49 protein-coding genes (1 of these 49 only partly in view) are annotated in these 57,671 nt (G+C 55.5%); 26 read left to right on the plus strand and 23 right to left on the minus strand.

Going from position 1 to position 57,671, the window contains the following annotated elements; genetic code table 11:
• The first annotated feature begins 85 nt into the window (after positions 1-85).
• Both glpA and glpB read left to right on the plus strand, forming a co-directional pair.
• Positions 86-1,681 carry an anaerobic glycerol-3-phosphate dehydrogenase subunit A gene (gene glpA / locus LJE94_09750; GenBank protein MCG6910390.1) on the plus strand — a complete coding sequence of 532 codons (1,596 nt, stop codon included), beginning with the start codon at positions 86-88 and terminating at the stop codon, positions 1,679-1,681.
• 3 nt (positions 1,682-1,684) lie between these two features.
• The gene (gene glpB / locus LJE94_09755) at positions 1,685-3,013 is read left to right on the plus strand and encodes a glycerol-3-phosphate dehydrogenase subunit GlpB (protein MCG6910391.1); all 1,329 of its coding nucleotides are present in this window, start codon (positions 1,685-1,687) and stop codon (positions 3,011-3,013) included.
• Between the two features lie 17 nt (positions 3,014-3,030).
• On the opposite strand, the gene LJE94_09760 is transcribed toward glpB, so the two are convergent.
• Entirely contained in the window at positions 3,031-3,198 is a 168-nt protein-coding gene (locus LJE94_09760; GenBank protein MCG6910392.1) for a hypothetical protein, read from the minus strand.
• A 407-nt stretch (positions 3,199-3,605) separates the two neighbouring features.
• Between LJE94_09760 and LJE94_09765 the strand changes: the two genes are divergently transcribed.
• The 8 genes from LJE94_09765 to LJE94_09800 all read left to right on the plus strand — a co-directional run bounded on the left by LJE94_09765 (position 3,606) and on the right by LJE94_09800 (position 12,443).
• Positions 3,606-4,409 carry a transporter substrate-binding domain-containing protein gene (locus LJE94_09765; GenBank protein ID MCG6910393.1) on the plus strand — a complete coding sequence of 268 codons (804 nt, stop codon included), beginning with the start codon at positions 3,606-3,608 and terminating at the stop codon, positions 4,407-4,409.
• Between the two features lie 303 nt (positions 4,410-4,712).
• Entirely contained in the window at positions 4,713-5,867 is a 1,155-nt protein-coding gene (locus tag LJE94_09770; protein MCG6910394.1) for an extracellular solute-binding protein, read from the plus strand.
• A gap of 60 nt (positions 5,868-5,927) precedes the next feature.
• Complete coding sequence (locus LJE94_09775) at positions 5,928-7,031, plus strand: ABC transporter ATP-binding protein (GenBank protein MCG6910395.1); 1,104 nt, start codon at positions 5,928-5,930, stop codon at positions 7,029-7,031.
• 83 nt (positions 7,032-7,114) lie between these two features.
• Positions 7,115-8,035 carry an ABC transporter permease gene (locus LJE94_09780; GenBank protein MCG6910396.1) on the plus strand — a complete coding sequence of 307 codons (921 nt, stop codon included), beginning with the start codon at positions 7,115-7,117 and terminating at the stop codon, positions 8,033-8,035.
• Positions 8,032-9,216 (plus strand): ABC transporter permease, encoded by a 1,185-nt coding sequence (locus tag LJE94_09785; GenBank protein MCG6910397.1) that lies wholly within the window; start codon positions 8,032-8,034, stop codon positions 9,214-9,216. Before LJE94_09780 ends, LJE94_09785 begins: the two co-directional genes overlap by 4 nt.
• 5 nt (positions 9,217-9,221) lie before the next feature.
• The gene (locus LJE94_09790) at positions 9,222-10,457 is read left to right on the plus strand and encodes an MFS transporter (protein ID MCG6910398.1); all 1,236 of its coding nucleotides are present in this window, start codon (positions 9,222-9,224) and stop codon (positions 10,455-10,457) included.
• A gap of 55 nt (positions 10,458-10,512) precedes the next feature.
• Positions 10,513-11,700 carry a beta-ketoacyl-[acyl-carrier-protein] synthase family protein gene (locus tag LJE94_09795; GenBank protein ID MCG6910399.1) on the plus strand — a complete coding sequence of 396 codons (1,188 nt, stop codon included), beginning with the start codon at positions 10,513-10,515 and terminating at the stop codon, positions 11,698-11,700.
• An 11-nt stretch (positions 11,701-11,711) separates the two neighbouring features.
• Positions 11,712-12,443, plus strand: a complete 732-nt coding sequence (locus LJE94_09800) for a hypothetical protein (protein ID MCG6910400.1) — start codon at positions 11,712-11,714, stop codon at positions 12,441-12,443.
• Positions 12,444-12,525: 82 nt separating this feature from the next.
• Here the strand turns inward: LJE94_09800 and LJE94_09805 are convergent, their stop codons facing one another.
• Positions 12,526-13,362 (minus strand): polysaccharide deacetylase family protein, encoded by an 837-nt coding sequence (locus LJE94_09805; protein ID MCG6910401.1) that lies wholly within the window; start codon positions 13,360-13,362, stop codon positions 12,526-12,528.
• Positions 13,349-16,441, minus strand: coding sequence for an MMPL family transporter (locus LJE94_09810; GenBank protein MCG6910402.1), 3,093 nt, complete (start codon positions 16,439-16,441; stop codon positions 13,349-13,351). The genes LJE94_09805 and LJE94_09810 overlap by 14 nt, the downstream gene beginning before the upstream one ends.
• A gap of 135 nt (positions 16,442-16,576) precedes the next feature.
• Here LJE94_09810 and LJE94_09815 point away from each other — a divergent pair, with 135 nt between their 5' ends.
• Positions 16,577-16,936 (plus strand): hypothetical protein, encoded by a 360-nt coding sequence (locus LJE94_09815; protein ID MCG6910403.1) that lies wholly within the window; start codon positions 16,577-16,579, stop codon positions 16,934-16,936.
• A 247-nt stretch (positions 16,937-17,183) separates the two neighbouring features.
• Here LJE94_09815 and LJE94_09820 read toward each other — a convergent pair whose 3' ends face one another.
• From LJE94_09820 to LJE94_09835, 4 genes are read right to left on the minus strand one after another with little or no spacing between them, the layout of a single operon-like run.
• Entirely contained in the window at positions 17,184-17,531 is a 348-nt protein-coding gene (locus LJE94_09820; GenBank protein ID MCG6910404.1) for a hypothetical protein, read from the minus strand.
• Between the two features lie 45 nt (positions 17,532-17,576).
• Positions 17,577-18,929 (minus strand): radical SAM protein, encoded by a 1,353-nt coding sequence (locus LJE94_09825; GenBank protein ID MCG6910405.1) that lies wholly within the window; start codon positions 18,927-18,929, stop codon positions 17,577-17,579.
• Positions 18,926-21,121: a beta-ketoacyl synthase chain length factor gene (locus LJE94_09830; protein MCG6910406.1), complete on the minus strand. Its 2,196-nt coding sequence runs from the start codon at positions 21,119-21,121 to the stop codon at positions 18,926-18,928. Before LJE94_09830 ends, LJE94_09825 begins: the two co-directional genes overlap by 4 nt.
• Positions 21,108-21,365, minus strand: a complete 258-nt coding sequence (locus tag LJE94_09835; protein ID MCG6910407.1) for a phosphopantetheine-binding protein — start codon at positions 21,363-21,365, stop codon at positions 21,108-21,110. Before LJE94_09835 ends, LJE94_09830 begins: the two co-directional genes overlap by 14 nt.
• A 225-nt stretch (positions 21,366-21,590) precedes the next feature.
• Between LJE94_09835 and LJE94_09840 the strand changes: the two genes are divergently transcribed.
• The 5 genes from LJE94_09840 to LJE94_09860 all read left to right on the plus strand — a co-directional run bounded on the left by LJE94_09840 (position 21,591) and on the right by LJE94_09860 (position 25,457).
• Positions 21,591-22,046, plus strand: coding sequence for a hypothetical protein (locus LJE94_09840; protein MCG6910408.1), 456 nt, complete (start codon positions 21,591-21,593; stop codon positions 22,044-22,046).
• A 2-nt stretch (positions 22,047-22,048) separates the two neighbouring features.
• Positions 22,049-22,786, plus strand: a complete 738-nt coding sequence (fabG, locus tag LJE94_09845) for a 3-oxoacyl-ACP reductase FabG (GenBank protein MCG6910409.1) — start codon at positions 22,049-22,051, stop codon at positions 22,784-22,786.
• Between the two features lie 6 nt (positions 22,787-22,792).
• On the plus strand, positions 22,793-23,413 hold the full coding sequence (locus tag LJE94_09850; protein ID MCG6910410.1) for an outer membrane lipoprotein carrier protein LolA: 621 nt from the start codon (positions 22,793-22,795) through the stop codon (positions 23,411-23,413).
• A complete protein-coding gene (locus LJE94_09855; protein MCG6910411.1) occupies positions 23,410-24,075 on the plus strand; it encodes a hypothetical protein in 666 nt (221 codons plus the stop codon). The genes LJE94_09850 and LJE94_09855 overlap by 4 nt, the downstream gene beginning before the upstream one ends.
• A gap of 122 nt (positions 24,076-24,197) precedes the next feature.
• Positions 24,198-25,457: a radical SAM protein gene (locus tag LJE94_09860; GenBank protein ID MCG6910412.1), complete on the plus strand. Its 1,260-nt coding sequence runs from the start codon at positions 24,198-24,200 to the stop codon at positions 25,455-25,457.
• Here LJE94_09860 and LJE94_09865 read toward each other — a convergent pair.
• The 8 genes from LJE94_09865 to LJE94_09900 all read right to left on the minus strand — a co-directional run bounded on the left by LJE94_09865 (position 25,431) and on the right by LJE94_09900 (position 32,654).
• Positions 25,431-26,228: a 1-acyl-sn-glycerol-3-phosphate acyltransferase gene (locus LJE94_09865; GenBank protein MCG6910413.1), complete on the minus strand. Its 798-nt coding sequence runs from the start codon at positions 26,226-26,228 to the stop codon at positions 25,431-25,433. The two genes, LJE94_09860 and LJE94_09865, sit on opposite strands and share 27 nt — an antisense overlap.
• Before the next feature lie 81 nt (positions 26,229-26,309).
• On the minus strand, positions 26,310-27,545 hold the full coding sequence (locus LJE94_09870) for a 3-oxoacyl-ACP synthase (protein MCG6910414.1): 1,236 nt from the start codon (positions 27,543-27,545) through the stop codon (positions 26,310-26,312).
• A gap of 109 nt (positions 27,546-27,654) precedes the next feature.
• Entirely contained in the window at positions 27,655-27,909 is a 255-nt protein-coding gene (locus tag LJE94_09875) for an acyl carrier protein (GenBank protein MCG6910415.1), read from the minus strand.
• A gap of 35 nt (positions 27,910-27,944) precedes the next feature.
• Entirely contained in the window at positions 27,945-28,841 is an 897-nt protein-coding gene (locus tag LJE94_09880; GenBank protein MCG6910416.1) for a lysophospholipid acyltransferase family protein, read from the minus strand.
• A 79-nt stretch (positions 28,842-28,920) separates the two neighbouring features.
• The gene (locus LJE94_09885; GenBank protein ID MCG6910417.1) at positions 28,921-29,643 is read right to left on the minus strand and encodes a glycosyltransferase family 2 protein; all 723 of its coding nucleotides are present in this window, start codon (positions 29,641-29,643) and stop codon (positions 28,921-28,923) included.
• Positions 29,644-29,669: 26 nt separating this feature from the next.
• Positions 29,670-31,382, minus strand: coding sequence for a DegV family EDD domain-containing protein (locus LJE94_09890; GenBank protein ID MCG6910418.1), 1,713 nt, complete (start codon positions 31,380-31,382; stop codon positions 29,670-29,672).
• Between the two features lie 2 nt (positions 31,383-31,384).
• Complete coding sequence (locus LJE94_09895) at positions 31,385-31,795, minus strand: acyl-CoA thioesterase (protein ID MCG6910419.1); 411 nt, start codon at positions 31,793-31,795, stop codon at positions 31,385-31,387.
• A gap of 106 nt (positions 31,796-31,901) precedes the next feature.
• Positions 31,902-32,654, minus strand: a complete 753-nt coding sequence (locus tag LJE94_09900; GenBank protein MCG6910420.1) for a glycerophosphodiester phosphodiesterase — start codon at positions 32,652-32,654, stop codon at positions 31,902-31,904.
• A gap of 128 nt (positions 32,655-32,782) precedes the next feature.
• Between LJE94_09900 and LJE94_09905 the strand changes: the two genes are divergently transcribed.
• Entirely contained in the window at positions 32,783-33,574 is a 792-nt protein-coding gene (locus LJE94_09905) for an HAD-IIB family hydrolase (GenBank protein ID MCG6910421.1), read from the plus strand.
• 27 nt (positions 33,575-33,601) lie between these two features.
• Here LJE94_09905 and LJE94_09910 read toward each other — a convergent pair whose 3' ends face one another.
• The 3 genes from LJE94_09910 to ugpB all read right to left on the minus strand — a co-directional run bounded on the left by LJE94_09910 (position 33,602) and on the right by ugpB (position 36,852).
• A complete protein-coding gene (locus LJE94_09910) occupies positions 33,602-34,522 on the minus strand; it encodes an ABC transporter permease subunit (protein ID MCG6910422.1) in 921 nt (306 codons plus the stop codon).
• Positions 34,523-34,552: 30 nt separating this feature from the next.
• The gene (gene ugpA, locus LJE94_09915; GenBank protein ID MCG6910423.1) at positions 34,553-35,443 is read right to left on the minus strand and encodes a sn-glycerol-3-phosphate ABC transporter permease UgpA; all 891 of its coding nucleotides are present in this window, start codon (positions 35,441-35,443) and stop codon (positions 34,553-34,555) included.
• A gap of 80 nt (positions 35,444-35,523) precedes the next feature.
• The gene (ugpB, locus tag LJE94_09920; GenBank protein MCG6910424.1) at positions 35,524-36,852 is read right to left on the minus strand and encodes a sn-glycerol-3-phosphate ABC transporter substrate-binding protein UgpB; all 1,329 of its coding nucleotides are present in this window, start codon (positions 36,850-36,852) and stop codon (positions 35,524-35,526) included.
• A 390-nt stretch (positions 36,853-37,242) separates the two neighbouring features.
• Between ugpB and ugpC the strand changes: the two genes are divergently transcribed.
• The 8 genes from ugpC to LJE94_09960 all read left to right on the plus strand — a co-directional run bounded on the left by ugpC (position 37,243) and on the right by LJE94_09960 (position 52,898).
• Complete coding sequence (ugpC, locus tag LJE94_09925; GenBank protein MCG6910425.1) at positions 37,243-38,340, plus strand: sn-glycerol-3-phosphate ABC transporter ATP-binding protein UgpC; 1,098 nt, start codon at positions 37,243-37,245, stop codon at positions 38,338-38,340.
• A 48-nt stretch (positions 38,341-38,388) separates the two neighbouring features.
• Entirely contained in the window at positions 38,389-39,453 is a 1,065-nt protein-coding gene (locus LJE94_09930; GenBank protein ID MCG6910426.1) for a branched-chain amino acid aminotransferase, read from the plus strand.
• 50 nt (positions 39,454-39,503) lie between these two features.
• Positions 39,504-40,889: a UTP--glucose-1-phosphate uridylyltransferase gene (locus tag LJE94_09935; GenBank protein ID MCG6910427.1), complete on the plus strand. Its 1,386-nt coding sequence runs from the start codon at positions 39,504-39,506 to the stop codon at positions 40,887-40,889.
• Between the two features lie 188 nt (positions 40,890-41,077).
• On the plus strand, positions 41,078-41,962 hold the full coding sequence (locus LJE94_09940; protein MCG6910428.1) for a universal stress protein: 885 nt from the start codon (positions 41,078-41,080) through the stop codon (positions 41,960-41,962).
• A 48-nt stretch (positions 41,963-42,010) separates the two neighbouring features.
• Positions 42,011-46,321 carry a glycogen debranching enzyme N-terminal domain-containing protein gene (locus LJE94_09945; GenBank protein MCG6910429.1) on the plus strand — a complete coding sequence of 1,437 codons (4,311 nt, stop codon included), beginning with the start codon at positions 42,011-42,013 and terminating at the stop codon, positions 46,319-46,321.
• 325 nt (positions 46,322-46,646) lie between these two features.
• Entirely contained in the window at positions 46,647-49,184 is a 2,538-nt protein-coding gene (gene glgP, locus LJE94_09950) for an alpha-glucan family phosphorylase (GenBank protein MCG6910430.1), read from the plus strand.
• 155 nt (positions 49,185-49,339) lie between these two features.
• Positions 49,340-50,848, plus strand: coding sequence for a glycogen/starch synthase (locus LJE94_09955; GenBank protein ID MCG6910431.1), 1,509 nt, complete (start codon positions 49,340-49,342; stop codon positions 50,846-50,848).
• A gap of 7 nt (positions 50,849-50,855) precedes the next feature.
• Complete coding sequence (locus tag LJE94_09960; GenBank protein ID MCG6910432.1) at positions 50,856-52,898, plus strand: alpha amylase C-terminal domain-containing protein; 2,043 nt, start codon at positions 50,856-50,858, stop codon at positions 52,896-52,898.
• An 18-nt stretch (positions 52,899-52,916) separates the two neighbouring features.
• Here LJE94_09960 and pspC read toward each other — a convergent pair whose 3' ends face one another.
• The 3 genes from pspC to pspA all read right to left on the minus strand — a co-directional run bounded on the left by pspC (position 52,917) and on the right by pspA (position 54,355).
• On the minus strand, positions 52,917-53,300 hold the full coding sequence (gene pspC / locus LJE94_09965; protein MCG6910433.1) for an envelope stress response membrane protein PspC: 384 nt from the start codon (positions 53,298-53,300) through the stop codon (positions 52,917-52,919).
• Positions 53,297-53,545 carry a phage-shock protein gene (locus LJE94_09970; GenBank protein MCG6910434.1) on the minus strand — a complete coding sequence of 83 codons (249 nt, stop codon included), beginning with the start codon at positions 53,543-53,545 and terminating at the stop codon, positions 53,297-53,299. Before LJE94_09970 ends, pspC begins: the two co-directional genes overlap by 4 nt.
• 129 nt (positions 53,546-53,674) lie before the next feature.
• Positions 53,675-54,355 (minus strand): phage shock protein PspA, encoded by a 681-nt coding sequence (pspA, locus tag LJE94_09975; GenBank protein ID MCG6910435.1) that lies wholly within the window; start codon positions 54,353-54,355, stop codon positions 53,675-53,677.
• Positions 54,356-54,605: 250 nt separating this feature from the next.
• On the opposite strand from pspA, the gene pspF reads away from it, so the two are divergent.
• Positions 54,606-55,640: a phage shock protein operon transcriptional activator gene (gene pspF / locus LJE94_09980; protein ID MCG6910436.1), complete on the plus strand. Its 1,035-nt coding sequence runs from the start codon at positions 54,606-54,608 to the stop codon at positions 55,638-55,640.
• 33 nt (positions 55,641-55,673) lie between these two features.
• Here the strand turns inward: pspF and LJE94_09985 are convergent, their stop codons facing one another.
• The gene (locus LJE94_09985; protein ID MCG6910437.1) at positions 55,674-56,249 is read right to left on the minus strand and encodes a lytic transglycosylase domain-containing protein; all 576 of its coding nucleotides are present in this window, start codon (positions 56,247-56,249) and stop codon (positions 55,674-55,676) included.
• A 2-nt stretch (positions 56,250-56,251) separates the two neighbouring features.
• A protein-coding gene (locus LJE94_09990; protein MCG6910438.1) for a UvrD-helicase domain-containing protein crosses the window boundary here: on the minus strand, positions 56,252-57,671 show its 3' end. The gene runs 1,973 nt beyond the window's last position; 1,420 of the gene's 3,393 nt are visible here — the last part of the coding sequence; its start codon lies beyond the right edge, outside the window — the gene reads right to left on this strand; its stop codon occupies positions 56,252-56,254.

The raw sequence follows: 57,671 nt of genomic DNA on the forward strand, positions 1-57,671 counted from the left end.
TTTCACTATCATCTAATCCAGGCGTTTCAATTTTAAGAATTCAAACGGATAGAATTCATTGTAACCTACGAGACACCGATATCACATGCAGGCGGCATCGAAAAAATCATCGCGCAGGACACCACCGGTTTCCGGTGCGCTGCAAACCGAGGTACTTGTCATCGGCGGCGGTATCACCGGAGCGGGTGTGGCTCGCGATCTTGCTCTGAGAGGGATCGACTGCATTCTCGTGGAACGCTACGATATCAATGCCGGCGCCTCCGGGGCCAACCATGGCTTGCTGCACAGCGGCGCCAGGTATGTTTCCAAGGATGCCTCGGCGGCGGCAGAGTGCCGCAAGGAGGGCGCCCTTCTGAAAAAGTTGGCGTCGGACTGCATAGAGGACACCGGCGGACTGTTCGTGGCCATCGAAGGCGACGATGAACGCTTCGTGGCCGACTTTCCCCGATTGTGCGCCCGGTCCGGCATCGACGCCCGATCCTTACCCGTCGAGGATGCCCGCGAAATGGAGCCCCTGCTTTCCGACAAGCTCATCGCAGCTTACCGGGTGCCCGATGCCTCCGTCGACCCCTTCAAGCTCACCCTTGAAAATGTTCACCAGGCCCGCGCCCTGGGCGGCTCGCTGCTGCGTCACTCCGAAGTGACCGGTTTCGAAATCGATCGACACCGCATCGTCCGCACCAGGCTTAAAAATCTCCTGACCGGCGAGACCTTTTTCATCCAAGCCGACCAGGTGCTGAACGCTGCCGGCGCCTGGGCCAAAGAAATTGCGGCCCTGGCGGGGTGTTCTCTGAACCTGCTCTATTCCAAAGGAACCCTGCTGGTTACCCACAACCGCCTCACCCGGCAGGTGATCAACCGGCTGCGTCCCTCAAGCAATGCGGATATCCTCGTCCCCGGAGGCACCGTCTCCATCCTGGGGACCACCTCCATCCGGATCGACAATCTCGATGCCATTTATCCCACGGTGGAGGAGACCGACTTCATTCTCGAGGAAGGCGCATCCATGATCCCCGCCCTGGAAAAAACGCGCTTTATCCGCGCCTATGCCGGTGTACGGCCGCTTCTGGGTTCCTCGACGGAAGGGGACGACCGCAAGGTAAGCCGTGGATTTGCCCTTATCGACCACGCGGAAAGCGGCCTGAATAATTTTGCCACCATCACCGGTGGAAAGTTGACGACCTACCGTTTAATGGCTGAAAAAGCGGCGGATTTGATCAGCCAGCGACTGGGCGTCTCCACACCCTGTCAGACACGCACGGAGCCATTGCCTTCCGCAGCGGGTGCCAAGTGGACCAAACCGGGCCTTGCGCCCAGGATGTGGATAAAAGAGCATGCCCCCGACGACATCCTGCTCTGCGAGTGTGAGATGGTGCCCAAAAGCGTCGTCGACAACCTGATAAGCTCCATCCGCCAACAAAACGGCACACCGGACCTGAAGGCCCTGGGGGTGCGCAGTCGCATCGGCAAAGGCGCCTGCCAGGGGACCTTTTGCGCCCTGCGCACCGGGGCCTATCTTTACGACAAGGGTGAAGTGAAAGAAGAAGAGGGTCTGGACGGCATCCGGGCTTTCATTTCAGAGAGATGGCGTGGCATCCGCCCTCTTTTGTGGGACACCCCGCTCATCCAGGCGGAGCTTCAGGAAGCGATCTATTGCGGCATGTACGGACTGGAGCTATAGCATTTGACAGAAGAAATCGAGAGGCTGCAATTCCTGTTGGATACAAGTGCAGACAAAAAAGTCATTACGTGCGACCTCGCCGTTATCGGGGCCGGCATGAGCGGCATGGCGGCATCGCTCTTTGCGGCCGACCGTGGTGTGGATACCGTTCAGATAGGCATCGCCAGCCAGATCATCTTTTCGAGCGGCCTTCTGGACCTGCTGGGAGTCCACCCCGTGGAAACGGCCCAAACCTGGAAGGACCCGTGGAAAGCCATCGATCGGCTCGTGTCGGACCAGAGCGACCACCCCTTTGCGCGCATCGAAAAAAAACACATCCGTGAAGCTTTTGCGGAGGTGACCGCCTTTTTGGGCGATGCAGGGCTGACATATCGTTCCGACCAGGAAAGCAACCGTTTTGTGATAACCTCCCTGGGCACGCTGAAACCCACCTATTGCGCACCCGCAACCATGTGGAACGGCATCGACGCATTGCAGACAACTCCCCCCGGTTTAATTGTCGACATCCGGGGACTGCGGGGATTCAGCGCACGGCAGATAACCGAAACCCTCAAGCCCGTATGGCCGGGCCTGCGCCATGCAACGATCGCTTTTCCCGGCATGCACAAGGCCCAGGAGCTCTACACCGAACCCATGGCCAGGTCCCTGGCAGTGGCCCAAAACAGGCAGGCGTTGGCCGGGCTTCTCAGGCCGCTGGTGGAGGATGCCCGGGTTCTGGGAGTGCCCGCGATCCTCGGCATGCAGAATTCCCGGGATGTCCAGACGGATATGGAGGCGATGATCGGCATTCCCGTTTTTGAAATACCCACCATGCCCCCATCCATACCGGGCCTGCGCATCAGGGAAGCCTTCGAGACGAAGCTTCCCGAAAAGGGGGTCCGGGTTCTATACCAACAGCGCGTTTCCCGAATCGAAAAGACGGAAGACGGGTTTCTGCTCGAGGTCGGAAGCGACAAACCGATGGCGACCATCAAAACAAAGGGGGTCGTTCTGGCCACCGGCCGCTTCCTGGGCAAAGGCCTCAACGCCGATCGCAAAGTGATCCGGGAACCGCTTTTAGGCCTGCCGGTATATCAGCCCGGTGCCCGTCTGGACTGGCATCGGTTCGACTTTCTGGACCGCCGGGGACACCTGATCAACCGCTCCGGACTCGAAATCGACGGCCGCTTCAGGCCGGTGGATGCATCCGGAAAACCTATTTACAACAACCTGTATGCCACCGGCTCCATCCTGGCCCACCAGGACTGGATGCGTCAGAAGTGCGGTTCCGGACTTGCCATTGCCACGGCCTATGCCGCGGTAAAGGCCTTTTTAGAATCAGCCCTTGTTTGAACCGTCCTCATCGCTTCTCACATGACATGCAGGACATAGACGATGTGGCTCGTAATGTCACCTGGAAAGGTCTGATCGATCGTGTGGCCACCCTCGGCCGGTATCTGAAATTGCGAAGATTCCCCACCGACGAGAAATGGATTGATAATCGGCTCCTGATCCGGGCAGTAGGTCGTTTTCGTCATAGAAAAATTGGGCGACTGGGTCAGGTCGAGCGTCTCCCCCTTGGCCGGATGGTACGAGTTTTCCCGAAAAGGTAAAAACCGACCCTTTGGTAACCCCCGTCTGCAGCCAAACCTGCGAAGCTGCGTTCCAATAAAGCAACGGGAAGCGGCTGCCAGGACTCATTGCGCTGGACAAAGGAACCGTTATCGTCGCCGGCTTGAAAAAGGTGAAGCGGCAGGGGAGGGTGTGCCTGCAACTTTTCCGTATAGTTACAACTTGCGAATTGAATTCTCAATTTGTAAATTCTATTTTGTTGACCAATATCTTCAGCGCTGCCAGCATCCTTGCAATTTCCAGCCTAAACCGGTATGTCGCTGAAGCGACATTTCAAGTGGATTATATTAACATCTATTAAAGGAGAAACCTGATGAAAAAGACTCTAATGTTCAACACCATTCTATCGATGGTTCTGCTCGTGTTCATCACCACCGCATCGGCAGGCCCCGTCATAGAGCGCATTGTCAAAAACGGCAAGCTCGTTGTCGGCACCTCCGGCGCCCAGCCGCCCCTGAGCGCCACGGACAAAAACGGTGAAATCATCGGCATGGACGCGGATATCGCCCAACTGATCGCCCACAACATGGGCGTGAAAATCGAATTCAAAACCATGCCCTTTGCCGACCTTTTGCCGGCCCTTTCAACAGGCAGCGTCGACCTGGTGATCTCAGGCATGACCATCACGCCCAAACGGAACATGGAGGTGGCTTTCGTCGGACCCTACTACATCTCCGGAAAAGGCATCCTGACGAAAAAAAAGCATCTCGACGCCCTGCAGGGGGCAGCCGGACTGAACCAGGCCCAATTCCGGGTGACCGCCCTGAAGGATTCGACCAGCCAGCGGTTTGTGGAAAAGGAAGCGCCCAAGGCCAAGCTGATCCCGGCCACGTCCTACGATCAGGCCATCCAGTGGCTTTTCGATGACAACGTCGATGTGCTGATCGCCGACGCCCCCTTCTGTGCGCTTACGGCCTTCCGGTTTCCGGAAAAAGGCCTCACCGCGGGCCAGGACCGTCTGACATTCGAACCGTTGGGGATCGCCGTCAAGGAAGATGCGCTCATGATCAACTGGCTGCAAAACTTCATGCTCGCCTTGAATGGCAGCGGCGAACTGAAACACCTGACGCAAAAATGGCTGCAGGACGGGTCGTGGATCTCGCAGCTGCCAGAGTAGGGGATCGCAACCCGTTTAAAGTACAACATTTCCTGCTGAAAACAGCTCTGCCAGCAGAACCCAAGTGAAGGGTGGCATCTTTCGGATGCCACCCTTCTTTGTATGAAAACTTGACAAAGTTTTAACACGACTCTAATAATTAGATTATATGTAGGTCACTTTCCCTGCACCCATTAAAGCGCCTTCAGTTAAACGTATTGCCGGTGGAACACATAAAGGCATGCCTTGTGACGCTGTTATACAAGACGGTTGCTTGCCTTTCATTCTGTTCACCATTGACCTCAACCAAAGGAGGATACAGACATGAGCAAACCCAACAACCCCAAAAAAGGCATCAGCCGCCGTGATTTCGTCAAGGGAAGCATGGCTGCGACAGCCGCCATGGCGACCGTCGGACCGTGGGTTATCAGTTCAAAGGCCCTGGCCTCATCCGGAGAACTGAATGTTTTGATGTGGTCCGATTATCTGCCCCCTGACTGGATAGCGGCTTTCACCAAAAAAACCGGTATAAAGCTCAACTATACCGGCATTGGGTCGAATGAAGAGATCATCAACAAGATGAAGGCCACCAAAGGGGAGGGCATCGACATCTGTTCTCCGACCAATGTGCGCTCCGGACAATGGGTCGATCTGGAGCTGCTGCAGCCTTGGGATTACAGCCGCATCACCAATATTAAAAATGTTAACCCTTCAATGCTCAAAGTCGGCGACACCGAGTGGAACTTCGGCGGCAAGGGATCCCACTGGCTGCCGCACATCTGGGGAACGGAAGCCATCGGCTGGCGGACGGACCTGTGGTCGCCCCAGGGCGGCATCCCCAGCTATGGAGATGTTTGGTCCGATGAAAACAAGGGCAAAACCATGATCCGCCCCCATTCCGGCATGCTGGGAGCCGGACTCTACATGGAAACCATCGGCGAGCTGGAACCCGGAAGCATGTGGAAAGCTTACAGTGGTGAAGACGTAATGCGAAAAATCTGGAAAAAGGTGACTGACTGGTGCATCGCCCATAAAAGCCACATCAAGCTGTTCTGGAATGATGCCGACAGCCAGAAAAACGGCTTCATGAATGACGGCGTGGTGGTCGGCCAGACCTGGGACGGCCCCCCGCTGGCGCTGAAAAGTGCCGGCGAACCGGTTACCTATCAGGCTCCCAAAGAGGGGGCTCTGGCCTGGGTGGACGGCATGGCCCTTTCCAAAGCCGCCAAGAACGTCGACCAGGCCTACGAATTTGTAAAGTTCTGTTACATGCCGGAACCTGCCGGCAAGGCCATTGACAAGCACGGCTACAACTCCGCCGTCATGGGTGCGGATAAATATGCCAGCGCTCAATACAAGAAAAATTTCTCGGAAGCATATCCCGGCGATGCCTTGTCCAACCTGAACCCATGGCCGGCAGAACCGCAGTGGTATGCGGATGTCAGAACCGAATTCCGCAATAAATTCGTTAACGCTTAACCTGGACCCCAAGAGAGGTTTCCACCGGAAACCTCTCTTGTTTTTTCCGAAGGAAAAGAAATGAGCGCCGATGTCAAGTTCGATAACATCTGGGTAAAATTCGGCAGTTTCGTTGCCGCCCGGAAAGTCAATCTACACATTCAACAGGGAGAGTTTTTCACCATATTGGGCCCTTCCGGATGTGGTAAAACAACCCTTTTACGCTGTGTATCGGGATTTCAGACCCCTTCTGAAGGCCGTATCTACATTGGAGGCAAGGATATGGCTGGCATCGGTCCCAACAAAAGGCCCACCGCCTTGATCTTTCAGAACCTCGCTCTCTTTCCCCTGATGAGCGTCAGAGACAACATCACCTTTGCCCTTGAGGTAAGAGGCGTCAGCAAGGCCAAGCGGCTTAAAAAGGGTGAAGAGCTGCTGGATCTCATTGCCCTCCCCGATGAAGGCGACAAATTCGTCAACGAACTTTCGGGCGGCCAAATGCAACGGGTGGCCATTGCCAGGGCCATGGCGGCGGAACCGGACGTGCTTCTGCTCGACGAACCGTTGTCGGCACTGGATTTACGGCTGCGGCAACACATGCGGACCGAACTGCGGACCATCCAGCAGCGGGTTGGTATTACCTTTATCTACATTACCCACGACCAGGGCGAGGCTTTGACCATGTCCGATCACGTAGCCGTGATGCGCGAGGGCTGCATCGACCAGATCGGAGAGGGCACCACCATTTACGACCATCCCGAATCCGCTTTCGTGGCCAGTTTCGTGGGCGAAAACAACATGTTTCACGGAAAGGTCAGCCGGGTGGAAAAGGGCTATAGTTGGGTCGACACCCCCCACGGGTGCTTTCGCGCCAAAAGCGCTGCAACGAAAAAAGGTACGCTTTCAGTGGGGGATAGCGCCTACGTGTTCATCCGGCCGGAATCCCTGAAATTTGCCGCCAACGGCGATCATGAAAACCGTGTCACGGCCGGCGTCACCCAGGCCGAATTCGAAGGCAACTTCTGGCAGGTCTATTTTACCTTGCCCGGCACGGAAGAAACCATCAAGCTTTCCATGGTCAACGACGGTCACGCCGTCGACAAAAAAATCGGAACCCAGATCGACCTGGGATTCGATCCTGAACTGGCTATTGCGCTTCCCGAAGGACCCTTGGCTTCCGAATAGCGTCAAATACCTGTTCGTTACGGAAGACGCCTTTATACTGCCGACCGGCCTACTGGAAACAACTGATTCGAGGGTTTTTTCGAATGACATACTGGAAACAATTCTTTCAAAAAAACGGTAAAATCCTGAGTGCCTATATTCTGATTGCCTGTTTCTTCTGGATGGTGGTCATGATCATCCTGCCACAAATTTTCATGATCGACTTCTCCTTTAGGACCAACGTGCCCCCGCCCAAATGGGGCACCGCGGAACACGCTTACACCCTGGAACACTACAAATACATGGTCTATGGCAGCGCCAAGGCCCAACAATCCTACAATGTGGTGGACCTGTCTGTTTTTTTTCGCACTATCTGGGCCGCCATCCTGGTAACGGTCATCGATCTGTCGCTCTGTTATCCGGTGGCCTATTACATTGCCCATGTCGCCAGGGGCGGGTGGGCACGGTTGATGGCCATCGCTCTGATCGTACCTTTCTGGATCAACGAGATCCTGCGCGCCTTTGCCTTCAAGATCATGTTCGGGTCTACCGGTGTGATCAACAACTTTCTTCTCTGGACCGGCATCCTCACCCAGCCCTATGATTTCATTCGCAACAACTGGGCCCTGTGGGCAGGATTGAGCTATGCCTTTATACTGCTGATGATCTTCCCCATCTACAATGCCGTGGAAACACTGGACACAAACCAGATTGAAGCCGCCCGGGATCTGGGATCCCCATGGTGGCGCATTCACTGGCGGGTGGTGATCCCCCATGCCAAACCGGGTATCAGTTCGGGCTGTACCATGGTCTTCATGCTCACCGCCGGCACGCTGGCAGCCCCTCAGATTCTGGGAGGACCCAGCAGCCTGTGGTTTACCCAGATCATTTATCAAGCCTTCAACCAGGCCGGCAACTGGGCCAGGGGATCTGCCTATGCCCTCGTTCTACTGATCACCTGTATCTTGTTTGTCTTGTTGGTGATGAAGATATTCAAGGTCAAACTGGGAGAGATCGCACGTTGAAATCCTACCACATCAGCCGCTTTTTCACGGTCTTTTTCGTGCTCGGCTTTTTTGCATTTTTGTTCGGACCGCTGATTCTGATGAGCCTGACGGCCTTTAACTCCTCGTCTTTTCCCAGGGTAACGCCCTGGGAATGTTTTTCCGTGGAATGGTTCTCGGTATTGTCACAGGACACACGGCTTTTGGAAGGCCTGCGCAACAGCTTTTTTATCGGCATCGGCGTTGTCTGTCTGTCAGTACCGCTCGGGTTGGCCGGCGCTCTGATGCTGACCCAGGTTCGCGAGCGGATCCGGCCCTGGTATTACACCATCGTCATTTCGCCCATCCTGGTGCCCGGTGTCGTTTTGGGCATCTCCACACTGCTGTTCTGGGACAGGATTGGCACCATGTTCGGCATGAGTCGGGAATCCTTGTTCTATAATGGCATTTTTCTGACCATCATCGGCCAATCCACATTCATTTCCGCCTACACCATGCTGCTTTTCATTGCCCGCCTGCAGCGATTCGACCCGGGCCTGGAAGAGGCGGCCATGGATCTCGGGGCCACATCGGTCCAGGCCTTTATCAAAATTCTGCTGCCTTTTCTCAAGCCCACCATCGCCTCGGCAGCGGTGCTGGCTTTCCTGGCATCCTTTGAAAACTACAACACCACCGTCTTCACCATCATCTCGGAAAGCACCCTGACCACGGTACTGGCCAGCAAGGTGCGCTACGGGATCAACCCGTCCATAAGCGCTTTGGCGGTGATCATCGTCGGGCTGACCCTGTTCGGGGCGTCCATCTTCGAAGTGCTTAAACGACGCGAGCAGGCCGCTGAAAAGGAAAAACAGCTCGTGGCCAAAGGGCGTATTGAAAAAAGCACCAAAAAGCGCTTCATGGGATGGATATTGGACCCCGCCCTCATCCTGATCTTCCTGATCACGATCGCAGGCGTCGGCACCGTCTACCTGGCGGGAACCCTGGGGGTGGATCAGTGCAAGGCCCTGGTACACGAAGAAAAACAGAAAATTATACGGGAAAAGGTCAGACGGCAGCAAATGAAGGCCATGTTCAAGAGCGCGGTGCCCGGCAAGGATCGGCCGGCAACCCGGACACCCGAAAAAAAGGTCCGGGCCAAAGGCACGGCTCAGTTTAAAAGCGTGTTTGACGCTCAAAACCTAAAAAGTGCCGGCACGGAATAGTTCGATTGGGCCATTCATTTAATCGCAACCGTTCATTCCAGGACGAATTCCACCATCCCGCCCGGTACGGATGGATCGTTATCGCCGCCTGCACCATCCTCATGATGGCCGGTCTCGGCATCTACTATTCCTTCAGCGTATTCTTCAGTTCACTGCAGGCTGAATTCGGATGGACGAGGGCTCAGACCGCCAGCGTCTTCTCGCTGTACCTGGTGTTTTCAGGCATCTTCTCCATCGCCGCCGGAAGGGCGCTCGACAGGTTGGGCCCCAGGGTTGTCGTTGTCGTCATGGGCCTTGCCACAGGGTTGAGCCTGGTACTGATGTCCGGCATACATACCGCCTTCGAGCTTTACATCTACTACAGCGTGCTCCTGTCACTGGGAACCGGCCCCGTGTATATTATCGCCATGGGCACGGCATCCCAATGGTTCGTCAGGAAAAGAGGCACGGCCGTCGGCATCGTCGGCGCCGGGTCCGCACTGGGAACGGTCATTCTGTCGCCTATCGGCGCCTGGCTGATCACGGCTTACAGCTGGCGTCAAGCCTACCTGGTTATCGGTCTTCTTGCCGTTGCCGTCATGCTTCCCGCGGGACTGCTGCTGAAAAAGCCGCCCTTTGCCCCGGACCGCGTATCCGCAGCCGGCCTTTCAGGAGAATCCGCCCCCCGCACGGCACCGTTTTCAACCATGAAAATCACGGGCGCAACCAGTTTTCAGATCTTTTTCATCATCTGGTTCTGCTATTCCTTTTGCCTGCACCTGGTCATGGGGCACCTTGTCCCCAAAGCGGAGGATCTGGGTATGGACCGTATCAGCGCCGCCGCAACCATGAGCGTTCTGACCGCCACCGTAATACCGTGCCGTCTTTTCTCCGGCATCATCGCCGACAGGATCGACAGGAAAACATTTTTCGTCATCATGGCGCTGCTGCACATTCTGGTCATGGCATGGGCGACCTTTGCATGCCGCCCCTGGATGGTTTTCGTGTTTGCCGGCCTCTACGGTTTTGTCTACGGCGCCATCGATCCGCCTGTCATTGCTCTGGTCGGCGATGCCTTCGGCGCAGCGAATATCGGTTCCATCATGGGTCTTTTAATGGTGGCGTGGGGCCTGGGATCGGCAATCGGACCTTATTTCGGCGGTTTGGTCTTCGATCTCACAGGCAGCTACTCCCCGGCTTTCATCGTCGGCGGCCTGTCCATGGGCCTGGCAGCTCTTTACGGCTGTCGGCTGAAATTATGACGTTCCTATTTATTGCTTGTCATTGTAAGCTGTTCATGTTTTTTTCAGCCTTCACATGCATACGACACCCGACAAAAGCACATCGCAAGCATCCGAAAAGGTCGTGGTAACCGCCACCGCCCTGGTAACCGCTCTGGGCGACGACATTGAAACCGTGTGGCAGCGCCTTTTGAACCGGGAAAGCGCCATCCGGCTCATCGCGCGTTTTGACGTGGACCGGGAATGTTATGCGGCCAAGGTGGCTGCGCTGATTCAAGACCTGAAACGTCGGGGCGATCGCTCGCTTCTAATCCCCCTGCTGGACCGCCTCATCGATACGTTGGGAACGGTTCCGGCCGATGCCGCCCTGATTGCCGCCACCATCAAATCGGGCATCGACAATCTGGAATCGATCTGCCGCGGCGACCGGGCCGCTTTTGAAGATATATTGTTGAGCGCCCTTGGCAGGCAAATCGATCAATCGGCGGGACCGATGAGGGCCAATTCCGGCGGGCCGGCGGGCAAACCGGTATGCATCAGCGCCTCCTGCGCCTCTTCGGCCATTGCCGTAGCCCAGGGCGCCGCCATGATCACAAGCGGGCTGGCAGATGCCGTGCTGATTTGCTGTGCAGACATTGTCACCGAATATGTTTTTTCGGGCTTTTCCTGTCTGAAAGCGCTCTCGCCGTCACCCTGCCAACCGTTCGACCGCGACCGGCGGGGTCTTTCGCTAGGGGAAGGGGCCGCCGCCCTTTTGCTGATGTCTGACCGCAGAGCGAAAAAGGAAGGGCGCAACATCCTGGGAACCATCCGCGGATGGGGTGTCAGCAACGATGCCGCCCACATCACGGCACCTGCCCGCGGCGGGAAGGGGCTGATTCAGGCCGTCGATGACGCGCTCAATGCAGCCCGTATCCCCACCGGAGAAATTGCCGCTATCTGTGCCCATGGCACCGGCACCGTTTACAACGACCGCATGGAGCTGGACGCCTTCGGCCATGTTTTCGGCCGGCGCAAACTGCCGGTTTTTTCAGTGAAGGGCTCCCTCGGGCATATGCTGGGTGCTGCAGGGGGGGTAGAGATCATCCTGAGCCTCAAAGCGCTGGCAGCCGGCACGGTACCCCCGACCGTCGGGTTCCAAAACCCCGACATCGGCGCCGCGGGGCGGGTCAGCGCCGATGCACAATCGATTGCAGCCGGTTGCCTGTTAACCACCAATTCGGGCTTCGGCGGCGTGAATGCCGCCGTTGTGGTCGGCCGTTAGGGGATGCTTCTATGAAATCGATACGGGCGGACATAACCGGTATCGGCTGGGTAACCACAGCCGGTGCGGGACGCGGCAGAGTGCAACGGGAATTCGGCATGCCGCGCGGCACATTGCCGGATATCCGGCCGGAACTGGTTTTTGACAGACCCTATCCCAACCTGAGGCGCATGGACGCCTATTCCCGTTTGGGCCTCACCGCGATCGGCCTGGCATTGAAGGACGCCGGCCTCGACGCCTGGTCCGAAAAACGCACCATCGGCATCGTTTCCGCTACCGTTCACGGTTGTCTCGGCGCCGACATAAATTATTACGAAACCGTCATTCCCGATCGAGGCGCCCACGCCAGCCCAGCCGTTTTCTCCTACACATCCGCCAACAGCTTTTTAGGGGAAGCCGCTATCCATTTCGGCCTGACCGGCGTCAATTTCGTGCTTTCCGAAGAGATCCGCACCGGCCTGTCCGGTATATCCTCGGCCCTATTGCACCTGGCCGGAGGGAACACGACCGGCATCCTGGGCGGTTTTTGCGACATCGGTTGTCCCGACCTTTTCAAGCAAAGGGATACGGTTTCACCCGCAGCCGTCTTTTGCATGCTGCAAAACGGCGGAGACAACCCGCGGCCGTCTTTGGGTTCCCTGACCCTGTCTTCAGAAGGCGACCTGCTCTTGAACGACAGCCCTGTCGACGATCTGTCCCTGCTGGTCAGGCAATGCCTGGCTGCCAACACCCTGTTTGATTAAGAATCTGGCAACCTTCATCATCAATCCGGCGGGCACAAAAAAGGCATCCTTTTGATATGCCGCCTTGCCACCTTTAGGTTGATCAACAGCGCATCATGACCGGCCGCCCGATCAGGTCGGATAGGGGCATCACCGCCAGGCCTTTTTTTTCGAGACCGTCCAGGATGGCTTCGACCTCTTTCAACCAAAGGGGAATCATGTTTTCGTCGGGGGGGCGTCTGTCGTGCAGCAATACGATGTCGTCGCCATGAATGCGTCTTAAAACCCGTCCTGAAAGGTTGCGGAGGCGACGGTTACCGCCATCCAGCGGGCGGCGGCTGAAATTGACCAGAGTCATGCCGGTTTTCAAGAGGGCCGACCCCAGCCTGGGGCTGACAATGCCGACCGGCGGTCGGTAAACCAGCGGTCGGATACCGCGCTGTCTTAAAACCACCTGCGTAGCTTCGATATCTTCAATCACGGCAGGAACGCTCTTGAAAAAGATGCGCGTACTGTGCCGGAAGGAGTGGTTTCCGATCAGGTGGCCGTGCCGGACGATGCTCTCGGCCAGTTCCGGATGGTTCCGGACATTTTCACCAATGACGAAAAAGGTGGCTGTTACACCGCGCCTTTTCAACAAGTTCAGCAAAACAGGGGTCGTCAATGGATCGGGACCGTCATCGAAAGTGATGGCAACCGCATTTCTCCCGGAACACCCCCGGTAAACCACGGGCGCATAAAAGCTGAAGCGGGGAAAAAACGGCGCCGCCAGACACAGCAGCAGAAATCCGGCCAGCAATGCCGCCGCAAGGGTTGCGTCCACCAAGGTCAGGATCCCCGCCAGCAAAAATGCCGCCAGGCCTATTTTAAGGGCCGGGGAGCCCCCGGGTACACAGCGGTCCGCGGCTTTCAAGACCGGATCGATGTTATGCTCCGGCATGTCGCCCCCCTTTTACGGCCACCAGCCAGCGAAGCTCCCCTTCACCGCCCGACACGCCGGCATCCTCCACCGTGAATCCGGCGTTCCGCATCAGGCCTTCGAGCGCATCGACCGTCCTGTAAAATGACGGTGTGCGGTTGATTCTGAGTCTCAGTTCTTCGATCCGGTAACGCAGGGGCGCCCGCCCCTCCGGCGGAACCGTACCCCTGAAAATCAGGCGGCCGCCCGGCCGCAGGCGTGCAAACAGACGTTGCAATGTCAGCTGCAACGCCCCGTCATCGAGGTAGTGCACGATGTCGAGCATGATGACCAGGTCTGCCGGCTCCTCAAGCTCCGGAATCTCCGGGGCGCCGGCAACGTGCATGAAAGCTCTTTTCCCGGCAGCGGCTGCCGCCACCCGAATTCGATCGGCATCCGGATCGATGCCGACCACCTCGGCTTGCGGAAACCGCTCCAGGAGCCAGCACGCCTGCACGCCATAGCCACAGCCGATATCCAGGATGATCCGAGGCCCTTTGCAAGCATCCAGGATACCCGGCAGTTCGTAAAACATGGGGTCGAGCCGCATTTTAAAACGCGCAAATAACCGTGGATACGCCTCGAGCAAACGATAACGCGCCAACACCCGTTTACGAACGCCGCCCTTGTTGTCTCCGGCTTTTGCACCGTGTCTCATGCGATGCTCCAAAAGCGGCGGCAGGATGAAAAACGTCCCGACCAGGGCATAGCCGATTCCGAAGAACAGCGTCGTGCCGGCGCTTTTCAACAGGGTGTGGTGGGCGGTACTCAACACCCCGAAACCGATGAGGGTCGAGGCGCCGGCCAGAAAAACCATCATGCGGATCAGCCCGAAATAGGGGTGTGCGGCCTCCCCGTAGCGCTGGTAGGAACGCACGAAAAACAGCGCATAATCGATGCCCATGCCGATGACGACGATGGCCAGCATCAAGGCGGGAATGTCCAGGGCCTGTCCCGTCAGTTTCAGCGTCCCCAGGGTGCATATAAGGGCAAAAACGACCGGCAGCAGACTGATCAGCGTCAACTTGACGTCCACAAAATAAAACAGCAGCAACCCCACGACGCTCAACCCGATAATGATCAGCATCTTGGTGAATGTGGTAAAGAGCAAGCCCCCCAACCGCTGCGAAAAGAGCACCGGATCGTATATCTTGGCAATCCCGGCGTAGCGCTTCAGAAAGGTTTCCGCCCGGTATTCAGCGCCCGTGGTCACGCTGCTGATCTGTGTCCAGGATTGCCCGCCGGGTGTATGGCGAATGCCCACCAGGTCGAAATACTTTTCCGGAACCGTCGCCGGCGCACCCGAGGAAGCCTCCTCGAAGGTTTTAAGCGTCAGCATCTCGAAAAAGGGCTCGAAAGCATCTGATGCAAAGCCGAGGTCATTGGCACCGTCCCTGAAAGCCTGCTTTAAAAAACTCACCCGCTGCACATGCCAAAATCGCTTCCAGGCGTCAAAATTTTCCCGCTGCCTCACCTCACCGGGGAAAACCATCGACGCTGCAAAGCCCGAGGAGAGTACCTCGGAATAGAGTTCCCTGGTCACCATCGCCGCCAGCCGATCGTCCTTGGTCTGAAGCTCGCCCAGGGTTTTCCCCTCGGTCATCAGGTAGACCCTGTCCATCCCCGCGCCCCACACCCTGGAAATCATTTTTTCCGCCTTTTTGGTTTCCACGCTAACCGTGTTCATGTCCTCAAGGCTGATGTTGAAATCGGGCTTGGCGAAAAAAAGCATTATCAAGGCCAGCGCCAGCGCAGCCACCAGTCCCTTGCGGCCGGTGTTGGACAGCGCGTCCACTACCCCTTTAAGAGGCATTCTCCGCGTCCGGGCCGCTGGCATTTCGGGAAAGATGCGTGGAAATACCGTGTGCACGAAAAGGAACGAAAAGCCGACCCCCATGGCTGTAAAGCGGCCCAGTTGCTCCAGAATGGGAAATCCACTGAAGGTCAGGGCCGAAAAGGCACCAATGGTCGTCAGGGCGGCCACCAGGCCGACGGCCCGGACCTCCCGGGAGGCATCTTTGCCGAATGTACGCCGGGGCCGGTCCAGAAAAAGAAGATAGGCGATGCCGTGATCGACCGATATGGAAATGATGGCCCCGCCGAATCCCAGAACCATCAGGGAAATGGTTTTATAAAACAAAGAATACGCACAAAAGGCGGCCGTCGTTCCCGCGAGTGCGGGCAGCAGGGACAGCACCCCCAGATAAGGCCGCGGAAAGCTGATAACCAGCAGTAGAAGGATGCCCATGGTCGCCAGCAGGACGGCATTGCGCACATCCTTTTTGGCTATCTGCTCGTTGTCCAGAGCGAACCGGTAGGCACCCAAAGGGGTAAGGGTAATCGTCGCGTTGGATTCAGCGTGGGCTTTTTCCAGCGTTGCGGCAAGCGTGTCCAACAAGGCGGCAATCTGCCGTCCGACACCGGTGTCGGTGCTCGATGCAGCCGTCTCTGCGACCACCATCACGTGACGTCCGTCACCCGAAATCACCTGGCCCTCATAAATCCTGGCCGATCTGACCGGCGCCAGGTCTGCCAGCCGGGACATGACGATCTCTCTCATGCCCAAAGGATCCCTGGCTATAAATGCCGCCTGCCCGATGCCGCTGAGATCATAGAGGGAGGTTTGAACGGCGGCCATTTTTTTCCGGACCGCCTGCCTTTCGATCAACGGCGCCACCTCATGCTGAAGCATTTCCTCTGAAAACAACAGCGGCAGGTGCTGCCACACATGGTAAGTCAGGTCCGGCAACAGGGACTGAAACGCCTGCAATCCGACCTTTCTGAACAACCGGCTCTGACGCAGATACACTTCGGCGCGTTGGCCGCAATCGACCAGCAGGGCCGTATCTTCCACGTTAATGGCGATATCGATGACGAGTTGATCCTGGATCGGGTGGTTTGAAAAAACGGTGAGGGCATCGGCGACCACAGGGTCATTTTGGGGCAAAAGACCGACAACGTCGGCCTCGATGCCAAGGCGTGACCACCCCACAACGAAAAGCAGGGCCATCGACGCAAGGGTGATCGTCAATCGGCGCCAGTATGTTGCGGTTGCATTCATGGATTCCCGAAAATTGATTGCCTGTTTCTGAGGAATGACGTAATAAAAGCGAGTTCCTCGCCTTTATGAAACGCGACATCAATCGCCGCGCCGTAACCTGAGTCGAGCGTTTCAACCCGCAGGAAGACTTGAAACATGAGCATCATGGAACGTATATCCAGAACCGCCTACGTCCGATCCGCCGTTGCCGACAGGGCCGATCTGAGCGCTTTCAGAAAAAAGCCCTCGTTGCGCATCCTTGTGGGCATCGCCATCCTTTGTTTCAGTTATGTCATCGCCTGGCCCGCCATCGCCGTTTTGGGCTATTTTGCCGTTGCCGACGACAACGCCTGGCTGCTCGCCGTCGGCGGACCCTTACTGTACGGGTTTTCCCACCTGGTGTTTCTTCTGGGCATGTATCTCGCCGGGTACGACTACACCAAAATTGTTCTTCGCTGGGCGACCCGGGTAGTCATGGAACGATGGATGCGCGGACACGGTGGTCGGGGCCGTTGATCCCCTGTTTTTGCCACCCAAGGGGCTCATGGCACGCGGCGCGGGTCTCACCCTGGAAATATGCTGTTTTGATATCACCGTAACATGTAAATTCTAATTCCCAATATCGACATTCGGAACCAATCCAAATATCAAAGAACCTAATGAAAGAAGCCAAAATGACCGATGGATACATCTATCTCTGAATCATTTGAATTTTTGTCATTCGATATTGTTCAGGATTTCGATGCCGATCTAAGCGAGCGCCTCATGATTCGGCATAATGCACCACCCCGCTGCAGACCGCTTCATTCCGTATCGAGATGCGAAAAGTAAAAACCGCTGCATCTTTTTTAGACGGCGCGACAATGATTGTCAGGGGGTCGTCGGGTCGGACGATGCGCTTGAATCGTATCCGGCTTACGCTCACTAGCTTCAACTCGCGGCCCAGGGCCCTTGCAACCACATCGTGCACCATCCCGATCTGAGCCACCCCTGGAAGAACCGGCTCCTCCGGAAAATGGCCGTCAAACCACGGTGACGTCGGCGGGACGTGGGTCTTCGCCCGGATTTCACCTTTTGCGCTGCGCGTTATCTCTTCCAACTGATACCACATATAGCGTCATCAAACCCTATAACCCGCTTGGCCGCCGTCCCGGGGTCAGCTCAATTTGATCAAATACTCCCACATGGGACCGGTGTGACCGCGCTTGTAGAGGCTACGAATAACCTCAGCCGTTTCTTCTCCACCGGAGCCGGTAACCCAATTGATGCGGCCTCCAGCCCGGGCCTGCAGCCGCTCCACTATCTCCCCGGTACCGACGGTAGGGGGCCTGTAGAAAACCGGTTCGAGGATACTCCGCCCCTCTTCGACCTGTCCCTCCGCAAGGGCAATGCGGTAAAGCTCGGTTCCCGGATATATCCGCATGCCGCAAAAAAAGAAAAGCGCCGCTTTTTCAAGCGTATCCACCTTTTCCAGTGTTTCAGCGAGTGTCCGCCTGGTCTCGCCCACCCCGCCCAGCAGGAAATAATGGGCCACATACAGGCCGGCATCGATGGCTTCGCGATGAACCTTGAACACCCTGCGGTCCCTGAAAGGCTTGCGATAGGATGCCAATACCGAATTCGACAACGAATCCGTTCCAAACTCCACGTGCGTCAAGCCGGCCTCGGCCATCCTGTCAAAATAACCATCCGGCTGCTCCAGCGGGGTGAAAAAAGCGCCCCAGGGTATGGAAACCCCGTGCTTTTTAAAGGCCCTGGCCACGGCCAGACTGTGATCGATGTCGCTGTTGAACACCGAATCGGTGACAAAAAAATACCGGGCCCCTTGCTCCTGCAGCCTGCGAGCCGCCCTGGCGGCTTCATCCGGATTCGTCAGCCTCAACCGGCGGCCCTCGATGCGGGGATAGGTGCAATAAATGCACTTGAAATGGCAACCGCGCTTGGTTTGCAGGTTCAGCATCCCCCCGTTTTCAAGATAAAACGACAGGCAGTCCGGATGGGTGTCCAGCCTGCGGGAGATGTCACCTTCCCAGGGTTCCGGGACGACGGCCTGGCTGTCGACGGTAATGACGCCGGACAGGCCTCGAGCATCCCGGCCCGCCTCGATGGCGCTCAACAGCGGCCCCAGTCGTTCGCCCTCGCCCACGACACCGAAATCGGCACCCAGGGCCTGCATGGTTTCGGCCGGGAAGATGGTGAATCCGCTGCCTCCCAGTATCAACCTTGCCCGGCTGTGGCGGCGGATGGCCGCCACCAGGTCGCGGTATTGACCGATGAAGCCCCGCGGGTCCGTGGTGTCTGTATTGTCTATGTTGCGCAGGGAAAGCCCGATGACATCCGGCGAGAAGGCCTCGATCGCGGACACGACGCCGGCCAGACCGTCCATGCCGTTCATGTCCACGATGCGTACGGCGTGCCCTTCGATAGCGCCGGCCACGTAGTCCAGTCCCAGGGGGTATACCGGATAAGGCTCCTTCAGCGTATTGGTAGCTATGAGTAGAACCTTCATGCGTTCATCACCTCGATGGCGGTGACGCACTTTCCCAAACCCAGCACCAGCGCCCCTTTGTCGGCCAAATCGGTATCACGTCCGTTGGCGAGCACCGACGGGATATTCCCCTTTTGCAGCATGTGCAGCGCCATGACCACCGCCACGGCCGAGGCGGTGGCAAACTCTCCCGTGTGTTTGCGATAATCGATGATCGTTCCCCGATACCCCGTCATCTCGATCAGAGCAGCGAGCTGCTCTACCGCCTCGCTTCGGACGGCCGCCGGCAGGCCGGCCAGAATGACGCCATAGCGTCGATCGAGGGGCCGATGCTTTTCAAGCGACGCCAGGAGACGGGACAGTATATCCGGGTTGTTGCGACCGGTTTCAAAAAAAAGCGGTTGGACGCTCGGGCCGGATGAGAGCTTGCCCCTGGTCAGATACAGGGCGCCGCCGCCGTCCGCGGGATCATCCGCCATGGCCACCGAGGGGTCGAGCCGCTGAGACAGCGTCGGGTGGTTTTCATCGGCACCCATCACCAGGAAATCGTCCTGGCCGCTGCCGGGCATCACAGCCGCCACGGTCAAGGCCTGTTCGAACGAATAATCGCCGCCCGTCATGGTCAGGTTGGCGCCGGTGGCCTTAAAATGCATGGCAACCTGGCCGGCGGCAGCATTGTGAACCGATCCCACAAAATCGGTCGGACTGGGGAACTTTTCACCGGTTTCAAAAAGGCGCCTCAAAAAGTCGTTCGTTTCCGACAGGGCACCCCAGCCGGTTCCCATGAATACGGCCGTCGGTGGTCTTTTCTTCGAAGGGTTCGGACAGGCATCCGCGGCCAGCGAAAGGGCCAGTCGCGGAAAGCGCTTGAGCCGCCGAACCTGGCCGGATGCCAGGCCGGCGGCGATTTCTCCTGAATTCAGTACCCCCCCGCAGGCCCTCCCTTGTTCGAGGGCGATCATGGTTTCCCGGGTTTTACCGGCACCGGTGATACAACTGTGGCCCAAAACGGTCATGGGCACTGTATCCATGCAATGGTTCCGGCCCTTTCCTTTTCCCGGAGCCCCCATGACAATGGCGGCGTTGCCGCCGCCGAATCCGAAGGAGTTGGACAACACGGCGCCGACGCGTTGGCCGGCCGGCCGCAACAGGGGTGTCAGCATCAAGGCGGGATCCGGTCGCATGCAGCCGGCATTGGCCGGCACCATACCGTCTGAAATGCAGCGGGCGGCAATCACGGCTTCGATGGCGCCCGCAGCGGCCAGACTGTGCCCGGTCGCGCCTTTCACCGAGGAACACGATGGCGTTTTTACGCCAAAAAGTGCCTGAACCGCCCTTGCTTCGGCAACATCGTTGTCGCGTGTGCCTGTTCCGTGAAGATTGATATAATCGATCTCGTGTGGATGAAGCCCCGCATCGGACAGGGCCTCCCGCATGGCCTTGAGCGCGCCCGTTCCCTGCGGTTCGGGAGCGGCCGGATGGTAGGCGTCACAGGACAACCCGCCGCCCAAGAGTTCGGCAATGACCGGCTTTGGCTCGTCGGCCGTCAGCAACAGCATGCCCGCCCCTTCACCCACCGACATGCCCCGCCGGTCTTCATCCAGCGGGCGGGCACCTTCGGGATCGATAAGCTGCAACGCATGGAACCCGTGGTAGGTCAGGCGGCAGAGGGAATCGGCCCCACCAGCCAGAACGCGTTTGGCCATGCCCGAACGGAGCATGTTCAGGGCAATTTTCAGAGCGGCGGTTCCCGATGAACACGCCGTCGAAACCGTCAATGCCGGTCCTTTGCACCCGTATCTTTCCGCCAGGTCCTCGGCTACGGAACCGACCGCGTGCCAGCGATACCGTCTTGGGTCCCGCTCCTCGTTCGCCAGCAGGTGTTCCGTACGCAACAAACCGCCGGTGGTCACCCCCATCACAACGGCATCGGGCGGCTTCTGGCCGGCCGCCATGGCCTGGTCCCCGGCCAGCCGGGCCAGTTGATGGGTGCGGGGAGGATCCCCTAGCTCGCCGCACCAGGGGATTTCACCCACCGGCAACGGCTTGCCTGAAACGGTTGGAAAAAGGGTCAAGGGGCGAACGCCGGTGCGGTTGTCCGCCAGGGCCTCGCGGGTCTGCGCCCATCCAATTCCAAGCGCCGAAACGATACCCATCCCGGCAACGTAGGCCCTCACCGTGGCCGGGCGTTTATTTCGGTTATCCAGAGGCATCGGCTTGGATGTATTCGGCCAGGGTCCGCAACGTGGCAAAAACCTTGACACCGAGCTCCCGGCTGTCGATTTTGATACCGTAGTCTTTTTCGATCATGATCACCATCTCCAACACATCGATGGAGTCGATTCCCAAAGCTCCCCCCACCAGTTGCTCGTCGGGATTCAGGTCTTCCGGCTCCACATCGGGCAGGTTCAGTACATTCACGATCTTGATCTGAAGTTCTTCAATTAAATTTTCCATCTTGTCCTGCAACGTCCTCAACGCATAACGATTACACAAATTTTAGGTTTTCTGCACCCACTTTATATGCTAAAAAAATCGGCGACACGATGATGATGGCGCGTAGCCGTGAGAAAGGCCTTTGCGCCCATCCACTCAGGTGAAGCAAGAACGCTATAAAATCTTGGCAAGCTTTTCAATGCTTTTTGTCACAAACGCATGAAAAATATTAAGGAAATCCCAGTTATGCCACCGGACAACCTGACATTGGAAGACCTTCTGCCCCATCGCAGCCGGATGCTGTTGATTGAGAAAATCTTGGAAGGGACTCCCCAAAAAGCGGTCAGCACCGCCGTCGTCAACGCATACTGGCCCTTTTTCAACGGCAGCGACGTGAGTCCGCTCGTACTGATCGAACTGACCGCCCAGACTGCCGGAATCTGCGCAGGATTGGCCCGTATAAAGGAACGTGGCCTGGAAACCGACAAAAAAAGCTGGCTGGTGGGTATCAAGCGCGCCGATTTGTATGTGGAGACCCTGCATCTGAAGGACTGTATTACCACGCACGCGGAAAACAGCTTTGAGTACGAAGGGTACCGTCAGATAAAGGGGACGGCCTGGATCGGCGAAAAGCTCCTCGGCCGCATTGAACTGCAGGCCATTCAAGCCGAAGAAACGCATGTTGAACAACGGAGTCAATGAGCATGAAAACATCCAGCAACCAGCGCGTCGCCCTGGTTACCGGTGCCAGCAGAGGTATCGGCCGGGCCATCTGCGTCGAGCTGGCCAAAGCCGGCTATTGGGTCATCATCAACTACCGGTCGGATGCCGCCGGGGCCGCCGAGACCCTTAGGATGGTCAAAAACAGCGGATCCGATGGTCGCACCATCGCGTTCGACGTTGCCGACCAAGAGGCATCGCATGCCGCCATCGAAACCATCATCCAAGAACACGGCGGCGTGGATACCCTGGTCAACAATGCCGGCATCACCGCCGACGGTTTGTTTCTGATGATGCCGCGTGACGATTGGAGCCGTGTGATCGATACCACCCTCAACGGCTTTTACAATGTCACCAAGCCCCTTTTGGAAAAAATGATCCGGCGGAAAAAGGGTTCCATTGTTTCGATCGCTTCGGTAGCGGCTCTGTTGGGCAACCGGGGCCAAGCCAACTATTCGGCAGCCAAAGCGGGACTGATAGCTGCCAGCCGATCGGTGGCCTCGGAAGTGGCCCGGTTGGGCATTCGGGTAAATGTGGTGGCACCCGGCCTCATAGAAACGGACATGATCAAAGACGCTCCCGTAAACAACATAAAAACCCTGATTCCCATGGCCCGCATAGGAAAACCCCAGGAAGTCGCCAAAGCGGTGCGCTTTCTCTGCTCCGAGGACGCATCCTACATCACCGGACAGGTGCTGTCCGTTAACGGCGGCATGCTGTAATCTACCATGCATGCTTTCACATCATTCAAACATCTTCGCCGTCTCATACTCATTCCAGCCGCACTGGCATGCCTGGGGTGGGCCGATTCCATGCAGGAACTGCAGTCAACCGCCGCAACCGTGACCTCCGTCAAAGCCGCGTTCATCCAGGAAAAACACATGAAAATCCTGGCCCATCCCCTTACGTCCCAAGGCACCTTTCTTTTTAAGGCGCCGGATTCACTGCGGTGGGAATACGACCGGCCGGTCCGGAGCATTCTGGTGCTGCACAACGGTAAAATCAGGCGGTTCGTAAAAAAAAACGGCCGTCTGACCGAGGATGCATCGGCCGGGCTGCAGTCCATGCAGGTGGTGGTGCAGGAAATAACCCAGTGGCTCGGCGGCCGGTTCGAGGAAAACCCCGCCTTTACCGCCACGCTGGAGCCAGGGGCAAAGATCGTCATGACGCCCAGGGATGAAGCCATCGCCAGACTGGTCCGGCGGATCGAAATCCTTCTCTCCGACCGGCCGGGGGTCATCAAGTCCGTTACCATCTATGAAAGCGAGGACTCGTTCACCAGGCTGGACTTCCGGAATGTCACCCTCAACAGCGAACTGGACGCCGACGCTTTCCGGACAATCAAATGAAAGCATCCGTAATACTCCTCCTGATATGGGGCCTGCTGCTGTCGTGCAGCCGCCTTCCCGAAATCGTTCCCGCCGACCAGGCGCCCCTCCCGGTAGCGGATTTTGCTTGCCGGAATTTGTTTCCGGAAGGCAACTGGCAGTTGACCCACGCTATCGAAGCCACGCTGCCGGGCAACCGGAAGGGGTTCATGTTGGGGGTGACGGTTCTGTCTTCCGCAACCAGGTCCGTAAAGATGGTGATCATGACCCTCGAGGGGTTCGTGGTTTTCGAAGCGCGGCATGAGGGCCAAACCACCAGCATCGACCGCGCCGTTGCCCCTTTCGACAGCGACGCTTTCGCCCGGGGCCTGATGGCGGATATCGACCTGATTTTTTTCAAACCCCAGGCGGTTCGTGAAATTAGGGGCGTCTTCAACGGTGATACAGCCGGGTGCCGATATCATCTGCGGGACGATGGTGTCGTTGACGTGGTCAAAACGGCTGACAACCGGTGGGAAACGCGGCAATACCTTGCCAGCCACCGCCTGGTGCGTACCGTAAAGAGCGTATACGACCCCAAAAACAGCGGTATTGCCAAAAAAATTGCATTGACCGCTTACGGGCATCCGGGATATGCGCTGGCAATGGACCTGTTGGAGGCGATACCCCTGGGGGACGATTGAAAAGAAGACGTCCCTTAGAAAAACAAACCTAAGCGTTGCAAAAGCGCGGTTGTATGCAAGCGCAAAAAGCCGCATCCGCTCAGAAGTCAGAACAGCCCAAAAACAGATTGGAATGAATATCTATGAAATTCAAATTGATATATCCTAAATGGCCCAAACTCGACCGTCAGTCGGAGTTTCACCTGCCTCCCCATGGACCCGTCGTTTTTGCGGCGTCCCTGCCCGAATACGTCCAGGTGTCCTTTACTGACGAAAACCTCGAAACCATCGACTTCGACGATCCGGTCGATTTTGTAGGGATCTCCATGATGCTGACGGTACAGGTCAAAAGGGGATGGGAAATTGCCGATATGTACCGGCAAAAGGGTATTCCGGTTATCTTCGGGGGCATTGCCACCATGCTGCACGCCGAGGAAACGGCAGCACACGCCGACGCCGTTTTTCTGGGAGAATCCGAAGGCAGAATGGAAACGGTGATGACCGACTTTCGTAAGGGGCAGCTGCGTCGTCGCTACAACTATTTGCAGGATAGGCCGCCAATTGAATCGGTAGGACCGGCCAGAAGGGACATCCTCAACCGGGATCTCTACAACTACAAAGGCATTCAAATGGTGGATCTGGTGCATGCCTCGAGGGGCTGCCGTTTTCACTGCTACCCCTGTGCCGTGGCCTACCTGGGCGGGAGAAAGTTCCGGCCGCGACCCATCGAAACGGCCGTGGAAGAGATGGCCGGCATCGACAACAACCGCCTGTTCATCGTTGACAATTCCCTGGCCCAGGACACCCAGTGGGAAAAGGACCTGTTCCGTGAAATGATACCCCTGAAGAAAAACTGGTGCTGCCATCCCATAGAGGACAAACCGGAGGTCCTCGACCTGGCGGCCCAGGCAGGCGCCTGGTACGTCTACCAGGCCGTTTTCGACACCTCGAACCTTATTCGGGAGCGCATCCGACGCTACCATGATCATGGCATCGCTGTCGAAGGCACCATTCTCCTGGGATTGGATCATCACACCGAAGACTTTATCAAACGGTTGATCGATTTTCTGTTGGAAATCGATCTGGACCTGGCCGAATTCACGGTCCTGACGCCCTTTCCCCACACCAAGGCCTACGATGACCTCAAACGACAGGAGCGTATTTTCTCTTATGAGTGGAACGACTACTCCGCCGACAAGGTCGTTTACCACCCGAAACAGATGACCGCCGGAAAACTGCAGGAACTGCTGGATGTCGCCTGGAACACGTTTTATCAGGATGAATCCCAGGAAATGAAGATGTTCAAGCTCTTTCACCGGGTCGTCGAAAGGGAAATGGCCAACGGCACGTTCAGGCCCCGTAACCGCGAACTGGCATCAAGGGCCTTTGGGCGGGCCATTTAGCGTTACATGCTGTTCTAACAAGTCCCTGGCCCTCTCCATCATTTCGGCAACGGAGAGACCCTGGTTCCGGTCATCCGGATCGATGACGGCGACCCGTTCGACCGTGATCGCGGCGGGGGCAAGGGCGTTGAACAGAAACCGGCCGGGAAAAAAAACCTTGTCCGTGCCGCTGATCCGCAACACCTCTATCGGTGCCTTGCAACGCCGGGCAAGCTTGAAGGCGCCCGTGTTGAATGGCCCGATCTCTCCGCTCCGGCTGCGCGTCCCCTCGGGAAAGACAAACAGGTTGCCGCCGCGTGCAAGATAGCCATCCATGGCCTCGACGCGTTCGATCATCAATTCCGCAAGACGCCCCCGGGCACTGTCGGGTATAAATCCCGATTGCTTCATCATCCACCCGAAAATCGGAGCACTGAAAAATACACTCTTAACGATGGTTTTATGACAGGGAAACAGGGAGATCAAAATCAGCGGATCCAGGTAGGACAGATGATTGCTTACGACAACCGACGACCGAATGGATTTGATCTCGGGGGATACGCGCCACACCACCCCCGGCGACAACACCCTCAACAACCGAAGAAATCCCCTGTAAAACAGATGGTTCAAGCGCTGAAAGGCGATTTCCCGCTGCCGGGAAAACAGGTAGGCCGCCAGGTAAAACGGCAAAAACAAAATCACGAACCCGAGGGTGAAGTACAACCACAAAAGGGTTGTCACCAACAGATCGAACGCCGGATTCAGCAAGCCGGTACGACATGCTTTCATCATCGGTTAGCCTAATGATATCTTTCGTGAAACAAGCATCGGTGCCGGAACGGGCTTATGCATCCTTGGGAAAAACAGCGGATATTATTCCGGACGTTTTAGAAACAAACAGGTGTTCACCCCACCGAAAGCGAAGTTCTGGATCCCTGCAATGCGGATGTTTTCCTCGCGTATTTCCTGAACATGCCTGATCATGGCGCATTTTTCGTCGATCTCGTCCAGATTCAGGGTCGGGGCGACAAAGCCTTCCTGCATCATATAGATCGTCATAATCGACTCGATGGCTCCGCAGGACCCCATGGTGTGTCCCGTGTAGCCCTTCAGGCCGGATACCAGGGGGGCGTTGCCGTATACCGCGCCGGTCGCCTGAGCCTCGATGGCGTCGCCCTGTTTCGTGGCCGTGGCGTGTGCGCTGATAAAGTCCACCTCGTCGGCATTTATGGCCGCATTCTCCAACCCCAGCCGGATGGTTTGCTTGATGCCGTCCGTGCTGGGCAGAATCATGTCCCCGCCGTTGTTGTTGCAGGAAAAACCAATCACTTCCGCCAGAATGTCGGCACCTCTTTTCCGGGCGGATTCATACGTTTCGAGCAGCACGGCCCCGGCGCCTTCGCCCACGACCAGCCCGTCTCTGTGTCTGTCAAACGGTCTGGGGGTCAAGTGGGGCGTTGCATTGAACTCGGTGGAACAGGCCATCAAATTATCGAAGACCGCAACCGTGGTCATGTCATATTCATCGGCGCCCCCGCAGATCATGGCATCCTGGAGGCCGAATTTAATCATCTCGTAGCCAAGTCCGATCGACTGGCTGCTGGTGGTGCAGGCGGTGGATGACGAAATGACCCGACCGGTGATGCCGAACATCTTGGTAATGTTGACCGCCGTCGTGTGAACCATGAATTTCAGGTAATCCACCGCCTTGATGGACCCATAGCCGTCATAGGTGTCATCGAACAGCGCCTGGTAGAGGTCCCTCTGCACCAGGGGGCTGCCGTGGGTTGAGCTGAAGGCGACACCCAGCCGTCCGGAAACGATGAAGTCGTTGTCCAGACTTGCGCTCTCCAGGACCTCCTTGGCGACCTGACAGGCGTAATACGAAACCGGCCCCATGGTCTTACGATCCTTGCGCTTGAAATCATAATCAATGGGATAGTCCACGGAGCCGAATACCCCTGTGTCGATATATTTAGAGTACAAGGGGTCGTGCCTGATCTTCTTGACGCCGGACACCCCCTCGAGGAGATGTGCGACGATGGCATCTTTGCCGTGGCCGATGGGAGTTATGGCCGAGCATGAGGTGATGACGACTCTGCGGGTCATGAATTTAAACGCTTCCGGGGATGCGTACGCTTGCATCCATTCCAGGCTGAAAACCGTTTTTTAAATGCTTACACATAAGGATTCAAGGATTCCGACGGTCACGTGACGGTCATGTACGGGTCTTCGCAATCAATTCGATATAATCGAGAATTTGACTGATGGTTCGGATTTCCATGGCCTTTTTTTTCTCGTCCCTCGTCAGCTCCGTTTGAAGCAGTTTTTCAATTTCTCCCAAGAGTTCGATGGCATCGATACTGTCGAATCCGTGCACGTCCCTCAGGTCGTCGTCGATCCCGGGATCTTCGATCTCGAACTGTTCGCTGAAGATGTTGATGATTTCCGCTTTTATCTCTTCTCTGTTCATTGCGAAAACACCCATAATATAAACGCCCGGTCAGTTCAAATGGATTTTTCCTCTGCCGGGGTAAAAAAGGGCGAGAAATGGTACCATTGCAGGGGATACTGTTTCAATGCCGCTTCCAGTGTGTGTGCGTAAGATTGGACGGACCGGCGAATCGCATCCCTGCGTTCCGCCCGCGATCCTGACATCAGGTAATTGGCTTCGGACATGGTGAACCGGTATCCGCCGCCTTTTTCGCGAAAAGCGAAAAAGGTGAACAACGGCGCTCCCGACAGCAAGGCCAGCACATGCGGGGCCTCGGGCAGCAAAACATCGCGGTCTAGGAAGGCCGCGGGGACGGTCCGCTGGCGCCTGTTCCAGACCAAATCGCCGGTCATGGATACCACACCGCCGGATTCGATGAATTTGATCCCCTCGACCAGATCCATGAGGGACCCGCCGCCCTCGTCCACCGCAATGATCCGAATCCCGCTTCGAGCGAGCGCTTCTTTTTGCTCGCCCTCAATCTGTTCCTTCTGCCTCCTGCCCATGTAAAGCAACAGATGAAGATTATTCAGTTTTCTTTTTAACAGGTGCGCGGCCACCTCCCAGTTTCCCATGTGGGACATGAGCAGAACGGCGCCTTCACCTTTTTGAAGCGCCGCTTCCAAATGCTGCATACCTTCGGACCGGTAGGCAATCTCCCCGGTTTGCTGCAGCACGTATCGGTCCAGGTACACATGAGTGAAATGATGAAACTGCCGCCAGGCGCACCACAGATGGTACCATGCACGACGCGCCGGATACAACGCACGGTAGGTGCTCATACTGTTGCCCACCCGTCCGGGGAAAAACAGAAAATAACCGGTGGCCACAAACCAGGCAAACAGCCGAAATATCCAAACGCCCCACTTCCTGGATAGGCAGGTCACGATTCTGTAAAACAAGCCGCGCATACCGATATTGACATCTCCCCTGAAACGCCGATTGTCATTACAGCCCCAACAGCCGGGTGCATAATGGCCGTTTGCATCATCACAAAAAGATGGCCGCTTTATTCAACAACCGACGGGTAATCAACCGGGTGAACGTGTGTGTGTTCCGCATAAAATCGACAAAGGGGCGAAAGTGGGATACCCTCAACCGCCCCTTGGGATAGGTTACCATGACCGGCACTTCAATGATCGGCATCTTTGACCAGTGGGCTTTTACCAGGATTTCCAACTCAAACTGGTACCGCCCGGATGCAATCCTGAACGCCAGAGACTCCGGCAAGGGGTAGATCCTGAACCCGCTCTGGGTGTCGCTGATAGCCGGCCCCCCGGAAGCCCGTATCCAGAAGTTGGAAAACCCGCGACCGAAGCGGCTGGTCCAGGGCACCTCGCCGGCCTGCATGCCCTGCCGCGCGCCTACGATTATGGGCCGCCTGCCGTCGGGTATGGCCGCCATCAAGCCCGGCGCATCCTCGGGATGGTGCTGCCCGTCTGCATCCATGGTAATGGCCCAGTCCGCCACTTCCGCCGCCCGTTCGAACCCTGTCCTAAGGGCGGCACCCTTGCCCCTATTCATCGCGTGGCGCAGGACCTCGACGCCCTGCAGCGCTTCGAGACCGGCCGTGCCGCCATCCGTTGAACCGTCGTCAACGACAATGACGGGTATTGCGAGGCGACGCGCCCGTTCGACGATGCCGGCGAGCGTGGTTCCATGGTTGTAGACCGGAATAACCACCGCAAATGACCGGTTTTCTCGTTTTTTCACGCCGTCCTTATTTTCGGAAAAAGACCTCACGACGGTAAGAAGGCGATGGCCCAGGTTCCGGGTCCCATGTGTACGGCGGATGTCAGGGAGAGAGGCTGCAGCCTTATTTCGGCCCTGGGACAGCGTGATGAAATCTCTTTTCTGACCACGCTGTCTATCCATTCTCGGTTGTCTGAATACTCGAGCATGACAAACGGGGAGGCCTTGTCGTCGAAGGCTTCTTCGAACCGCTCCAGAGCGAATCTGAGCTGGCCCTTGCGGTTCTTTGTCGTCCCGATTTTTTCAACCCCTTCGGCCATGGGGCTGACGATCGGTTTGACGTGCAGAACATCGCCGAAGACCGCCTTGGCCCTGGGCATCCGGCCGCCGGCCGCCAGATATTTCAGGCGGTCAAGAAAAATGTATTCCCGGCAGGTGGCCACGGCTCGACGCGCAAAGGCCACCACCGCCCGGGCATCATCGTTGTTGACTGCATACCTGGCCGTGGCGATGGCGATCAAACCCAGCCGGCCGGACGCCGCCCCCGTGTCGATGACGGTCATGCGGCCCTCGGGATCGTTTTGCTTTTTCCAGTCCACGGCGACCTCGTAATTGCCCGTATAAACGGATCCCACACAGAGATAGAGCACGTGCCGAAACTGGTTGACCACTCGTTGGTAGTATTGATGGCGTTCATACACCGAGGCCTGGGATGTGGAAACCCGGGTGCCCCGGCGCATGGTCGTATAAAGTTCCTCGGGGGAAAAAATCGTTTCGGGCAACGATTTATTGCCCGCAACGATGTAGCTGTCCAGAAGGGTGAGGCCCAATTCCCGGGCATCTTCCCGGGTAACCGACCCGGCGGCATCCGTCATAATGTGGACGGCTCCCCGTTTCTGCACGCGTTTGAAATCCTTGATCTGGAATCCAATATCGTCATCCGCCCATTGAACGACCTCCCCGAGGGATTCGATCTGAATCCTGGCCTCCTTCGAACTGCCGACGTGCAGATGAACCTTCATGTAGTTCCTGTGGGGAATAACCACCACGCTTTCTCCCTTGTCGGCCAGCTTTTCGATGGTTTCCCTCATCTTCTCATTGTTCTGGATAACCGTGTCGATGCAATAGCCATCCTCGTCCTCCGCCTGATAGGAGGGCGCAATCTCAAGCATGCCCTCAAAGGTGGTGCGCACCGACCGATAACTGTTGTGCTGCCCGACAAGCCGTCGGAAAAAGGCTTCCAGAAACAGATACAATCCCAGGGCGCCGGAATCCACCACACCGGCCTTTTGCAACGCGGGCAAAAAATCCGGCGTCGTTCTGACGGATTGCTCGAGTACGTCGACGACCCGCTCCACATATTCGACGCTGTTTACAAATTCATTGCCGTTCATAAAGGCGACAAGGTTGTCCAATACGGTCAGCATGGTTCCCGGTACCGGCTTGCGTACGGCCTTTAAAGCATTGTCCCTGCCGAATGCCGCGGCCCGGGGAAGGCCGGCGAGCGAATCGGCGTCCAGAAGCCCTGAAAAAAACTGGGCTGCGATGTTTCCCGAGTTTCCCCTGGCCGACAGAAGCAGCCGGTATACCGTGTCTTCCAGATTGTCTTCCAGATAGCGTAAGGGCGTGAGGCTGGCGATCAGGTTGCGACCGGTGTCGCCGTCGGCGACAGGGTAAACATTGATGTCGTCCAGGACGTCTGACCAGGCGGCCACCCTTTCGACCCCGGTTATGAGTGCTTGCTTGAAATCAGATGTCATTACTAAAATCCAAGTGTTTTGCGGATATCGCCCGGTATCTCGAACAGAATCTCCGTTTCCGGATATTTCACGGCAACCTGTTCGCTTCTGCCCTTTGAGCACAGGGTGCCGTCGCCGTCCAAACGTATTTCGAAATCAACCACGATCTTGTAGTGCGCCTCCTTCACCGTGGCCTTGCAGGTGAACCGATCCCGGTAGCGCAGACTGACTATGTGCTTGGTGGATGTCTTTATGATCGGGAAAAGAATGTTGGTGTCCCTGTAATACACCACCGGGTCGAAACCCATCGCATGACAGAGTTCTTCCCGCGTCGTGTCGAAATACTTCAAGTAGTTGCCATGCCAGACCACCTGCATGGGATCCAGATCATAAAACGGTACGGTGAACTGCTTTTCATAACTTTTCATCGCCATGGATGCTCATTGTCCCCTATGGTTTCGCTTTGCCGAATCTTCCTCTATAGCATATTCCGGTGCCGGTTGAAATTCGTTTCAACATATTTTCTATAGCCCAACCCGATCAGGTATAGCATTGCCGTGCCATGATAGGATCATCGGCGATCAGGCCGTCCACGCCCAGGGCAAAGGCGCGCTCAGCGCTCTTTTGTTCTTTGATGTTGTAGGGGAATACGCGCAAACCGGCCATTTGCAGCGCCTTGACCGTCGCATGATCCAGGTAGGCGAGGTCGGGATGATATGAAAACGCTCCCAGCGATCTGCTTAGACCGACACTTTCTACAGGATGCGATCGCTCCGCAATGAGCGCAACCGGGATGGTCGCGTAGACCTGTTTGACCCGTTTTATCACCATCGGATCAAAGCTGGATACCAGCACACGCTCTTCCGCGTCGGCGTCCAGAACGTCTGTGAGAACCCCCTGTACAACCTTGCCTTTCCGCGCGGCATCCGTTGTCCGGTGCGATTTTATCTCTATGTTGATAACCACCCGGGTGTCGATTTTTTCCAGAACTTCCTTCAGTGTGGGAACCCTTTCCCCCGCAAACCCCGGATGGAACCAGCTCCCGGCATCCAACCGCTTAAGGGTTCCGAGCGTATAATCCGCCACGAATCCCCTTCCGTCGGTTGTCCGGTCAACCGTATCATCGTGCATGACCACAACCTGCCCATCCCGGGTCAAGGTCACATCCAGCTCAACAAGCTGGGCACCGGCGTCGACCGCTGCCCTGAATGACACCATGGTGTTCTCGGGATAGCGCGTCGGAAAGCCCCTGTGACCCATGATCAACGGCTTTTTAAATGTAGAAATATCCATATTGTTTCAAAACCACGTGCGTTGCGGAACCTTGTTTTGTAAAATAGTATACCAATTATAAATTTGCGACTATAGTGCCGTTTTTGTTGCTTGACAATCCTTAATCACACCGTGTAACCCGCTATGGTATGGAATCATTTCACGCCTTTCCACAAGCGCATAAAAAAAAGATCGACTACGTCCTGACCGATATCGATGACACCCTCACACTAAAGGGGCGGCTGCCGGCCGTCGCCTATCGTGCCATGGAGCGGCTGCACCGTAACGGCATTCAGGTCATACCGGTTACCGGGCGCCCCGCGGGATGGTGCGACCACATCGCCCGCATGTGGCCGGTGGCCGGTATTGTCGGTGAAAACGGCGCCTTTTATTTCCGTTACGATGAGCACGAGAGAAGAATGTTGCGCAGGTATTTCACCTCCGAAAAACAACGCCATGAAAATCACCGCAGGCTGGAGGAACTGAAAGACCGTATTCTTTCCCGGGTGCCCGGTTCGAGCATATCCGCCGATCAGGCCTACCGGGAGGCGGATCTGGCCATCGATTGCTGCGAGGACGTGCCGCCGTTGACCCGGGAAGCAATCGACACGATCGTCAAGATGTTCGAGGAAGCGGGCGCACAGGCCAAAGTCAGCTCCATTCATGTCAACGGCTGGTTCGGCGATTACGACAAGCTGACCATGACCAACATATTTTTCGAGGATGTTTTTTCCCTTGCGCTGGACCGGCACAAAGATCGCGTCATCTATGTCGGCGATTCACCCAACGACTGCCCCATGTTTGCCTTTTTCCCCCATTCCGTAGGCGTCGCCAACATTCTTGACTTCAAGGGGCGCCTGGATTGTGAGCCCTCCTGGATCACGGTCGCGAGCGGCGGACGGGGGTTCGCCGAAATGGCGGAGGTGTTGCTGTCTGCTTGAACCGCAAGGTGGCAGATATAATCTAACCTATTTCTCGGTGTCAACCAGGCCCTTTACAAACCAGCGCTGCATCATCAGCACCACCAGTATCGGCGGCAGCATGACGATCAGGGCACCGGCCAGGGCCACGTTCCAGTAGGGCAGGTCATCGGCCTGGGGTATCAGGTTCTGCAGCCCGATAACCGCCGTCATCATTTTCGGGTTGGTGGTTATCAAAAGCGGCCACAGGTACTGATTCCATCCGTACACGAACTCGATTACCACCAACGCCGCTATGTTGGTTTTCGAGAGGGGCAGCAGGATCTTTCTGAAAAAAACCATCGGTGAAGCGCCGTCCATTTTGGCCGCCTCGCACAGTTCCTCCGGAACCGTCAGAAAGAACTGACGGAACAGAAAGGTACAGGTGGCCGATGCCACCAGAGGCAGAATCAACCCCTGATAACTGTCCAGAAGGCTCAGGTCCAGGTTGACCTCTATGTCATGCCCTGCAATCCAGGCGGCAATCCCATCCAGGTGCAGCGCCGACCATAGAGAATTGAAGGGACCAAACAGGTTGGCGGCGATCTCGTATGTGGGCAGAATCCGGACCTCAACCGGCAGCATCAGGGTACAAAATACCGTTACGAAAGCAACCGTCCGGAACCGATAGTCGAAATAGACAATGGAAAAGGCACCCAGCATGGATACGATGATTTTACCGATGGTGATCCCGGAAGCCATAATGAACGAATTGACAAGCTGGGTTCCCAGATCTCCCTTTTCCCAGGCAGCCTGAAGATTGGCCGCTAACTGGTCGCCGGGGATCAACGGCATGGGTACGCGCGAGACCTCATCGATGGGCAGCGTGGCCGCTATCACCGCATAGATGATGGGAAAGCCGACGATCAAGATCCCCAGCATCAGTAAAATATAGGTAGCGGTATCCAGTATCGGTGTTTTTTCTACCATTTGCTCACAATCGCATTAACCGGAGAACCGCTATCCGGTGTATTGAACCTTTCTTTCCACATATTTGAACTGCAAAACCGTTATCAAGATGATCAACAGCATCAAAACGATGGACTGGGCGGAAGACGAGCCCAGGTTCAGGCCGATAAATCCGTCCTGGTAAACCTTGTAAACCAGAATATTCGTGGCCCCGCCGGGGCCGCCCTGGGTCACCGTGTGGATGACACCGAAGGTTTCAAAAAACGAATAGATAATGTTCATGACGGTTACAAAAAACAGGGTAGGGGACAAAAGCGGCAGCGTGATGGACCAAAAGCGCCTGAACGGATTGGCACCATCCATGGCGGCCGCCTCGATCAGGGATTTCGGAACGGACTGCATACCGGCCAGAAAAAACACGAAATTGTAGCTGATCTCCTTCCATGCACTGGCCATCACGACCATGACGAGGGCATCGCCTCCCCTGAGCACCGGGTTCCAGTCGATCCCGAACCAGCGCTTGATGGCCAACGCAACGATGCCGTAGGAGGGATGCAGCAGGAACAGCCATAAAATTCCGGAAATCGCCGGGGCCACGGCGTATGGCCAGATCAGCAGCGTCCGGATCAGGGCCTTGGCTTTTAACGCCCGGTTGGCCATGGTAGCGATGAAAAGGCCCAGGGTTATGGACACAAAGGCCGTGGAGGCGCTGAACAGCAAGGTCGTGACCACCGAGCGAAGATACAGCGGATCCTTGAACAAAGCGATAAAATTGTCAAACCAAACAAACGTGTTGTGCAGGCCAAAAGGATCGCTGAGCATAAATGACTGCATCAATCCCTGGGCGGCCGGCCAGTAAAAAAAGGTCGCCGTAATCAGTATCTGGGGCAGGATCAACAGATACGGTAAAAATCTCGATTTGAAAATGGATCGTTTTATCATGCGGCTTGAAGGCAGTTGCAGTGTTTCCCCCGGTATGGAGGAAACACTGCATTGTTCATCGGAGTTGAGCGGTTGCCAAGCTACTTATACGTTTTTTCGAACTCCCTGAGTTTCAGATTGCTGCGTTTCACGGCGCTGTCCAACGCTTCCTGAGGTGTTTTGGTATCATTCCAAACGAGCTCCAGTTCCTCGTTGATGATGTTTCGGATCTGAATGAAGTACCCCAGTCGCAGGCCGCGTGAGATCTTGGTCGGATCACGACGGGTCATCTGATGGATGCCGACCTCCTGATAGGGGTTGGCATCGAAATAGCCGACATCCTTGAGGCTTTTGTATGAGGTCAGGGTGATGGGAAAATAACCGGTTTCCATATGCCAGAACCCCTGCATCCTGTTGGTGGCCAGAAAGGCTAAAAAGGCGGCCACGCCTTTGTACTCTTCTTTGCTGTGTCCCTTTAGAACCCAGTTGGACGCCCCGCCGATGATGGAGTTCTGGGGTTCTTTCATCCAGGATTCCACCGGGAGGGGAGCGACGTCCCACTTGAAGTCCTTGACCGCTTTTTTCAGTTTGGCAATGCCGCTGATGGAATCGATATAAAGGCCGGCATTCTGAGCAATGAATTCCGCCTTGGGCCCCTGATATTTCTGGCCACCGTAAAAAAAACGTCCATCGGCCATCCATGACTTCAAGCGGGCGATGTGATTCACCACCTTCTCGTTATTGATCAACAATTCACAATCCAACCCCTCGTATCCGTTGGCCTTGCTGGCAAAGGGAATGTTGTGAATAGCGCTGTAGTTTTCGATCTGCGTCCAGGACTGCCAGGCCGTCACCAGTCCACCGGGAACCCCCGATTTCACTAGTTTTCCCGTTATTTCGGCCATGTCGTCCCAGGAGATCGGCTTCGTCTTGGACAACAGGGGGATGCCCGCCTTTTTAAACAGATCGACGTTGTAATACATAACCGGCGTCGAAGAATTGAACGGCATGGACATCAAGTTGCCGTCAGCGTTCATGTAATAAGACAGCACCGGCTGAAGGTAGTCTTTCCAGTTTATATCGTACCCCATATCCTTCATCAGTTCATATACCGGGTATATCGCTCCGGAAAGCATCATGGTCTGGGTGCCGACCTCGAAAGACTGAAGAATGTGGGGTTGTTTATTCGCCCGGATAGCCGCCACACCGGCATTGACGGTTTCGTCGTAGTTGCCCTTGTTGGTGCCGACAACAACGTACTTGTCCTGAGACTCGTTGAATTGCTTGATCATGTAGTTGCACACCTCACCTCGTGCACTTCTCATGGCATGCCACCAATGGATGGTAATCGGTGCTGCCGCAACCTGGCCGGCAAAAAATATCACAATGGCCAAACACATCAATACGGTTACAGATCGACGCTTTTTCATAACACATACCTCCTTTGGTTGATGTTGGCGCATATCCTTGAAAAGCATTCTCATTACATCACCTTCTTCTCCATTTAACCTAGTTATTTTCAAACATGGGTGGAGTCAAGGGTTATTATCCCGCTTCGCCGCGCCGGCAACATTTAAATAAAAGCATCCTGGCGGATTAAAGAAAACTTGACTTTGGAATGCAAAACATGATCAATTTCATGGATGTGCATGATACAGTATTCGCCATAATATCCTGCATATTTCTTAGGCGTTACGGTTCTCATCATCGCCTGTCGCAATCATCGCCCAAAGGATCGGAAATGCCTGAATTGAGCAATTTTCGGGCTTGCCGCAGACGCAGGGAATTTGAAACGCTCAACTTGAGAAGTGGTGTCCTGTATGGCAAAAGTTATTCTTGAACATGTGACCAAGGCGTTCGGTAAAACCGAAGTGGTCCACGGCATCGACCTCGAAATAGCGGACCAGGAGTTCGCGGTATTGGTAGGACCGTCGGGGTGTGGCAAATCGACGGTGCTGAGAATGATCGCTGGCTTGGAACAGATTACTGGTGGACGCATAGAGATCGGCGACCGCATCGTCAATGATGTGGCTCCGAAAGACCGAAGCGTGGCCATGGTTTTCCAGAATTACGCCCTGTATCCCCACATGAATGTATTCAACAACATGTCATTCGGACTTAAACTTCGAAAAACACCCAAATCCGAAATCGAAAAACGCGTTAAGGACGCCGCCCACATTCTCGGTCTCGAAGATCTTCTGATGCGCAAACCGTTCGAGCTTTCCGGAGGGCAACGGCAGCGGGTGGCCATGGGACGCGCCATCGTCCGCAAACCGTCCGTGTTTCTGTTCGATGAACCGCTTTCGAACCTGGATGCCAAACTGCGCACCCAGATGCGCACGGAAATAAAGCGACTTCATCAGAACGTCCAGTCCACCATCATATACGTCACCCATGATCAAGTAGAAGCCATGACCCTTGCCGACCGCATCGTCGTCATGAAAGATGGAAATGTCGAACAAGTCGGAAAACCGCTCGACCTGTTCGAAAAACCGGACAACACCTTTGTCGCCGGTTTTATCGGAACCCCCCCCATGAATCTGGTGCCGGCCCGGGTGGTATCCGACCAATCCGGCCTGTCGCTTCAATTCAACCCGGACATACGGCTTCCCATTCCTGAAAAGACAAACCACCAGGTCAAAGATGGGATGTCGGTTATCGTGGGACTGAGGACGGAAGATCTCACCATCGATAACGGCAACCACGGCTTTCCCGATGACTGGAAGATCAGCGGCATCGTCGAAGTGGTCGAGCCCCTCGGCGGAGAAACCATTATGCACATGGATTTCGGAGGTGTTACCTTCATCGCCAAAAGCGAAGGGCGGCGCATCATTCGCCCCGGCGAAAAGATCCATATCGCCATGAACCTGGAACACCTGCATGTGTTCGATGCAGCGTCATCCCTTTCGATATACTGATCTAAACAGAAAAACCACTATGCAATCACCACAAACAAGGAGGATATGATGCAAGTAACCGTAACCAAATCCAAGACCCTGAAACCCAGACCGGATGAATCCAACCTCGGTTTCGGCACCATATTCACCGACCACATGTTCAACATGGACTACAGCGTTGAAAAGGGCTGGCACAATCCGAGAATCGAACCCTATGGCACCATTCCCATGGACCCGTCGACCATGGTGCTGCACTACGGCCAGGGCGTCTTCGAAGGCCTGAAGGCATACCGCACCGACGCGGGTGGTGTGCAGCTTTTCCGCCCCCTGGACAACTTCAAGCGCATGAACCGCTCGTCGAAGCTCCTCTGCATTCCCGAACACGACGAAACGCTCGCCCTGAAAGCCCTCAAACAGCTGCTTGAAATCGAAAAGGACTGGGTGCCCGGCCAACCGGGAACCAGCCTCTACATTCGGCCAACCATCATCGCCACCGATCCTTTTTTGGGGGTGCGCGCTTCCTTTACCTACCGGTTCTTCATTATTTTGTCACCGGTGGGCGCCTACTATCCGGAAGGATTCAATCCCGTAAAGATCCTGGTTTCCAAAGACCATGTTCGGGCCGTAAGGGGAGGCGTCGGCGAAGCTAAAACGCCGGGAAACTACGCCGCCAGCCTGCTGGCCGGGGAAAAGGCCCACGAGGAAGGCTACACCCAGGTCCTCTGGCTGGACGGTGTGGAAAAGAAATATATCGAGGAAGTCGGATCCATGAACATCTTCTTTGTTATCGACGACGTCATCGTAACGCCCATGTTGAGCGGGAGCATCCTGCCCGGCATCACCCGCAATTCAGTCATCCAGCTGGCCGACCACTGGGGCTTGAAGGTCAGTGAAAGAAAAATCAGTATCGACGACGTCATGCAGGCTCAGGCATCCGGAAGCCTGACCGAAATATTCGGCTCCGGAACCGCAGCCGTTATCTCGCCGGTGGGTGAGCTCAAGTACGGCGATAAGGTCATTCCCATTGGCGACGGCGGTGTCGGACCCATCGCCAAGCGCCTTTTCGATGCGATCCAGGATATTCAGTACGGCAAAATCGAGGATCCCATGGGATGGACCGAACCGGTGGTGTAACGATTAACGCCAAAAAACGTTAATCGCGAGAATCGAAACCCTGAAAGCCTATGTTAAACCGTAAAAGCCCTCTGGCGGCATTTGTAGAAAAAATGACGGCGGCGGATATCGCACCTTCGGTTATCGCCACGTTTTCCCATTACTACCAACAGATCGCCGATGGCGAGACCGGGCTTGTGCCCGAAAAAGACCTTGCACCGGTAGCCACAGAAGAGGTGCCGGCATTGGCGGACCTGTCCCGATACAGGGATGCCGGCAAAAAGGCCCTGAAAAATGCGGCCGCTATCATCCTCAACGGCGGCCTGGGCACCAGCATGGGCCTCACCGGCGCCAAATCACTTCTCGAGATAAAAAACGGCCTGTCGTTTCTTGAGATCAAGCTGCGCCAGGCCGAAATGAGCGGGGTTCGTCCGGTGTTCATGAACTCCTTCAACACCCACGCGGATACCCTTGCAACCCTCGCGCGCCTCCGGCCGGCAACCGCCCCCTACTATTTTATTCAGAATAAATTCCCAAAAATACGGCAGGCCGATCTGCGTCCGGCCACCTGGCCCCAAAACCCCGACATGGAGTGGAACCCGCCCGGCCATGGCGACATCTATTCCGCCCTGCATGGTTCCGGATTGCTCCAAAAACTATTGGACGAAGGCATTGAATACGCCCTGATTTCCAATTCCGACAACCTTGGCGCCACCCTGGATCCCGTGCTGCTGGGCTATGTTGCCGACAACCATTATCCCTTCATGATGGAGGTCGCCCGGCGGACGCCGGCGGACCGGAAGGGCGGCCACATCGCCCGTCATAAAAAGGGCAACCTTATTCTGCGGGAAATTGCCCAGTGCCCGCCGGATGAGGTCGAGGCGTTTCAGGACATTCGGCGCTACAGTTATTTCAACACCAACAACATCTGGGTGAACCTGGTCCATTTAAACGCCCTGATTCAGGAACACGGAGCCGTCTATCTGCCGATCATCCTGAATCCCAAAACCCTCGATCCCCGAGCTGCAGACAGCCCGCCGGTATTTCAGATTGAAACCGCCATGGGAGCGGCCATCTCTCTTTTTCAAAACGCGGCCGTCGTTCAGACCACCGACACCCGTTTTTTTCCGGTAAAAACATGCAATGAACTTCTGGTTATACAGTCCGATCGATATCAACTGACGTCGGACTACCGCATCGTCGACAATCGGAACAGCCCCCCCGGTCGCATCCATATTCATCTCGATCAGAAATATTTCGGAAAAATAGACATGTACCACGATCGGTTCGGCAAAGGAATTCCCAGCCTTGTCGCCTGCGAATCCCTTGAAGTAGAGGGCGATGTTTTCTTTGAAGCCGATGTGCAGCTGCAGGGCCGTGTCGTCATCCGAAACCGAACCGGTGCACCGGCTACCATCAAAAAGGGAACCGTCATCGAGGGTGAGCTTCTGTTATGAATCCTTGGTGGACAATTTATTTGAAAATGCTTATATTGTTGTTGATAAAAGGGCGTCATTCGGGACCGAATGGCGCTGAAACCGTAAATGGTTGCTGATTCATTGCCTGCGTTCGCATGTCACCGATTCCATCCACACCGCATACCTTCCCGTTGCAGGCAACCGGAAGTATGTATCTTGGAGGTGTAATGATGAAAGTCCGCTTCAAAAAAATTCTCTGCACCACGGACTTGTCGGATCTTTCCAACACATCCATCACCTACGGAATGGCTCTGGCCCAGGAATTCAACGCCAAGCTGTTCGTCGCGCATGTTGTGGATCTGACATCCGCCGTGGCTTACGGCGAGGTGCTGTTCGCGCCCGCTGAAATTCAGGAAAAAACCGTCGTTTTTGCAAAGGAGCAGATCGAAAGCCAGATGCGGAATGCTTCCTGCGACTGGGAGACCATCGTTCCGATCGGCCACCCGGCCGATGAAATATTCAACATCGTGGAAACACAGGGCATCGACCTGGTTATTTCAGCAACCCATGGGCGTACCGGACTGAAGCGCATTGTTCTCGGATCCGTTACCGGCAGGTTAATGCGGTCGCTGCCGTGCCCCTTCATGATCGTCCGGAGGAAGGAAAACCAAACCGCATTCTTCAAGCGGATTCTGATCGGATGCGATTTTTCACAGGATTCCAACCTGGCTTTTGAGTATGGACTCAGTCTGGCCCAGGAATTTCAATCGGAGCTCCATCTGGTGCATGTCATGGAAACCGACGACTACAGGGATTTGCTGAAAAACGGAAAAGAAGCGCAATCCGAATCGAAGGAGCAGGAAGAATCGCGGGAAAGGATGCGGCAAATGCTGCCGGCGGAGTCCTACAACTGGTGCCAGCCGAAACTTGTTTTACTGGCGGGGCGGCCCTTCGAGGAAATCACAAAATACGCCCTTTTTAACCACATCGACCTGATTGTACTGGGCATCCGCGGGCACAACCTCATCGAAACCCTGTTTGCCGGATCCACCACGGACCGTGTTTCCCGTCAATCGCCCTGTCCGATTCTTTCGGTCTGCCCGGTACCGTGAAAGGCTTTTCCCGTCACTCCCTGACTATCGATTACCTGTTTTGATGCCATGGCTCCTCATCTGCGACTGACCCAAAAGCCCCTGCCCGGAAACCATGTAAGCATGGTCCAGGGAGACACCCTTGAAATTACGCTGGAAAGCGCCCCCCCCGCTAAGGGCGGCGCCTGGCTCCGCACCAACGTCGGTCATGCCGCCCCCGGACGGGACGCAATCATCGCCCATGTGGACGACAACGCGCCCCTGTTGGGCCGCGACTGGTTCGATATCCCCATGCAGCGGTTGCCCAACGGTTGCCATTCGATTGTATTGGGATTGTCCGAAGTCGGCCACTTTCAGGCCAAATGCTTCCTGCTCCCTGAGAATACGCAGGAACCGTTGTGGCCTTCAGGCGAGAACCTGGTCATCAACGTCGGACCTGCCGACACCTGCTGCGGCAACACCATCTACAATGCTTTCGTCCGCCTTTTCGGACCCAACAAACACGGGCCGGCGCACGCGAAAAACGCCTATGCCGAAACCATAAAAGCCCTGGACCAGGCCGGTTATACCATCATTCCACCCTCCGGTACCTTTCGGAGCCTGATATCCGACCTGGATTTCATTATCGGAACCCTGGGCTGTAGAATCATCCAACTGCTTCCCATTCATCCCACGCCGACAACCTACGCCCGCATGGGGAGATTCGGCAGCCCATACGCCTCCTTGAGTTTTACGGCCGTTGACCCCGCGCTGGCGGAATTCGACCCCAAGGCGACACCGCTGGATCAATTTCTCGAGCTCGTGGATGCGGTGCACACCCGCAACGGAAAGCTCTTTCTGGATATCGCCATCAACCATACCGGCTGGGCCGCCAGCCTGCATGCCACCCACCCACACTGGCTGGCGCGCACCCCGGAAGGGGAGATCGAAGTGCCGGGCGCATGGGGTGTCACCTGGGCCGACCTGACCAGGCTTGACTATCGCCATAAAGCGCTCTGGCAATTCATGGCCGAGGTTTTCATCACCTGGTGCAAGCGCGGCGTCGACGGTTTCCGCTGCGATGCCGGCTATATGATTCCCTTACGCGCCTGGCAGTACATCATCGCCCGTGTCCGCAACCAGTTTCCCCAAACCTGCTTTCTCTTAGAGGGGTTGGGTGGAAAAATAAGCGTTACGCGCGACCTGCTCAATCGCGCCAATTTCAACTGGACCTATTCTGAGCTGTTTCAAAATTACGAACGCGAACAGGTGGAAACCTATTTGGACCAGGCCCGGGACATATCGCAAAGCGATGGGTTGACCGTTCATTTTGCCGAAACCCACGACAACAACCGGCTGGCCGCCAATTCGCACACCTATGCTCGCATGCGAACGTCGCTCTGCGCGCTGCTTTCGTTTCAGGGCGCCTTTGGGTTTTCCAACGGTCTGGAGTGGCTTGCCACGGAGAAAATCAATGTTCACGAGGCAACCTCGCTCAACTGGGGCGCCGGCGACAATCAGGTGGATCATATCCGGCGGCTCAACACGATCCTTAAAACACATCCCTGCTTTGACCACAAAAGCCGGTTTGTATCCATCCACCCCGAAGACCGCCGCTGCATCGGGATGCTCCGGCATCATCTCCCCTCGGGTAAGAATCTGCTCATTCTGATCAACCTCGATGACAAGCATGTGACGATGGCACGATGGTTGCCTGCGCAACATCGAGCGACGGGCGCCCTTTACGACCTTTTGAGCGACCGCCGGATACGGCTCGGCCGTGCGGGAGATAACTGGGAAATCGAACTGGCGCCCGGCGAGGCGCTTTGCCTGAGTGCCGATCGAGACGACTTGCAGCGGTTGGAATCCAGCGAAAACCGTCATTTGAACCTGCCGAAGCTGATCGTCCGCCAAACCCTGCGCGCCAAAGTTCTCGCAATCTTCAGGGCAATCGGTTACGGCGACGACCTTCGCGGGGTGGATGTGGACGACGAAGCCTCCCGTTTGGAGAACGATCCGCTCTCTTTTTGCAAAAAACTGAACCGAAACAGCGAGGAATCCCGGGTCATCACCTGGACATGGCCGCGTGATATTCGACGGGAAGTCATGCTGCCGCCCGGCCATTTTCTCCTGATTCAGGCACCAACACCGTTTCAATGCCGGCTACTGACATCTGACGATACCGTTATCTTCACGGAAAACGGTTTCGAGTGTACCTCGGGCATCTTCTTTGCCCTGGTCTTGCCCACGGCGGCACCCCAAAAGCATACCCGTCAACGTCTTCACATCGCCCTTTTTGAAAAGCGTGGTTGCGTACACCAAGAGGCCCCGATTCTGTACCTTTCCGACGCCGAAACGGCGAGCGTCCAAACCATGTTCCGCAAGGAAAACGCCACGGAGGCCAACCGGCTCGCGCTCGGTACGAACGGTATGGGATCCATGATGCGCGCGCATGTGGTAGAGTGGGACCGTCTCGACAGCCGCTATGACGGCCTGCTGGCGGCCAACCTGGATGAACGCTACCCGGTTGACCGTTGGATGATGCTGGCCCGTTTCCGGGGATGGATCGTTTATCAGGGCTATTCACAGGCAATCGGGCCGGAAACCCTCGACAGGTCTTCCTTTACCTATGCATCCACGGTTTTCTGGCATCACAAGATCCCCACCGGAAACGGCGAGCACATCGAGCTCAGCCTCTGTTTAGAAATGATCGACGGAAAAAACATGATCCGCCTGAGCCTGTTTCGCCACCCGACCAGTGGTCGCTACGACCGTTTGAGCGATGCAAAGGCGGTTACCGTGATTCTGCGGCCGGATATCGAAGATCGGAATTTCCACGATACGACCAAAGCCTATACCGGACCGGAAACACAGTGGAAAAACAGTGTTTCACCCTCTGAAAAGGGCTTCGTTTTTCACCCTCACCCGGAACGCCGAATGCACGTCGACATGCAGAAGGGGCGCTTCATCCATCAGCCGGAATGGCAGTATATGGTGTCGCGCCCAATCGAATCGGAACGGGGGCTGGACGCCGATTCGGATCTATTCAGCCCGGGTTACTTCACCGCCGGGCTGCTGGGTGGAGAAACCCTGAGTGTGGTCGCCGCAATCACCCGGAACCCGGATGAGGCCCCAGCGACTGCCGGCGCTCCTTTGACTGCCGATCCTCCCGATTTCTACAGTCAACTTAAAAGCTCCCTTCCCCTGCCGGACGCCTTGCAAAAGGCCCTCGATCAGTACCTTGTCAAAAGGAACGGCCTGAGCACCATCATTGCGGGATATCCGTGGTTTTTAGACTGGGGCAGGGATACCCTGATCGTCGCCCGCGCCCTGGTTGCAGTTGGAAAAACGGATGCCGCCAAATCCATTGTCAAACAATTTGCCGGGCTCGAAAAAGGCGGTACCATCCCCAACATGCTGCATGGAGCGGATTCAGGCAACCGCGACACATCGGATGCACCCCTTTGGCTGTTCACTCTCTGTTCAGACCTGGCCGCAACCGAAGACGGACCCCGGCTTTTTGAGATGGATTGTGCCGGAAGACCGTTGCAATTGGTACTGAGCTCCATGGCGCGAGCCATGATGTCCGGAACGCTCAACAACATTAAAATGGATTCCGAGTCGGGCCTGATCTTCAGCCCTGCGCACTTCACCTGGATGGATACCAACCACCCGGCATGTACCCCCCGGCAGGGGTATCCCATCGAAATACAGGCGCTTTGGCATGCCGCCCTGGCACTGCTGGCACGGATCGACCGCACGGACGAACGCTCGAAATGGCGGGATTTGTCCGCGCGGGTAAGCCATTCCATACAGGAACGTTTTTATCTACCTGAAAAAGGCTATCTTTCCGATTGCCTGCATGCGGCTCCCGGCATGTCCGCCTTCGAAGCGACCCCGGATGACGCCCTGCGGCCCAACCAGCTGCTGGCCGTCACCCTGGGAGCCGTCGGGGAGATAGCCATCGCAAAAAAGATCCTGTCAGCCTGCGAAGCTCTGCTTGTCCCGGGCGCCATCCGCAGTCTCGCCGATCAACCCGTGCATCCGCCCCTCGAAATTATTGACCGGCAACAGCGGATCAACACCCTTGAAACACCTTATCAGGGCCGTTACCAGGGGGATGAAAACACCAGTAGAAAGCCGGCCTACCACAACGGTACGGCATGGACCTGGTTGTTTCCCTCCTACTGCGAAGCCTGGTACCGAATTTACGGTGAAGCCTCGAAGGCAACCGCATTGGCCTGGTTGTCCAGCAGCACCCGCCTGATCAACAGCGGCTGTGTGGGACATGTTCCGGAAATCCTGGATGGCGACGCTCCTCACAGGCAGCGTGGATGCGATGCCCAGGCCTGGGGGGTCAGCGAGCTCTTGCGGGTGTGGACCCTGATCGAGAAAGGTTGAACCCCGACAGCAAGCGCATCATCGGTGCTGTCTACCCCAAAATGATTTAATTGCCAGCCGGTGCCACGCCTTAATATTGTAGACAGGTTCACGCATCGTCATGGGCCTCGATCCTTCGCCCCATCCCTATTTCTAATTTGCATTCTTAATAAAACCGTTCTATGGTTTCCTCTGTTGTGTTGCTTGATCGATGACACCATGTGAGAAAACGGCTGGTCTGCTGACCGGTCCGTCACCAATCCATTTGGAAACAGCGAAAATTCCGCGGTTGTCGTATAATCAGGGTGAACACTTGAATCCACATGAAAAAGGAATGAAATAAATAATGAACGGATTGCAAACCTATCAGGTGTTTCCGGCGATCCCGGAACCGCTCACGTTTTTGGAAACACTGGCCAGGAACTTATGGTGGTGCTGGCATATCGACGCCATAGAGCTTTTTCGCCGCATCAACCCCTCGCTTTGGAGGCAATCGGGCCGCAACCCCATTCTTTTTTCGACCCTGGTGCCACAAACGCGGCTGGATGAGCTGGCCAAGGATGAGGGATATCTGGCGCACCTGGAACGCGTTAAAAGAAAATTTGACGCCGAGGTGCCCGCTGAAAACAACATCCAGGATATTGACAGAGAGATCGCCTATTTTTCCATGGAGTACGGCCTGCACGAAAGCCTGCCGCTTTTTGCTGGCGGCCTTGGCGTTCTGGCCGGCGACCACCTCAAAGCTGCCGCCGACAAGCAGATGCCGCTCGTGGGGGTGGGATTGCTCTACCGCCAGGGGTATTTTCATCAGTACCTCAATAAAGAGGGGTGGCAACAGGAGGAATATCCCGACACCGATATTTTCAATTTGCCGGTTTCCCGGGCCAGGAATAGTGCCGGCGATGTGATCCAGATATCCGTGATCGGCCCCGATGGGGAAATCCGTGCGATCGTCTGGAAAATATACGTGGGCTGCATTCCACTGTTACTGCTGGATACGAACATTCCCGAAAACCCGGTCGAAGTGCGCAACATTACCGACCGGCTCTACGACGGTGATCCCAATAAACGGCTGGCTCAGGAGGTTCTGCTGGGGATCGGCGGCCTGCGGGCCCTCGAGGCCGTCGGCATCACCCCAAAGGTGGTCCACATGAACGAAGGACACTCGGCCTTCTGCGGGTTGGAACGACTTTGCCAGGTGAGAGCTTCCTACAACATCAGCTTGAAGGAAGCGCTGGAAATCGTGCCGCGAACCACCGTTTTCACCACCCATACGCCGGTGGCGGCCGGCCATGACGAGTTTCCAAAAAACCTGGTCGAACCCTATGTAAGGCCCCTCCAGGAATGCCTCGGCGCCACGTCGGATGAGATCATTGCATGGGGCCAGGCCAATGGGGTCGGCGCCGACGCTCCTCTCTCCATGTTCGTACTGGGCCTGCGCCTGTCGCAGTATCACAACGGGGTCAGTGAACTGCACGGGAAGGTTGCCCGCAAAATGTGGTCGCATGTCTGGCCGGGATGGCCGGTGGATGAAGTTCCGATCCACCATGTCACCAACGGCGTGCACTCCCCTTCCTGGGTTTCCGTCGAAAATGCCCAGCTGTTCGATCGTTACCTGGGGCCGGAATGGTATCTCCACCTGAACAACCCTGACGTTTTCTACGGCATCGACCAGATCTACGACGAAGAATTGTGGCAGGCACGGCGCATGAGCCGTACCCGGTTGATTCGCTCCTGTCGAGAACTGCTGGTGAAGCAGTATGCCCGTCGCAACGCCCCCTTGGAAATGATGGAAGCCGCCGAGAACACACTGGATCCGGATGTGTTGACCATCGGTTTTGCCCGCCGATTCGCAACCTATAAACGCGCGACCCTCTTATTGAGGGATGTTGAGCGGCTCGAGGCCATGATCATGTCGGAAAGTCGCCCGGTGCAATTTATTTTTGCCGGCAAGGCGCATCCCAAGGACGACGAGGGCAAAGCCGTCATTAAAAAGCTGGTCGGTTTCTGCCGCAAAGCAGAAATAAGGCAACGGATCGTTTTTTTGGAGGATTATAACATCAACATCGCCAGGGATCTGGTCCAGGGCGTGGATGTCTGGCTCAATACGCCTCGCCGCCCGCTCGAAGCCAGCGGTACATCGGGTATGAAAGCCGCCGTGAACGGCGTTCTCAATGTCAGTGTCCTGGATGGTTGGTGGTGCGAGGGCTACAGCCCCGACACGGGCTGGGCCATCGGCCAGGGCGAAGAGTATCTGGATCATGAATACCAGGACCTGGTTGACAGCCAGGCCCTTTACAACATACTGGAAAATGGCGCTATCCCGGCGTTCTACGAAAGAAATAACGGGGACGCCCCTAATGGTTGGATCAAGATGATGAAGAGCTCTATGAAAATGGCCCTGGTTCAGTTCTGCACCCATAGAATGGTGGCCGAATACCGGGACCTCTTCTATACGCCGGCCCTCGAGATGCACGCCAAAATTACCGCTGATGGCGCCATAGAAGCCAGGAACCGGTTGGTACAAAGAGAACGTATCACCTCCCACTGGGACCGTGTGCAGGTTAAGCCGGTCGTAAAAAACCAGGAGGGGCCCTTCAGGGTCGGACAGACCATGCACATGACAACTGAGGTTAACTTAGGTGATCTACAACCTGGTGAGGTCGATGTAGAATTCTTTTACGGCAAAATGAAACCGGACGGTTCACTCTCTTCCGGACAAACGCAGCCCATGGTTGTTAGTGAAGAACTGGGAAACGGACGCTACCTGTACAGTGCAGAATTGACCTGTGATATTTCCGGTCGCTTCGGCTACACTGCCCGGGTGACCCCTGGAAACGACGACCTCCTGAAATTTACGCCCGGGCTGATCACCTGGGCCTAAACCCGTTGGCCGCGGGGGGTCCCAACTGAACGCCCTGCAGCCGGGAACCGTGATGTATTCGAGCAAGCTTGTAGGGAATGCGTGCGCTATAGCGGCTAAGGCACCGGATTCCAACCCTGGTCGACCGCCTGCGATCGAGGAGCCCGTAATCATTTATGGCTGAATCACCCAAAAATCCCCGCGTTCTCATCATCACTCCGGAAGTCACCTACCTTCCGGACCGTATGGGAAATCTGTCCAGATACCTCACGGCAAAGGCTGGCGGGCTGGCGGATGTTTCCGCAGCCCTGATCAGTGCGCTCTTCAACAGGGGGGTGGATGTGCATGTCGCGCTGCCTGATTATCGGGCCATTTTCAAAGAACACCTGGCCCCGTTTCTGGAAAAGGAACAGAATAAAATCAGAAACATCATGCCCGATGACCGGGTGCACCTGGCTTCCGACCGGGCCTTTTTCTACTTGAACCGCGTCTACTCCAGTTATGGTGGTGAAAACACGAAAATGGCCCTGGCCTTCCAGCGGGAAATCATCAACAATATCATTCCTCGTGTGGACCCGGATCTGATCCACTGCAACGACTGGATGACCGGGCTCATACCGGCCATGTCGAGAAAAGCCGGCATCCCTTGCCTCTTCACCATCCACAACGTCCACACGGTGAAAAGCCACCTGTCCCATATCGAAGACAGAGGCATCGATGCCGCCTATTTCTGGGAACACCTCTACTACGAGAACATGGCGGTCGAATACGAAAGCACCCGCGAATCGAACCCGGTGGATTTCCTGGTAAGCGGTGTGTTTGCAGCCCATTTCGTAAATACGGTCAGCCCCAGGTTTCTCGAAGAGATCGTCGAGGGCCGGCACGGGTTCGTTGAAAAACCATTGCAGCAGGAACTGACCAACAAGTGGCATGCCGGATGTGCAAGCGGTATTTTAAACGCTCCCGACCCTGCCTACAATCCGGTAACGGACCACCACCTCGAGCAAACCTATACGCCGGAAACCCATGCTGAAGCAAAAAGGACCAACAAGCGTGCCCTTCAAAAAATGCTGGGTCTGCTTCAGGATGAGACGGCGCCCCTTTTTCTGTGGCCCTCGCGGCTCGACCCGGTCCAGAAGGGATGCCAGCTACTGTCCGAAATTTTTTATGCCGTTTTGTCGCGCTATTATGACCAGAACCTGCAGATCGTTTTCATCGCCGATGGTGAGTATCAGAAACACTTCAGAGATATCGTCAACTTCCATCATTTTCACGATCGCGTGGCGGTCTGCGATTTTAACCAGGACCTTGAACACCAGGGATACGGCGCCTCCGATTTTATGCTGATGCCGTCCAGTTTCGAACCCTGCGGACTGCCTCAGATGATTGCCCCGATTTACGGATCACTACCCGTGGCTCACGACACCGGCGGAATCCACGATACGATCACGCATCTGAATCCCGACCGTGATACCGGCAACGGGTTTCTGTTCAAAAGTTATGACACCGGGGGACTGTACTGGGCGATCGAAGAAGCCATGCGCTTCCACAACCTGGAACCATCCATTAAAACCGCTCAGATCAAACGCATTATGACTCAGAGCCGGGAAACCTTCACCCACTCGGTTACGGCCGCCCATTACTCGGATCTTTATGAAAAAATGCTCCAGCGTCCATTGATTTAAGGCTTTAATGAATTCTATCGACGTATCACCGGACCGATTGCTCGAGATCGACCCCTATCTGAAACCTTATCACGAGGCTCTTACCCGGCGCCTTATCAACCATCGGACCGTCGAAGCGCAATTGTTGGCCCCGGGAACCGACCTGACAGCGTTCGCCCTCGGCCACGAATATTTCGGTCTCCATCGTGAAAAGGACACCTGGGTCTTCAGGGAGTGGGCGCCCAATGCAACGGCGGTCTACATCATCGGCGAAATGACCGCTTGGAGGGAATTGCCGGCATTTGCCCTGGAACGCATCGGTGCCAACGGCGTGTGGGAGATTCGACTGCCCCCCGGCGCGTTTTGGCACAAAGCCCTTTATCGTCTGAAAATTTACTGGAAAGGAGGAGGCGGCGATCGTATTCCCGCCTATGCACGACGGGTCTTGCAGGATCCCGATAGCCTTATTTTCAATGCCCAGGTATGGCACCCGGCCGCGCCTTATGTGTGGCAATCCGCCGTTCAAACGGTTCCCAGAAGATCAATTTATGTTTACGAGGCCCACGTCGGCATGGCCCAGGAAGCACTGAAAATCGGCACGTATCTGGAATTTAAAGATCAAATCCTCCCAAGAATCGTCGATGCCGGCTACGATACACTGCAGCTCATGGCCCTGCAGGAACATCCCTACTACGGCTCGTTTGGATATCACGTTTCCAACTTCTTTGCGGCATCTTCCCGTTTCGGCACGCCGGAAAACCTGAAAGCGCTCATCGATGCAGCCCATGCAGCGGGGCTTGCCGTTATTATGGACCTGGTTCACTCCCACGCGGTTTCCAACCAGGTGGAAGGCATCAGCTGTCAGGACGGTACCCTGTATCAGTATTTCCACGACGGTCCGCGTGGCTTTCACCATGCCTGGGATTCCCGGTGTTTCAATTATGCCAAACCCGAGGTCTTGCACTTTCTTCTTTCCAACTGTCGTTTCTGGCTGGACGAATACCGTGTTGATGGGTTTCGTTTCGACGGGGTCACCAGCATGCTCTATACCCACCATGGGTTGGAAAAAGCCTTTGTGTCCTACAATGACTACTTCAATTCGTCCGTGGATGAAGACGCCCTGACCTATCTCTGGCTGGCAAACAAGCTGATTCATGAGCTGCGCCCGGAAGCCATTACCATCGCCGAAGATATCAGCGGCATGCCCGGTCTCGCGTTTCCTATTCGGGACGGCGGCATTGGATTCGACTATCGCTTCGCCATGGGCGTTCCCGATTACTGGATTCGGCTGGTTAAAGACACCCAGGATGAGCAATGGCCCATGGGGGCTCTTTGGTATGAACTGACCAACCGAAGACCCGGTGAGAAAACCATCAGCTATGCCGAGTCCCATGATCAGGCCCTGGTGGGCGACCAGACGCTTGCCTTTCGCCTCATGGGAGCGGACATGTACGACCATATGCATCTGGACGACCGCCATATCAACATCGAACGCGGAATGGCCCTGCATAAACTGATCCGGCTGATTACATTGGCCTCGGCAGGCAGCGGTTATCTGAATTTCATGGGCAACGAGTTCGGCCACCCGGATTGGATCGATTTTCCGAGAAGGGAAAACGCATGGTCCTATCAATATGCCCGCCGCCAGTGGCATTTAGCGGACGACCCCCATCTAAAATATGCCGCACTCCAACGCTTTGACCGGAAGATGATAGCTCTCCTGAAAACGAACGATCTTCTGGAAACCCAGAAGATCGCTCTGCTTCACGAGCACTCCGAAGACAAGATTATCGCGTTCCAAAGAAAGGGGCTGCTCTTTGTATTCAATTTTCACCCGACCCGGTCGTTTAGCGATTACCGGATCAATGCGCCCGCCGGCAAATACCGGATGATTTTCGACAGCGATCGCAACGAATACGGCGGGCATGGGCGACTAACACCGGACCAGATTCATTTTACCTTGTCGGATCGAATGGGGGGCCGTGAGAATGAGGCCTTAAGCCTCTACCTGCCCAATCGTACGGCGGTGATTCTCAAACGGGTTGATGCGTGTCGAGACCACGTCGCGTAGCAGCGCCACATGGTGATATCACGCCTGGAACTTTCTCTTCCAGTCGAACTCGCGCGATGTTACCGTGTCCTCCATGCGCCTTATGCGCCGCTCCAAATTTCGAAAACGCCGTTTCAGGCGTGCGGCGGCATTGGCTCTCGAATTTACGTAGCTGTCATAAAACTCCGCCTCTGCTTCAGTTTCTATGGGCCGCACCGGTTCCGGCTTCATCACCAGCGAAGCGATGATGTATATGAATATCACCGGCCATATGCCGCTTACCAGTAGCATGGCGACCACGATCATGCGAACCCAAAACACCCTGAAATTAAAATAATCCGCCACCCCCCGGCAAACGCCGAGAACAACTCCCTTGCGGGAACGATACATCGGACGGCCATATCTGCTTTTCCATGCTTTCATTCTCTGTGATCCTCTCTACGGTTTTCCATCAGAATGGTTTCCAGGCTTTCCACGCGTTTTTCCATATCCAGCAACCCCTGGTACAACTCCTGAAACAGACGCGCTTCGTCGGCCTGGTCCTTTCGGCTGCGCCTCGACATGCCGCCGTGCCTGATGCGCATACCCATGAGAATGGTCCCGGCAATAATACCGACACTCAATACGATTCCGCCAAAAACAATGGCAACGATAAAAATTGCGGTCATGGTCGATCCATCCTGAAATTTTCTTCACATTCGCGAACAACCATTATTGCCGACTCTCATCTGATTAATCGATCCTACGTTCAATTCAGGTCGCCGTAAGATCCCCTGCTGCACGCTCTATCTGAAAAATCACGAGGGCCCGGGCTGTTTTTTTTCCTTCCTGGCCGTTTTCAACGCCGCAAGCTCTTTTTCAATATCACCGTCCACACTTAAATTGTCAAATTCTTCCTGCAGATTCATCTTTCTGCCGTAATTAACCAGATCCGCTTCGGCTTCCATGCGCTCGATCCTGTTTTCAAGGCTGTCAAAACGGTTCATGGATTCAAAATTGTCCATGCGCCGGATATCTTCCTGAGCCCGTCTTTTCCTGCGCGCCCGAATGTGCCGTTGAACGAGAAGACGCTGTTTTTCCCTGGCGTTCTGAAGTTTATCTTCGAGTTGGCGGATATCTTCCTGGTAATGAGTGACCATTTCTTCCAGTTCTTCCATCTCCTTTTTCATGGCAGCGGACATCTCGGCAAAGCGCCGCCTTTCACTTAAAGCCTCCCTGGCCAGATCGTCCCTGTCCTTGTCGACCGCCAGGCTGGCCATCTCCTGCCAATACGCCTCACGGTTGTCGGCCTCTTCCAGCCGCCGGCCGAGTTTCTTGCGATTGGCGATTACTCCGGCGCAAGAGGCTTTTATCTCCACCAGGGTGTCTTCGATTTCCCTGATCATTAATTTGATCAACTTTTCCGGATCTTCGGCCCTGTCCAGCATGGCATTGATATTCGAACTGACGATATCCCTGAATCGTGTAAAAATTCCCATTGTCCAACCCCCATCGTTTTCATCGGTCTTTTATGGAACTGAACTTACCAACAACGCTTGTCTTCTTTATTCTCCCCGGAGAAACGCATGCAGACATGAAGACGTGTTTTTTTGTTACAGCAGGTTTCATGCCAACGAGGACAAAGACAATCAACCAGTAACAATTATTGAAAAATATAGGGTTGCGCTCCCAATTGGTTTGTGGTAATTTAGACAATATTATAGTAAATAAAACCATTATCTGGTAAAAATGACCACTTCAAAATCATCCTCGTCTCCACTGGTGCCCACCGATGCCATCGGGCAATCGGAGGTATTTCTCGATTTTCAGGAAAAACTTTCAAGCGTGGCAAGGATTAACCGTCCGTTGCTGCTGTTGGGGGAACGCGGCACGGGAAAGGAACTGGCCGCCGCCAGACTGCACTACCTTTCGCTTCGTTGGCAGGAACCGTTTGTTGCCCTCAACTGTGCAGCGCTTTCCCCCACGCTCATCGAATCGGAGCTGTTCGGTCATGAAATGGGCGCTTTCACCGGTGCCATTCAACAGCGCAAAGGCCGTTTTGAGGCCGCCGACGGCGGCACCCTTTTTCTGGACGAGATCGGCATGATTCCACTGGAAACACAGGAAAAAATTCTTCGTGTCGTTGAATACGGTAAATTCGAGCGGGTGGGCGGATCTCGAGTTATCGAGGCGGATGTGCGCATCGTCGGCGCCACCAATGCAGATCTGATCGAACTTTCGCGCCGGGGAAAATTCAAGAGAGACCTCTTGGACCGTCTTTCCTTCGAGGTTCTTTTCCTGCCCCCTTTGAGGGAACGTCACGGCGATATACCTCTCATGGCCGACCACTTCGCCCGCAGGATGGCGTATGAACTGCAGTGGGAAAATACGCCATCATTCAGCCGGGAGATCATGGCTCTGCTCGAAAACCATCCATGGACGGGCAATGTGCGCGAATTGAAAAATGTCGTTGAAAGGGCGGTGTACCGTTCCCGAACACCGGTGATAACCCGTATTGATTTTGATCCTTTCGTTTCCCCCTATGCGCTCCAAAAAACCTCCCCTGGTGTCCAAAAAACCGACGCCGCGCCTTCTGCGAAAACGGAGGCCGTTGCAGGATATGAAGGCCTGCCTCTCAAAGAGGCCGTGCGAAAACTGGAGACAACCTTGCTTAAAAATGCCATGAATTCAACTCAATACAACCAGAAGAAGGCGTCGAAAAAACTGGGGCTCACCTACGACCAGCTCAGGGGGCTTTTACGCAAATATAAAAAAGAGATGTGATACCCATTCGAAAAAGGGCATCGCATCTCTTTTTTATTTTTCGCGGAACGCGTAGTAGTACGTCATCACCTTCTCAACATATGCTTCGGTTTCCTTGATGGGCGGAATACCGCGGTAGCGATCGACGATATTGGGGCCGGCATTGTAGGCCGCCAGCGCCAGGGGAAGTTGGCCGTCGTAACGCGCCAGCAACTCCCGGAAATAGAGCGACCCCCCCATGATGTTCTCGCGGGGATCGAAGGGGTCTTCGATGTTGAAGGCCTCCAGGTTTTCCGGCATGATCTGCATCAGTCCCATAGCCCCTTTTTTTGACACGGCTTCGGGGTTGAAGTTCGATTCCACCTGGATCATTGCCTTGATTAATGCAAAGGATATCCCCGCGGTGTAGGCGGCATCGGAAATAATGTGGTCGTATTTGGAAGTGGCGGCCTGTGTATTGGCGATTTTCTTCGGCTTTTCCTTCAAGTACAGTTTGTAATGCGAGGATGTGGGTGTATTGGTAAAATGAAGAATGCCGTCGCTGTCGAGATACATATATATGTCCGCAACAGCCGGTGTTGACAGTTGAAAAAGGCTCACGAGCAGGGTGACGGCCATGTATTTTTTCATGATTAGAACAATTCCAGTTGGGTATGGCCCCTTTTTTTTAAGGGGCTTTCGTCGATCTTACGGTAATTTTTCAGACCCTGCCGAATGTCGAACATAAATTTGGACGGCTCACGAGCTTCCTTTTTTCCAAAAACACTGCGTTTTTGGGCGTAGGATAGAAAAAGAGCCTGTTTGGCACGCGTCATGGCTACGTACAACAACCTGCGCTCTTCATCCTCGTCGGTCCCATGTTTCCCCTCACGCACAAATGGCACAAGGCCACGCTCACAGCCGCTAATGAAAACCACCGGAAATTCAAGCCCTTTTGATGCATGCATGGTCATCAGGGCGACTTTTTCCGCTCTCGAATCGAACATATCCGTATCCGTGTCCAGCGCCGATGCCAGGCACAATGCCTGTTTCGAGTCGTATTGTCCCGATGTAACAATGAAATTGTCCAACACATCCCTTTTTTTTGCATCGTTCGCCGTTTTTTCACGAATAGTGGTATTTATTAAAATATAATCGATGGTTTCCTGAAGATCACAGTCTTTCGTTTCCAAACGCATGCGCTCGAGCTTATCGATGAATTGCACAAATTTTAACTGGCGTTCCTTTTTCATCTGTTTCAGTGGAAAACGGCGAATATTTTTCAGGCTTTCGTCCAGGCTGAAACCGTTTTCAAAAGCCCAATCTCTCCACGTAGTCACGGTTTTACGACCGACCCCGGAGCCGGAATATTCGCAAACCCTCTCCACATCCAGGTATGATCCGATGCGGGACACTATTTTTAAAAAGGAGAGGAGCGCAAGAACGCATTTTTCCGAATAGGCCTCTTTTTTTGAGACGACCTGACAGGGAATTCCGGCCCGTTCGAAGACTTCGGCAAAAATGTTGCACTGGCGTGCGGTCCGCATCAACACGGCAAAATCGCCAAAAGAATAATCCGACGCGGTTGAATTGAGGTCCGTTTTATCGAAATCGATGGAATAAAAACCGACCCCGCCCACCATTTTTTCGATCTCCTTGCCGATGGTCACCGCTTCGCCCTTTTCATCGAAACAAGGCAATATCTCTATGTGTTCAGGGCCGTCTATCTTCGAAAACACGGTTCCGGTTCCCGCCGCCCGGTTTTCCCTTGCCGATCGTATCAACTGCTGGGATGCTTCGAGAACGACCCGAACGGAACGGTAATTCTGAGAAAGATTGATGGATTCAGCACCGGGGTAATCCCGGGTAAAACGATTAAAATACCTGACGTCCGAACCTCTGAATCCATAGATGGACTGGTCAGGATCACCGATGACGCATATATTGGCATCCGCGGGCGCCAGTTGCCTTATCATGCGATACTGGGCAAAATTGACGTCCTGATACTCGTCTATAAAAAGAAATCTATATCTATTTCGAATCGTTTCCTTCCGCGCCGGGTCATTTTCAAGG

The sequence above is a fragment of the Deltaproteobacteria bacterium genome, assembly GCA_022340465.1.
GTDB lineage: Bacteria > Desulfobacterota > Desulfobacteria > Desulfobacterales > B30-G6 > JAJDNW01.

Bases quoted from the DNA above. Each gene is read 5' to 3' on its own strand.
- glpA (MCG6910390.1), top strand. From the start codon at position 86: ATGCAGGCGGCATCGAAAAAATCATCGCGCAGGACACCACCGGTTTCC.
- LJE94_09760 (MCG6910392.1), bottom strand. From the start codon at position 3,198: ATGACGAAAACGACCTACTGCCCGGATCAGGAGCCGATTATCAATCCA.
- LJE94_09765 (MCG6910393.1), top strand. From the start codon at position 3,606: ATGAAAAAGACTCTAATGTTCAACACCATTCTATCGATGGTTCTGCTC.
- LJE94_09770 (MCG6910394.1), top strand. From the start codon at position 4,713: ATGAGCAAACCCAACAACCCCAAAAAAGGCATCAGCCGCCGTGATTTC.
- LJE94_09775 (MCG6910395.1), top strand. From the start codon at position 5,928: ATGAGCGCCGATGTCAAGTTCGATAACATCTGGGTAAAATTCGGCAGT.
- LJE94_09780 (MCG6910396.1), top strand. From the start codon at position 7,115: ATGACATACTGGAAACAATTCTTTCAAAAAAACGGTAAAATCCTGAGT.
- LJE94_09795 (MCG6910399.1), top strand. From the start codon at position 10,513: ATGCATACGACACCCGACAAAAGCACATCGCAAGCATCCGAAAAGGTC.
- LJE94_09800 (MCG6910400.1), top strand. From the start codon at position 11,712: ATGAAATCGATACGGGCGGACATAACCGGTATCGGCTGGGTAACCACA.
- LJE94_09805 (MCG6910401.1), bottom strand. From the start codon at position 13,362: ATGCCGGAGCATAACATCGATCCGGTCTTGAAAGCCGCGGACCGCTGT.
- LJE94_09810 (MCG6910402.1), bottom strand. From the start codon at position 16,441: ATGAATGCAACCGCAACATACTGGCGCCGATTGACGATCACCCTTGCG.
- LJE94_09815 (MCG6910403.1), top strand. From the start codon at position 16,577: ATGAGCATCATGGAACGTATATCCAGAACCGCCTACGTCCGATCCGCC.
- LJE94_09820 (MCG6910404.1), bottom strand. From the start codon at position 17,531: ATGTGGTATCAGTTGGAAGAGATAACGCGCAGCGCAAAAGGTGAAATC.
- LJE94_09825 (MCG6910405.1), bottom strand. From the start codon at position 18,929: ATGAAGGTTCTACTCATAGCTACCAATACGCTGAAGGAGCCTTATCCG.
- LJE94_09830 (MCG6910406.1), bottom strand. From the start codon at position 21,121: ATGCCTCTGGATAACCGAAATAAACGCCCGGCCACGGTGAGGGCCTAC.
- LJE94_09835 (MCG6910407.1), bottom strand. From the start codon at position 21,365: ATGGAAAATTTAATTGAAGAACTTCAGATCAAGATCGTGAATGTACTG.
- LJE94_09840 (MCG6910408.1), top strand. From the start codon at position 21,591: ATGCCACCGGACAACCTGACATTGGAAGACCTTCTGCCCCATCGCAGC.
- fabG (MCG6910409.1), top strand. From the start codon at position 22,049: ATGAAAACATCCAGCAACCAGCGCGTCGCCCTGGTTACCGGTGCCAGC.
- LJE94_09850 (MCG6910410.1), top strand. From the start codon at position 22,793: ATGCATGCTTTCACATCATTCAAACATCTTCGCCGTCTCATACTCATT.
- LJE94_09855 (MCG6910411.1), top strand. From the start codon at position 23,410: ATGAAAGCATCCGTAATACTCCTCCTGATATGGGGCCTGCTGCTGTCG.
- LJE94_09860 (MCG6910412.1), top strand. From the start codon at position 24,198: ATGAAATTCAAATTGATATATCCTAAATGGCCCAAACTCGACCGTCAG.
- LJE94_09865 (MCG6910413.1), bottom strand. From the start codon at position 26,228: ATGATGAAAGCATGTCGTACCGGCTTGCTGAATCCGGCGTTCGATCTG.
- LJE94_09870 (MCG6910414.1), bottom strand. From the start codon at position 27,545: ATGACCCGCAGAGTCGTCATCACCTCATGCTCGGCCATAACTCCCATC.
- LJE94_09875 (MCG6910415.1), bottom strand. From the start codon at position 27,909: ATGAACAGAGAAGAGATAAAAGCGGAAATCATCAACATCTTCAGCGAA.
- LJE94_09880 (MCG6910416.1), bottom strand. From the start codon at position 28,841: ATGCGCGGCTTGTTTTACAGAATCGTGACCTGCCTATCCAGGAAGTGG.
- LJE94_09890 (MCG6910418.1), bottom strand. From the start codon at position 31,382: ATGACATCTGATTTCAAGCAAGCACTCATAACCGGGGTCGAAAGGGTG.
- LJE94_09895 (MCG6910419.1), bottom strand. From the start codon at position 31,795: ATGGCGATGAAAAGTTATGAAAAGCAGTTCACCGTACCGTTTTATGAT.
- LJE94_09900 (MCG6910420.1), bottom strand. From the start codon at position 32,654: ATGGATATTTCTACATTTAAAAAGCCGTTGATCATGGGTCACAGGGGC.
- LJE94_09905 (MCG6910421.1), top strand. From the start codon at position 32,783: ATGGAATCATTTCACGCCTTTCCACAAGCGCATAAAAAAAAGATCGAC.
- LJE94_09910 (MCG6910422.1), bottom strand. From the start codon at position 34,522: ATGGTAGAAAAAACACCGATACTGGATACCGCTACCTATATTTTACTG.
- ugpA (MCG6910423.1), bottom strand. From the start codon at position 35,443: ATGATAAAACGATCCATTTTCAAATCGAGATTTTTACCGTATCTGTTG.
- ugpB (MCG6910424.1), bottom strand. From the start codon at position 36,852: ATGAAAAAGCGTCGATCTGTAACCGTATTGATGTGTTTGGCCATTGTG.
- ugpC (MCG6910425.1), top strand. From the start codon at position 37,243: ATGGCAAAAGTTATTCTTGAACATGTGACCAAGGCGTTCGGTAAAACC.
- LJE94_09930 (MCG6910426.1), top strand. From the start codon at position 38,389: ATGCAAGTAACCGTAACCAAATCCAAGACCCTGAAACCCAGACCGGAT.
- LJE94_09935 (MCG6910427.1), top strand. From the start codon at position 39,504: ATGTTAAACCGTAAAAGCCCTCTGGCGGCATTTGTAGAAAAAATGACG.
- LJE94_09940 (MCG6910428.1), top strand. From the start codon at position 41,078: ATGATGAAAGTCCGCTTCAAAAAAATTCTCTGCACCACGGACTTGTCG.
- LJE94_09945 (MCG6910429.1), top strand. From the start codon at position 42,011: ATGGCTCCTCATCTGCGACTGACCCAAAAGCCCCTGCCCGGAAACCAT.
- glgP (MCG6910430.1), top strand. From the start codon at position 46,647: ATGAACGGATTGCAAACCTATCAGGTGTTTCCGGCGATCCCGGAACCG.
- LJE94_09955 (MCG6910431.1), top strand. From the start codon at position 49,340: ATGGCTGAATCACCCAAAAATCCCCGCGTTCTCATCATCACTCCGGAA.
- LJE94_09960 (MCG6910432.1), top strand. From the start codon at position 50,856: ATGAATTCTATCGACGTATCACCGGACCGATTGCTCGAGATCGACCCC.
- pspC (MCG6910433.1), bottom strand. From the start codon at position 53,300: ATGAAAGCATGGAAAAGCAGATATGGCCGTCCGATGTATCGTTCCCGC.
- LJE94_09970 (MCG6910434.1), bottom strand. From the start codon at position 53,545: ATGACCGCAATTTTTATCGTTGCCATTGTTTTTGGCGGAATCGTATTG.
- pspA (MCG6910435.1), bottom strand. From the start codon at position 54,355: ATGGGAATTTTTACACGATTCAGGGATATCGTCAGTTCGAATATCAAT.
- pspF (MCG6910436.1), top strand. From the start codon at position 54,606: ATGACCACTTCAAAATCATCCTCGTCTCCACTGGTGCCCACCGATGCC.
- LJE94_09985 (MCG6910437.1), bottom strand. From the start codon at position 56,249: ATGAAAAAATACATGGCCGTCACCCTGCTCGTGAGCCTTTTTCAACTG.